General features: G+C 61.0%; 55 protein-coding genes (1 of these 55 running past the window's edge). 33 read left to right on the top strand and 22 right to left on the bottom strand.

The annotated features are described in order from the left end of the window. Nucleotides 1-559: the end of a LuxR C-terminal-related transcriptional regulator gene (locus JMN22_RS04645; RefSeq protein ID WP_030139899.1), read on the top strand. Its footprint begins 1,994 nt before the window's first position; 559 of the gene's 2,553 nt are visible here — the last part of the coding sequence; the start codon falls outside the window, past its left edge; it ends in the stop codon at nucleotides 557-559. Between the two features lie 191 nt (nucleotides 560-750). Beyond that, nucleotides 751-1,446: a hypothetical protein gene (locus JMN22_RS04650; RefSeq protein WP_030139900.1), complete on the top strand. Its 696-nt coding sequence runs from the start codon at nucleotides 751-753 to the stop codon at nucleotides 1,444-1,446. Here the strand turns inward: JMN22_RS04650 and JMN22_RS04655 are convergent. Then, nucleotides 1,426-2,232 (bottom strand): IclR family transcriptional regulator, encoded by an 807-nt coding sequence (locus JMN22_RS04655; protein ID WP_198796637.1) that lies wholly within the window; start codon nucleotides 2,230-2,232, stop codon nucleotides 1,426-1,428. The two genes, JMN22_RS04650 and JMN22_RS04655, sit on opposite strands and share 21 nt — an antisense overlap. A gap of 151 nt (nucleotides 2,233-2,383) precedes the next feature. Here JMN22_RS04655 and hmgA point away from each other — a divergent pair, with 151 nt between their 5' ends. Genes hmgA through maiA form a run of 3 tightly spaced genes read left to right on the top strand, consistent with a single transcriptional unit; the run spans nucleotide 2,384 to nucleotide 5,645 of the window. Next, nucleotides 2,384-3,688, top strand: a complete 1,305-nt coding sequence (gene hmgA, locus JMN22_RS04660; protein WP_198796636.1) for a homogentisate 1,2-dioxygenase — start codon at nucleotides 2,384-2,386, stop codon at nucleotides 3,686-3,688. A 3-nt stretch (nucleotides 3,689-3,691) separates the two neighbouring features. Continuing rightward, on the top strand, nucleotides 3,692-4,996 hold the full coding sequence (fahA, locus tag JMN22_RS04665; protein WP_198796635.1) for a fumarylacetoacetase: 1,305 nt from the start codon (nucleotides 3,692-3,694) through the stop codon (nucleotides 4,994-4,996). Between the two features lie 10 nt (nucleotides 4,997-5,006). After that, nucleotides 5,007-5,645: a maleylacetoacetate isomerase gene (gene maiA, locus JMN22_RS04670; protein ID WP_198796634.1), complete on the top strand. Its 639-nt coding sequence runs from the start codon at nucleotides 5,007-5,009 to the stop codon at nucleotides 5,643-5,645. A gap of 141 nt (nucleotides 5,646-5,786) precedes the next feature. Here maiA and JMN22_RS04675 read toward each other — a convergent pair whose 3' ends face one another. Then, nucleotides 5,787-6,590 carry a SirB1 family protein gene (locus JMN22_RS04675; RefSeq protein ID WP_198796633.1) on the bottom strand — a complete coding sequence of 268 codons (804 nt, stop codon included), beginning with the start codon at nucleotides 6,588-6,590 and terminating at the stop codon, nucleotides 5,787-5,789. A 185-nt stretch (nucleotides 6,591-6,775) separates the two neighbouring features. On the opposite strand from JMN22_RS04675, the gene JMN22_RS04680 reads away from it, so the two are divergent. After that, entirely contained in the window at nucleotides 6,776-7,795 is a 1,020-nt protein-coding gene (locus JMN22_RS04680) for a Glu/Leu/Phe/Val dehydrogenase family protein (protein WP_030139906.1), read from the top strand. A 15-nt stretch (nucleotides 7,796-7,810) separates the two neighbouring features. Here JMN22_RS04680 and JMN22_RS04685 read toward each other — a convergent pair whose 3' ends face one another. Beyond that, nucleotides 7,811-9,016 carry a benzoate/H(+) symporter BenE family transporter gene (locus JMN22_RS04685; RefSeq protein ID WP_198796632.1) on the bottom strand — a complete coding sequence of 402 codons (1,206 nt, stop codon included), beginning with the start codon at nucleotides 9,014-9,016 and terminating at the stop codon, nucleotides 7,811-7,813. A 320-nt stretch (nucleotides 9,017-9,336) separates the two neighbouring features. Here JMN22_RS04685 and JMN22_RS04690 point away from each other — a divergent pair, with 320 nt between their 5' ends. Further along, on the top strand, nucleotides 9,337-10,728 hold the full coding sequence (locus JMN22_RS04690) for an aminotransferase-like domain-containing protein (protein WP_030139908.1): 1,392 nt from the start codon (nucleotides 9,337-9,339) through the stop codon (nucleotides 10,726-10,728). 69 nt (nucleotides 10,729-10,797) lie between these two features. Here JMN22_RS04690 and JMN22_RS04695 read toward each other — a convergent pair whose 3' ends face one another. Then, nucleotides 10,798-11,058: a YebG family protein gene (locus JMN22_RS04695; protein WP_003205410.1), complete on the bottom strand. Its 261-nt coding sequence runs from the start codon at nucleotides 11,056-11,058 to the stop codon at nucleotides 10,798-10,800. A 288-nt stretch (nucleotides 11,059-11,346) separates the two neighbouring features. Between JMN22_RS04695 and JMN22_RS04700 the strand changes: the two genes are divergently transcribed. Beyond that, the gene (locus tag JMN22_RS04700; protein WP_030139909.1) at nucleotides 11,347-11,847 is read left to right on the top strand and encodes a phosphate-starvation-inducible protein PsiE; all 501 of its coding nucleotides are present in this window, start codon (nucleotides 11,347-11,349) and stop codon (nucleotides 11,845-11,847) included. On the opposite strand, the gene JMN22_RS04705 is transcribed toward JMN22_RS04700, so the two are convergent. After that, the gene (locus JMN22_RS04705) at nucleotides 11,844-12,161 is read right to left on the bottom strand and encodes a DUF3509 domain-containing protein (protein ID WP_030139910.1); all 318 of its coding nucleotides are present in this window, start codon (nucleotides 12,159-12,161) and stop codon (nucleotides 11,844-11,846) included. The genes JMN22_RS04700 and JMN22_RS04705 overlap by 4 nt on opposite strands. A gap of 520 nt (nucleotides 12,162-12,681) precedes the next feature. Between JMN22_RS04705 and JMN22_RS04710 the strand changes: the two genes are divergently transcribed. After that, nucleotides 12,682-13,092, top strand: a complete 411-nt coding sequence (locus tag JMN22_RS04710; RefSeq protein WP_030139911.1) for an HPF/RaiA family ribosome-associated protein — start codon at nucleotides 12,682-12,684, stop codon at nucleotides 13,090-13,092. 61 nt (nucleotides 13,093-13,153) lie between these two features. Here the strand turns inward: JMN22_RS04710 and JMN22_RS04715 are convergent, their stop codons facing one another. Then, nucleotides 13,154-14,029, bottom strand: a complete 876-nt coding sequence (locus JMN22_RS04715) for a helix-turn-helix domain-containing protein (protein ID WP_198796631.1) — start codon at nucleotides 14,027-14,029, stop codon at nucleotides 13,154-13,156. Nucleotides 14,030-14,164: 135 nt separating this feature from the next. Between JMN22_RS04715 and JMN22_RS04720 the strand changes: the two genes are divergently transcribed. Continuing rightward, nucleotides 14,165-15,067, top strand: a complete 903-nt coding sequence (locus JMN22_RS04720; RefSeq protein WP_030139913.1) for a DMT family transporter — start codon at nucleotides 14,165-14,167, stop codon at nucleotides 15,065-15,067. Between the two features lie 61 nt (nucleotides 15,068-15,128). On the opposite strand, the gene JMN22_RS04725 is transcribed toward JMN22_RS04720, so the two are convergent. From JMN22_RS04725 to norR, 5 genes are all read right to left on the bottom strand, one after another. Continuing rightward, nucleotides 15,129-16,100 (bottom strand): 2-hydroxyacid dehydrogenase, encoded by a 972-nt coding sequence (locus JMN22_RS04725; RefSeq protein WP_030139914.1) that lies wholly within the window; start codon nucleotides 16,098-16,100, stop codon nucleotides 15,129-15,131. Between the two features lie 201 nt (nucleotides 16,101-16,301). After that, nucleotides 16,302-17,051 (bottom strand): YkgJ family cysteine cluster protein, encoded by a 750-nt coding sequence (locus JMN22_RS04730; RefSeq protein WP_198796630.1) that lies wholly within the window; start codon nucleotides 17,049-17,051, stop codon nucleotides 16,302-16,304. 80 nt (nucleotides 17,052-17,131) lie between these two features. Then, on the bottom strand, nucleotides 17,132-17,458 hold the full coding sequence (locus JMN22_RS04735; protein ID WP_030139916.1) for a hypothetical protein: 327 nt from the start codon (nucleotides 17,456-17,458) through the stop codon (nucleotides 17,132-17,134). A gap of 132 nt (nucleotides 17,459-17,590) precedes the next feature. After that, entirely contained in the window at nucleotides 17,591-18,493 is a 903-nt protein-coding gene (locus tag JMN22_RS04740; protein WP_030139917.1) for a chemotaxis protein CheV, read from the bottom strand. 135 nt (nucleotides 18,494-18,628) lie between these two features. Continuing rightward, on the bottom strand, nucleotides 18,629-20,182 hold the full coding sequence (gene norR, locus JMN22_RS04745; protein ID WP_198796629.1) for a nitric oxide reductase transcriptional regulator NorR: 1,554 nt from the start codon (nucleotides 20,180-20,182) through the stop codon (nucleotides 18,629-18,631). A 150-nt stretch (nucleotides 20,183-20,332) separates the two neighbouring features. Between norR and hmpA the strand changes: the two genes are divergently transcribed. From hmpA to JMN22_RS04790, 9 genes are all read left to right on the top strand, one after another. After that, nucleotides 20,333-21,514 carry an NO-inducible flavohemoprotein gene (gene hmpA, locus JMN22_RS04750; protein ID WP_198796628.1) on the top strand — a complete coding sequence of 394 codons (1,182 nt, stop codon included), beginning with the start codon at nucleotides 20,333-20,335 and terminating at the stop codon, nucleotides 21,512-21,514. Nucleotides 21,515-21,813: 299 nt separating this feature from the next. After that, nucleotides 21,814-22,323, top strand: a complete 510-nt coding sequence (locus JMN22_RS04755; protein WP_030139920.1) for a disulfide bond formation protein B — start codon at nucleotides 21,814-21,816, stop codon at nucleotides 22,321-22,323. Nucleotides 22,324-23,108: 785 nt separating this feature from the next. After that, nucleotides 23,109-24,056: a ubiquinol oxidase subunit II gene (gene cyoA / locus JMN22_RS04760; protein ID WP_181287658.1), complete on the top strand. Its 948-nt coding sequence runs from the start codon at nucleotides 23,109-23,111 to the stop codon at nucleotides 24,054-24,056. 3 nt (nucleotides 24,057-24,059) lie between these two features. Then, nucleotides 24,060-26,090 carry a cytochrome o ubiquinol oxidase subunit I gene (gene cyoB, locus JMN22_RS04765; protein ID WP_198796627.1) on the top strand — a complete coding sequence of 677 codons (2,031 nt, stop codon included), beginning with the start codon at nucleotides 24,060-24,062 and terminating at the stop codon, nucleotides 26,088-26,090. Between the two features lie 3 nt (nucleotides 26,091-26,093). After that, complete coding sequence (locus JMN22_RS04770; protein WP_053125033.1) at nucleotides 26,094-26,720, top strand: cytochrome o ubiquinol oxidase subunit III; 627 nt, start codon at nucleotides 26,094-26,096, stop codon at nucleotides 26,718-26,720. Further along, nucleotides 26,721-27,056, top strand: a complete 336-nt coding sequence (gene cyoD / locus JMN22_RS04775) for a cytochrome o ubiquinol oxidase subunit IV (protein ID WP_198796626.1) — start codon at nucleotides 26,721-26,723, stop codon at nucleotides 27,054-27,056. A gap of 11 nt (nucleotides 27,057-27,067) precedes the next feature. After that, the gene (gene cyoE, locus JMN22_RS04780; protein ID WP_198796625.1) at nucleotides 27,068-27,955 is read left to right on the top strand and encodes a heme o synthase; all 888 of its coding nucleotides are present in this window, start codon (nucleotides 27,068-27,070) and stop codon (nucleotides 27,953-27,955) included. Nucleotides 27,956-28,092: 137 nt separating this feature from the next. Continuing rightward, nucleotides 28,093-28,437, top strand: coding sequence for a toxin (locus tag JMN22_RS04785; protein WP_198796624.1), 345 nt, complete (start codon nucleotides 28,093-28,095; stop codon nucleotides 28,435-28,437). Then, the gene (locus JMN22_RS04790; protein ID WP_030139928.1) at nucleotides 28,434-28,748 is read left to right on the top strand and encodes a helix-turn-helix domain-containing protein; all 315 of its coding nucleotides are present in this window, start codon (nucleotides 28,434-28,436) and stop codon (nucleotides 28,746-28,748) included. The genes JMN22_RS04785 and JMN22_RS04790 overlap by 4 nt, the downstream gene beginning before the upstream one ends. 193 nt (nucleotides 28,749-28,941) lie before the next feature. On the opposite strand, the gene JMN22_RS04795 is transcribed toward JMN22_RS04790, so the two are convergent. The 4 genes from JMN22_RS04795 to JMN22_RS04810 all read right to left on the bottom strand — a co-directional run bounded on the left by JMN22_RS04795 (nucleotide 28,942) and on the right by JMN22_RS04810 (nucleotide 32,672). Then, nucleotides 28,942-29,646 carry a hypothetical protein gene (locus tag JMN22_RS04795; RefSeq protein WP_198796623.1) on the bottom strand — a complete coding sequence of 235 codons (705 nt, stop codon included), beginning with the start codon at nucleotides 29,644-29,646 and terminating at the stop codon, nucleotides 28,942-28,944. 91 nt (nucleotides 29,647-29,737) lie between these two features. Next, nucleotides 29,738-30,511: a DUF72 domain-containing protein gene (locus tag JMN22_RS04800; protein ID WP_030139930.1), complete on the bottom strand. Its 774-nt coding sequence runs from the start codon at nucleotides 30,509-30,511 to the stop codon at nucleotides 29,738-29,740. 76 nt (nucleotides 30,512-30,587) lie between these two features. Then, complete coding sequence (locus JMN22_RS04805) at nucleotides 30,588-31,601, bottom strand: sensor domain-containing diguanylate cyclase (RefSeq protein WP_030139931.1); 1,014 nt, start codon at nucleotides 31,599-31,601, stop codon at nucleotides 30,588-30,590. A gap of 168 nt (nucleotides 31,602-31,769) precedes the next feature. Continuing rightward, complete coding sequence (locus JMN22_RS04810; protein ID WP_198796622.1) at nucleotides 31,770-32,672, bottom strand: LysR family transcriptional regulator; 903 nt, start codon at nucleotides 32,670-32,672, stop codon at nucleotides 31,770-31,772. A 98-nt stretch (nucleotides 32,673-32,770) separates the two neighbouring features. Here JMN22_RS04810 and JMN22_RS04815 point away from each other — a divergent pair, with 98 nt between their 5' ends. After that, nucleotides 32,771-33,946, top strand: a complete 1,176-nt coding sequence (locus JMN22_RS04815) for an aspartate aminotransferase family protein (protein ID WP_030139933.1) — start codon at nucleotides 32,771-32,773, stop codon at nucleotides 33,944-33,946. Between the two features lie 153 nt (nucleotides 33,947-34,099). Next, a complete protein-coding gene (locus JMN22_RS04820; RefSeq protein WP_018604257.1) occupies nucleotides 34,100-34,834 on the top strand; it encodes an OmpA family lipoprotein in 735 nt (244 codons plus the stop codon). A gap of 238 nt (nucleotides 34,835-35,072) precedes the next feature. Here JMN22_RS04820 and ehuA read toward each other — a convergent pair whose 3' ends face one another. The 4 genes from ehuA to ehuB all read right to left on the bottom strand — a co-directional run bounded on the left by ehuA (nucleotide 35,073) and on the right by ehuB (nucleotide 38,185). Then, on the bottom strand, nucleotides 35,073-35,942 hold the full coding sequence (gene ehuA / locus JMN22_RS04825) for an ectoine/hydroxyectoine ABC transporter ATP-binding protein EhuA (protein ID WP_410002287.1): 870 nt from the start codon (nucleotides 35,940-35,942) through the stop codon (nucleotides 35,073-35,075). Next, nucleotides 35,942-36,598, bottom strand: coding sequence for an ectoine/hydroxyectoine ABC transporter permease subunit EhuD (gene ehuD / locus JMN22_RS04830; protein WP_198796621.1), 657 nt, complete (start codon nucleotides 36,596-36,598; stop codon nucleotides 35,942-35,944). Before ehuD ends, ehuA begins: the two co-directional genes overlap by 1 nt. After that, nucleotides 36,595-37,254: an ectoine/hydroxyectoine ABC transporter permease subunit EhuC gene (ehuC, locus tag JMN22_RS04835; protein WP_030139936.1), complete on the bottom strand. Its 660-nt coding sequence runs from the start codon at nucleotides 37,252-37,254 to the stop codon at nucleotides 36,595-36,597. The genes ehuD and ehuC overlap by 4 nt, the downstream gene beginning before the upstream one ends. Nucleotides 37,255-37,327: 73 nt before the next feature. Next, nucleotides 37,328-38,185 (bottom strand): ectoine/hydroxyectoine ABC transporter substrate-binding protein EhuB, encoded by an 858-nt coding sequence (ehuB, locus tag JMN22_RS04840; protein ID WP_198796620.1) that lies wholly within the window; start codon nucleotides 38,183-38,185, stop codon nucleotides 37,328-37,330. Between the two features lie 290 nt (nucleotides 38,186-38,475). Here ehuB and ehuR point away from each other — a divergent pair, with 290 nt between their 5' ends. From ehuR to JMN22_RS04880, 8 genes are all read left to right on the top strand, one after another. Beyond that, on the top strand, nucleotides 38,476-39,870 hold the full coding sequence (gene ehuR, locus JMN22_RS04845) for a MocR-like ectoine utilization transcription factor EhuR (RefSeq protein WP_198796619.1): 1,395 nt from the start codon (nucleotides 38,476-38,478) through the stop codon (nucleotides 39,868-39,870). 216 nt (nucleotides 39,871-40,086) lie between these two features. After that, a complete protein-coding gene (gene eutB / locus JMN22_RS04850; protein ID WP_198796618.1) occupies nucleotides 40,087-41,058 on the top strand; it encodes a hydroxyectoine utilization dehydratase EutB in 972 nt (323 codons plus the stop codon). Between the two features lie 23 nt (nucleotides 41,059-41,081). Then, nucleotides 41,082-42,074, top strand: a complete 993-nt coding sequence (locus tag JMN22_RS04855) for a cyclodeaminase (protein WP_030139940.1) — start codon at nucleotides 41,082-41,084, stop codon at nucleotides 42,072-42,074. A 38-nt stretch (nucleotides 42,075-42,112) separates the two neighbouring features. Continuing rightward, nucleotides 42,113-43,303: an ectoine hydrolase DoeA gene (doeA, locus tag JMN22_RS04860; protein WP_198796617.1), complete on the top strand. Its 1,191-nt coding sequence runs from the start codon at nucleotides 42,113-42,115 to the stop codon at nucleotides 43,301-43,303. Between the two features lie 3 nt (nucleotides 43,304-43,306). After that, nucleotides 43,307-44,308, top strand: coding sequence for a N(2)-acetyl-L-2,4-diaminobutanoate deacetylase DoeB (doeB, locus tag JMN22_RS04865; protein WP_198796616.1), 1,002 nt, complete (start codon nucleotides 43,307-43,309; stop codon nucleotides 44,306-44,308). A gap of 159 nt (nucleotides 44,309-44,467) precedes the next feature. Next, nucleotides 44,468-44,947: an Lrp/AsnC family transcriptional regulator gene (locus JMN22_RS04870; protein ID WP_198796615.1), complete on the top strand. Its 480-nt coding sequence runs from the start codon at nucleotides 44,468-44,470 to the stop codon at nucleotides 44,945-44,947. A 130-nt stretch (nucleotides 44,948-45,077) separates the two neighbouring features. Next, nucleotides 45,078-46,565 carry an NAD-dependent succinate-semialdehyde dehydrogenase gene (locus JMN22_RS04875; RefSeq protein WP_198796614.1) on the top strand — a complete coding sequence of 496 codons (1,488 nt, stop codon included), beginning with the start codon at nucleotides 45,078-45,080 and terminating at the stop codon, nucleotides 46,563-46,565. Next, complete coding sequence (locus JMN22_RS04880; RefSeq protein ID WP_198796613.1) at nucleotides 46,562-47,947, top strand: aspartate aminotransferase family protein; 1,386 nt, start codon at nucleotides 46,562-46,564, stop codon at nucleotides 47,945-47,947. Before JMN22_RS04875 ends, JMN22_RS04880 begins: the two co-directional genes overlap by 4 nt. A gap of 125 nt (nucleotides 47,948-48,072) precedes the next feature. On the opposite strand, the gene JMN22_RS04885 is transcribed toward JMN22_RS04880, so the two are convergent. Then, nucleotides 48,073-48,510 (bottom strand): ZapG family protein, encoded by a 438-nt coding sequence (locus JMN22_RS04885; protein WP_198796612.1) that lies wholly within the window; start codon nucleotides 48,508-48,510, stop codon nucleotides 48,073-48,075. A gap of 147 nt (nucleotides 48,511-48,657) precedes the next feature. On the opposite strand from JMN22_RS04885, the gene JMN22_RS04890 reads away from it, so the two are divergent. The 3 genes from JMN22_RS04890 to zapE all read left to right on the top strand — a co-directional run bounded on the left by JMN22_RS04890 (nucleotide 48,658) and on the right by zapE (nucleotide 51,862). Next, the gene (locus tag JMN22_RS04890; protein WP_030138572.1) at nucleotides 48,658-49,287 is read left to right on the top strand and encodes an alpha/beta hydrolase; all 630 of its coding nucleotides are present in this window, start codon (nucleotides 48,658-48,660) and stop codon (nucleotides 49,285-49,287) included. A gap of 24 nt (nucleotides 49,288-49,311) precedes the next feature. Then, nucleotides 49,312-50,667: a tryptophan--tRNA ligase gene (locus JMN22_RS04895; RefSeq protein WP_030138571.1), complete on the top strand. Its 1,356-nt coding sequence runs from the start codon at nucleotides 49,312-49,314 to the stop codon at nucleotides 50,665-50,667. A 100-nt stretch (nucleotides 50,668-50,767) separates the two neighbouring features. Then, on the top strand, nucleotides 50,768-51,862 hold the full coding sequence (zapE, locus tag JMN22_RS04900; RefSeq protein WP_198796611.1) for a cell division protein ZapE: 1,095 nt from the start codon (nucleotides 50,768-50,770) through the stop codon (nucleotides 51,860-51,862). Between the two features lie 190 nt (nucleotides 51,863-52,052). Here zapE and JMN22_RS04905 read toward each other — a convergent pair whose 3' ends face one another. Then, nucleotides 52,053-52,949 (bottom strand): GlxA family transcriptional regulator, encoded by an 897-nt coding sequence (locus JMN22_RS04905; protein ID WP_187293302.1) that lies wholly within the window; start codon nucleotides 52,947-52,949, stop codon nucleotides 52,053-52,055. A gap of 243 nt (nucleotides 52,950-53,192) precedes the next feature. Between JMN22_RS04905 and JMN22_RS04910 the strand changes: the two genes are divergently transcribed. Beyond that, complete coding sequence (locus JMN22_RS04910; RefSeq protein WP_198796610.1) at nucleotides 53,193-54,329, top strand: acyl-CoA dehydrogenase family protein; 1,137 nt, start codon at nucleotides 53,193-53,195, stop codon at nucleotides 54,327-54,329. A gap of 129 nt (nucleotides 54,330-54,458) precedes the next feature. On the opposite strand, the gene JMN22_RS04915 is transcribed toward JMN22_RS04910, so the two are convergent. After that, nucleotides 54,459-55,499: an NADP(H)-dependent aldo-keto reductase gene (locus JMN22_RS04915; protein ID WP_198796609.1), complete on the bottom strand. Its 1,041-nt coding sequence runs from the start codon at nucleotides 55,497-55,499 to the stop codon at nucleotides 54,459-54,461. Nucleotides 55,500-55,661: the final 162 nt, after the last annotated feature.

Here is a 55,661-nt window from a genome sequence, read left to right on the forward strand (position 1 = left end):
GGCCAAGCAGGCGCCGCCCGCCACCCTGGAACTGATCCCGCGTCTTGAGTACCTGCTGGTGCTGACCGAGGTCTATCTGCATCGGGCGCAGGATGCCCAGGCCCGGCTCAAGGACATGATCACCCAGGCGCAACGCTGTGAAATGCACGGTCTGGAAACCGAGTTGCACCTCGCCCTGGCTGAGGTGACCTGGCTGACCGGCGATCGCTCCCAGGCGCGCGCGCTTCTGCAGGAGGGTCTGCAGCGTGTCGCCTGTTGGCGAGCGCAACAGGCCCTGCGCGAGCTGCGCTTGCGTCAGCCTGAACTGTTGCGCTGGTTTGAATCGGCCGGACACATCGAGCAGCCAACCGTGCAGACCGAAGAGACCCTGCTCAGCCAGCGTGAGTTGGAAGTGCTGGAATTGATCGCGCAAGGTTATTCAAACCAACAGATCGCCGAGCAGTTGTTCATTTCATTGCACACCGTAAAAACACATTCGCGTCGAATTCACAGCAAGTTGGGTGTACAGCGGCGTACGCAAGCGGTTGCCAAGGCGAAAGTGATGGGCGTCATGAATTAAGCTCGGGACGTTTTACTCATACTTACACTTGTTTGGGAAGTAACGGAGAACGTTTGATGTATAAGTGTCGGGCTTACATTGGAAAGGGAGTTTGGTTAGTCCCGGATTTCAATAAAAAAGTAAGTCGCCGTAACAGGCGCCATCAACGGAACGAACATGAAGTTCGTAACCAATACCGAACAAGGATGTTTATGTACGCACCATTATTTTCTTCATATTCGCAAAAGCTTCTTGCCTTGAAAGCAACCCGCGTCGATTTCGCCGTGGAGATCTTGCTGGGGCAGGCGTTGGATGGGTTGAACGTCAATCCACACAACAGCTATCTAAATATTTTGGAAAGCTCGTCCAGCGCCGAGTTTGCTCGTTCGATCACCTTGTTTGAAGAAGCGCTGGCGTGTGTCGAAAGAAAGTCCAGCCCGACCTACACGCAAGGCGTCAGCGAGATTTTCAGCAAGCGCTACTCCTTCGCCAATGAAGATCGGATCAAGGCGCTGAATCTTGTTGCCTTTGAAAAGATCGTCGCCGACATCGTTTCGAGCCTGACTGACGAACCGTCGATGGCGTTGTCCCGCACTCGCCTGAGGCCTCTGGCTGTAGAGGAAGTGGAGATGGCGTTGAAGTTTCATTTGCCTGGCGTCGATCTGAATAGCATCTATGTAACCGATTTTGCCACAGATGACTTTGGCGATCGGATCATCACCTCATCCGCAAAGCTGGTAGATCAGCTGCTGGGGTACTTCGACAATGATGAGATTCCCTGCCATGGAAGGGATGGCGCGGTCTATTCGGTCCCCTACAGTGGCAAGGAGGAGCATCGGCATCCACAGTTGACCGCCGGATACCTTAACGACCTGCTGATCAAAGTCTTACCGGGCTTCCTGATCTGATCCGGGATCGGTCTCATAGCCCATCCGCCAGCTCACGGCCCGGGTCGCCGCCAACAAGCGTTGCGCCGCCGGGCCGTTCTCATCGGCATGAAACAGCGACGTCGGGCCGACAATGGTCATGACCGCCGTGACGTGGCCCATGGCGTTGAAAACCGGCGCCGACAACGCGTCTACCCCGGGCATCAGCAAACCGTGGACATGATGCAGGCCGCGTTGACGTATTTGTTCGCGCAGCGCCGCGTAGGCCTGGTCATCCGCCAGCGGATGAGCGCGGGCGGCGCGGATTTCCTCGTCGCGCAGTCCGACGGTTTCGCGCTCCGGCAAGTAGGCGCTGAAAACCAGGCCCGTGGAGGAACTGAGCAACGGCAAGACCGAGCCCAGTTGCGTCACGACGGTGACGGCTCGCACGGCCGGTTCGATGCGCACCACGGTCGCGCCGTGGTTCCCCCACACCGCCAGGAAACAGGTTTCGTTCAAGTCGTCGCGCAGCTCTGCCAAGGGCAGGGCGGCCACTTGCAGCACGTCCATGCCGTTCAAGGCCGCCAGCCCCACGCGCAAGGCTTCGCGGCCCAGGCCGTAGTGGTTGGTGGCGGTGTTCTGTTCGGCGAATCCGCTGGCGATCAAGGCCTGCAGATAGCGATGGACCTTGCTCGCCGGCATCTGCACGTGTTCGGCCAGGCGCGACAGCGACGTGGAGGGGGAGAGTTCGGCCAGCGCCTTGAGGATGTCGGTGCCGACCTCGGCCGAGCGGACTTTCTGTTTACCGTTGCTGGGCGGGTTTTCCATGGAAGTGCGGGTCCGGAGGGCGAATGGGCGTCTTTATAGCTTGACGGTCGTCGTCGAGCAAATTACGTTATGCGTAATTGAATTACGATAAAAATAACCCGGTGCGCCTCGAACATTGCACGATGTGATGGGCCGCATCCCAGGAGGCTCCATGAACCTCGATTCCACGGCGTCGGATCTGGCTTATCTGTCTGGCTTCGGTAACGAGTTTTCCAGCGAAGCGCTGCCTGGCGCCCTGCCGGTTGGCCAGAATTCTCCGCAGAAAGCACCGTACGGCCTGTATGCCGAACTGTTTTCAGGCACCGCTTTCACCATGGCCCGCAGCGAAGCGCGGCGAACCTGGATGTACCGCATCCGACCCTCGGCCAATCATCCGGCCTTTGCCAGGCTTGATCGTCAGTTGGCGGGTGGTCCACTGGGTGAGGTCACGCCTAATCGCCTGCGCTGGAACCCGCTGGAGATCCCTGCGCAGCCGACCGATTTCATCGACGGGCTGGTGCGCATGGCGGCCAACGCCGGTTCGGACAAACCGGCGGGCATCAGCCTCTATCACTATCGCGCGAACTGCTCCATGGAACGGGTGTTCTTCAATGCCGATGGCGAATGGCTGGTCGTGCCGCAGCTCGGGCGCTTGCGGATCGTCACCGAATTGGGTGTGCTGGAGCTGGCGCCGCTGGAAATTGCCGTGCTGCCGCGAGGGCTGAAGTTGCGCGTCGAGCTTCTCGACCCGCAGGCCCGCGGCTACATCGCCGAGAACCATGGCGCGCCATTGAGATTGCCGGACCTGGGGCCTATCGGCAGCAATGGCCTGGCCAATCCACGGGATTTCCTGACGCCCGTCGCCCATTACGAAAACCTCGCGCAACCGACCACGCTGGTACAGAAGTTCCTGGGTGAGTTGTGGGCGTGCGAGCTGGATCATTCACCGTTCGACGTGGTGGCCTGGCATGGCAATAACGTGCCGTACAAATATGACCTGCGCCGATTCAACACCATCGGCACGGTCAGCTTCGACCACCCGGATCCGTCGATCTTCACCGTGCTGACTTCTCCCACGAGTGTCCACGGCTTGGCAAACCTCGATTTCGTGATCTTTCCGCCGCGCTGGATGGTGGCGGAAAACACCTTCCGTCCGCCGTGGTTCCACCGCAACCTGATGAATGAATTCATGGGCCTGATCCAGGGCGCGTACGATGCCAAGGCCGAAGGTTTCCTGCCCGGAGGCGCATCGTTGCACAGTTGCATGAGTGCCCATGGTCCCGACGGCGAAACGTGCACCAAGGCCATCAATGCCGAACTCAAGCCGGCGAAAATCGACAACACCATGGCGTTCATGTTCGAGACCAGCCAAGTGCTGCGCCCGAGCCGCTTCGCCCTGGATTGCCCTCAATTGCAAACGGACTACGATGCCTGCTGGGCCTCGTTGCCAGTCACGTTCGACCCGACCCGGAGATAATCCATGACACACGTTTCCTCCACCCGCAGTTGGGTCGCCTCCGCCAACGGTCATGCCGACTTCCCGCTGCAGAACCTGCCGCTGGGCATTTTCAGCATCGCTGGCGGCGCCCCGCGGAGCGGCGTTGCCATTGGCGAGCGGATTTTCGATCTGCAGGCAGCGTTGCAGGCAGGCCTGTTCGAGGGCGCGGCAGGCGATGCGGTCGCGGCCATGGAAGGTGGTCAACTGAACGCTTTCTTCGACCTGGGCCGCACCGCCCGGGTCGCCCTGCGTGAACGGCTCCTGGAGCTGCTGCGCGAAGACAGCCCGCTGCGGGACAAGATCGAAGCCCAGGGTGACAGCCTGTTGCCCCGTGCGGCGGATTGCCAGATGCACCTGCCCGCAAAAATCAACGACTACACCGATTTCTACGTCGGCATCGAGCACGCGCAAAATGTCGGCAAGCTGTTCCGCCCGGACAATCCGCTGCTGCCCAACTACAAATACGTGCCCATCGGCTACCACGGTCGCGCCTCGACGGTCCGCCCTTCCGGCACCGATGTGCGCCGCCCGAAGGGCCAGACCTTGCCGGCTGGCCAGACCGAGCCGACCTTTGGCCCGTGCGCGCGCCTGGACTATGAGCTGGAACTGGGCATCTGGATCGGCCAGGGCAACGCCTTGGGCGAGCCCATCGCCATCGGCGATGCTGCCGAGCACATTGCCGGTTTCTGTCTGCTCAACGATTGGTCGGCGCGGGATATCCAGGCCTGGGAATATCAGCCGCTGGGGCCGTTCCTGTCGAAAAGTTTCCTGACCAGTGTCTCGCCCTGGGTGGTCACCGCTGAAGCCCTGGAACCGTTCCGTCGTCCCCAACCGGCGCGTCCCGAGGGCGATCCGCAGCCGCTGCCGTACCTGCTGGACAAGCGTGACCAGGCCGGTGGTGCATTCGACATCGAGTTGGAGGTGCTGCTGCTGACCGAAACCATGCGCGAACAGAACCTGCCAGCCCATCGGTTGACCCTCAGCAACACCCGATACATGTACTGGACCGTGGCGCAGATGGTGGCGCACCACAGCGTCAACGGCTGCCAGTTGCAGGCAGGTGACCTGTTTGGCTCGGGTACGTTGTCGGGGCCGGAAAGCGGCCAATTCGGCAGCCTGCTGGAAATCACCGAGGGCGGCAAGAAGCCGATCGAATTGGCGTCCGGCGAAGTTCGCAAATTCCTCGAGGACGGCGATGAAATCATCCTGCGCGCGCGTTGCAGTCGTGACGGCGTGACGTCCATCGGCTTTGGCGAATGCCGCGGCAAGATCCTGCCGGCACGGTGAGGAGCGGGGCATGGAACTCTATACCTATTACCGGTCCACTTCGTCGTATCGGGTGCGTATTGCCTTGGCGCTCAAGGGGCTGGATTACCAGGCCCTGCCCGTCAACTTGATCGCCCCACCGGGGGGCGAGCATCGCCAGCCGGCGTACCTGGCGATCAATCCGCAAGGGCGGGTACCGGCCCTGCGCACTGATGAGGGCGCGCTGCTGGTGCAATCGCCGGCGATCATCGAATACCTGGAAGAGCTTTATCCACAGGTGCCGCTGCTCAGCAACGACCTTGCGACCCGCGCCCACGAACGGGGTGTCGCGGCGTTGATTGGCTGCGATATTCATCCCCTGCACAACGTCAGCGTGCTCAACAAGCTGCGCAAGTGGGGACACGACGAAGCGCAGGTGGCGGAGTGGATCGCGGGTTGGATCAGCCAGGGGCTGACGGCGGTGGAGCAGTTGATTGGCGATGACGGCTATTGCTTCGGCGCGCTGCCAGGCATCGCGGATGTGTACCTGATCCCGCAGCTGTACGCGGCCGAGCGGTTCAATGTCTCGTTGCAACCGTATCCGCGAATCCGGCGGGTTGCGGCGTTGGCGACCGGACATGCGGCGTTCCAGAAGGCGCATCCGGCGAATCAGCCTGACACCCCGGCTTGAAATTGGCGCAAGCCGGCTTACCGTCATCGCGAGCAAGCTCGCTCCCACACAGATGGCGCCAGACCCAGGCTCTCTGTGGGAGCGAGCTTGCTCGCGATGGCGATCCAGCAATCACCACAAAAATCCAAAGCCCGTACTCATTCAGTGCACAATCGAATTGGGCGGCAAATGCCCCAGTCGCTCGGTCAGGCGCAGCCGCTGGATCGGATCTTCACTGAGCATCAGCGCGTGCTCAAGGTCGAAGCGTTCAGCGTTAGGGCAGTCGAGGCGCTGGTAAAGACTGGCGCGCGCCAGGTAGTCGGCGGCGTTGGCGTTGCCCATTTCGAGCACTCGTTCGGCATCAATCAGCGCCGCGATGTAGTCATCGTTCGCCAGGTGCAATTGCCGCAGGTTGCGCGACAACCGTTGCAGCATCTGCATCGGCTCGGCATTGAACATATGCTCGGCCTTGAGCGGCATGTTCGTGCCGTACTGACGCTGCAGCAGTTCCCGGCAATCATTGGGGTACAACCGTCGGCCGCCGCACGGGTCGAGCAGATGGTCGGCACCGGGTACGCGTAGCAGGAAATGGCCGGGGAAATTGACACCGGCCATTGGGATTTCCAGGCCGCGGGCCAACTCCAGGGCGATCAGGCCGAGGGCCAGGGGCTGACCCCGTTTGTGCGCCAGGACCTTGTCCAGCAGTGCCGCGCGGGGCCGTAGCGGGGTGGAATCATCCTGGGCGAAACCCAGGTCATTGAGGCGTCGAAGCAAGGGCTGGCCCAATTCACTGACCGGCAACATGGGCAGGCCGTGGCTGACCTGCCGTTGCAGATCCTTGAAGTCCTTCAACAGCGTCGGTACATCCAACTCGCGATCATGTTCAGCGGCGATCCATAGCGCTGCTTCGAACAGCGCCGGGGGGGAGCGGTGCAGGCAATCAAAAAAGGCTTGGCGCGGCGTCATCACAATCTCCGGGCTATGCCTCGTTTTAGCTCTGCCATGGGTTTTCGTCCAGTCTCACAAATACGCAGTAACAGGTTATGCCGAAATAACAGGCAACGACTCATGCTTATTCCGGCGAACTCCAGCAATTTTCGAGCGCACGCCTATACTGGCGAAACAGACAAAAGTGATTCGGGAGCCTGTCGATGTTCGCTCTCATGCAAAGCTCCCGCCTTGAATCGCTGCACTTAAGCGTAGACCCGGTGACCGGGTTGAAGGCGGTGATTGCCATTCATTGCAGCCGTCCGGGGCCTGCCCTGGGAGGTTGTCGTTATCTTTCCTACCCCGACGACGAAAGTGCCGTGGCCGACGCTGTGCGCCTGGCCCAGGGCATGAGCTACAAGGCTGCCCTGGCCGGCTTGCCCGTGGGGGGCGGAGTGGCGGTCATCATGCGCCCTGCGCATGTCGAAAGCCGGGCCGCGCTGTTCGAAGCCTTTGGCCGTTGCATCGAGCAACTGGATGGTCGCTATATCACCGCCATCGACAGCGGGACGTCGGTGGCGGACATGGACTGCATCGCCCAGCAGACCCGTCACGTCACCAGCACCACCGCCTCGGGAGACCCGGCGCCGCACGCGGCGATGGGCGTCTTCGCCGGTATTCGCGCCACGGCGATGGCCCGTTTGGGCAGCGATAACCTGGAGAGCCTGCGCGTCGCGATCCAGGGCTTGGGCAACGTCGGTTATGCCCTGGCCGAACAACTGCACGCGGCGGGCGCGGAACTGCTGGTCAGCGACATCGACCCCGGCAAGGTCCAGTTGGCCATGGAGCAATTGGGTGCCCACCCCATCGCCAACGATGCATTGCTCAGCACACCGTGTGACATCCTGGCGCCTTGCGGGCTCGGCGGCGTGCTCAACAGCCACAGCGTGGCGCAACTGCGTTGCTCGGCGGTCGCCGGCTCGGCTCATAACCAACTGAGCAACTTGCAGGTGGCTGATCAATTGGAGAGGCGCGGGATCCTCTATGCGCCGGACTACGTGATCAACTCCGGCGGCCTGATCTATGTCGCCCTGAAGCATCGCGGCGAAGAGTTGCCGACCATCACCGCGCACCTGTCGAAGATCGGCGCCCGGCTCACGGAAGTCTTCGCCCACGCCCAGGCGGAAAAACGCTCGCCAGCCCGGGTGGCCGATGAGTTGGCGGAGCGTTTGTTGTACCGATGACGCCGTCGCGAGGTACTAGGGGCGACTGCCCTCGGCCAGTACGGCGGCCCGGCGTTCGCGGCTGTAGTTCAATGCGAAATGCGCCACGAGACCAAAGATCAGTCCCCAGAATGCGGCGGCCAAACCGAGGAAGCTCATGCCCGACGCTGTCACCAGGAAGGTAATCAGCGCGGCTTCCCGTTGTTTGTCGTCGGCCATGGCACCGGTCAGCCCGGCACTGATCGCGCCGAACAAGGCCAGGCCGGCGAGGGACGCGATCAATTCTTTCGGCAGCGCGGAAAACACCGAGGCCAAGGTCGCGCCAAAAACGCCCATCAGGATGTAGAAGACCCCGCAGGCAATCCCGGCGATGTAGCGTTTGTCGCGGTCCTCATGGGCTTCGCGGCCGGTGCAGATCGCTGCGGTGATCGCGGCCAGGTTCAAGCCATGGGAGCCGAACGGAGCCATCAGGATCGAGCCGATGGCGGTGAAGGAAATGATCGAGCGAGCCGGCGTGTCATAGCCGGCGGTGCGCAGCACGGCCATGCCCGGCACGTACTGACCGGTCAAGGTGACCAGCGCCAGCGGCAAGCCGATGTTGATGATCGCGTGCCAGCTCCACTGCGGGGCGATGAAGACCGGATGGGCCACCGCAACATCGATCGAGCCGCTGTTGAGTTCGCCGAACGAAGCTGCCACCGCGCAGCCGATGATCAGCACCGACAGGATCGCGTAGCGTGGCGAGAAGCGCTTGAAGGCCAGATAGGCCGCGATCATCGCCAACACCAACACCGGTTGCAGTTCAATGGACGTGAACAGCCCGGCGCCGAAGCGGAACAGGATGCCGGCGAGCATGGCGGCGGCAATGGCCTTGGGCAGGCGGCTCATCAGTTTGTCGAACGCGCCGGACAGGCCGACCACGGCGATGATTACCGAAGCCACAATGTAAGCGCCGATGGCCTGGGGCAGGGTAACGGTGGGCAGCATCGACACCAGCAACGCCGCGCCCGGCGTCGACCACGCCGTGATCACCGGAACCCGCAGGCGCCAGCTCAGGAACAGCCCTGTCACCCCGCTGCCAATGGAAATGGCCCAGATCCATGACGACACCACATCGTTGGGCAGCTGTGCTTCCTTGGCGGCCTGGAACACGATGATCAGTGGGCCGGCGTAGGAAATGATCACGGCAATAAAGCCTGCGATGATCGCGGAGAGGGATAGATCCTTTCTGATTGTGTCCATGAGGTCTCGGCTTGGCGCGCTGGGCACCCGAATGTTGGCGGTTGGGGGAATTGACTGAGTCGATTTTCGTGAGTGTATTTGAACGGATTGAATCGATTCAATAGGCGCGGTGATTAATCATTGAAATATTTTCACGGCGCTACGTTTTATCGCTGTGTAGGCGATTTCATCTGGCTATACGGCTTTTCGTGCTTCGGCATTCTGGCAAAGCAGTGAATCGATTCAATCAACTCAATTTGCGCCGCTTGCCGGAATGAGCCGCACGGCGCCTTGTGCTATGCTCGGCCACTGATCATTTCTACGATGGGCATTCGTCATTCATGTGGGTTCCCCAGCTAAGCGACACCAGCCAGCCGATGTACCTGTCGATCGCCGATGCACTGGCGCGCGATATCGACAGTGGAGTGTTGAATGAAGGTGATCGGCTGCCGACGCTGCGGGAGCTGGCCAGTGCGTTGGATGTCACGCCGGGCACCATCAGCCGGGCATACAGCGAAGCCCATCGGCGTCATTTGGTGCGCGGGGAAGTGGGACGCGGCACTTATGTGCTCAACCGCCAGTTACTTGAACTGCCGACGAGCAACAGTGCCGTGGCGCTCAACCTTGGCCAGCCTGAATTACTTGATCTGTCGATCATCAAACCCTACAGCGAGACGTTGGATTATTGGTTGCGCGGTGCGCTGGTGGGCATGGCCAGGAGCACCGATTTCGCTCGCGCCCTGGATTACGCCCCCGACGGTGGGCATCCGGCCCATCGTGAGGCAGGGGCGCAATGGCTTCGCCATTCATTGCCCGACGCTCAATGGCAACAGGTGGTCATCACGTCGGGTGCCCAGCATGGCTTGATGGTAGCGATGAGCGCCTTGACCCGTGCTGGCGACCTGGTGCTGTGCGAAGCGCTTTGCTATCCCGGCATCATTTCCCTTGCCCATGGCCTGGAACGTCGCCTGCGCGGCGTGCCGATGGATGACGAAGGCATCATTCCCGAGGCGTTGCGCGAGCTGTGCCTGCGGGAAAAACCGGCCATGCTGATTTGCGTGGCGACGTGCCAGAACCCCACGGCGGCAATCATGTCGCAACAACGCCGGGCCCAGATTGCGGCGCTGGCCGAAGAGTTCGATTTCATCATCCTGGACGATGATATCTACGGTTTTCTCGCGACCGATCCCTCGACCAAGCCGTTGGCCGCCTTTGCACCGGACCGTTCGGTGTACCTGACCAGCCTGTCCAAGTCGATCATGCCGGCGCTTCGCATCGGTTATCTCCATAGCCCGCCGAAACTGCTGTCGCGCCTGACCTCAATGGTGCGCAGCAGTGTCTGGATGCCCTCGCCGTTGACCGCGCAGTTGGCCAGCAACGTAATCACCGAGGGCCTGGACAAGAAGCTGGTTCGCATCCAGCGCAACGAAGCGGCTGCACGGCAAGCGATTGCCCAGGAAGTCTTCGCCAGGTTCGAGCTCAAGGCCCAGCCTTACTCGTATCACGTCTGGTTGACGTTGCCCGAGCCATGGACCAGCGATGAATTCACCATGCTCGCCCGGGCCAACGGCGTATTGGTACTCAGCGGCAGCCAGTTCCAGGCTGAACGTTCAGGCACCGCCAGCCGGTGCGTGCGCCTGGTGCTGATGTCCCCCACCAGCCAGGACGAATTGCGTTTCGCCCTGACCAAGCTCGCCAGCCTGATCGATTCGGACCCGCGTCGTTTCTATTGATAAAAAAAGATCGCAGCCTTCGGCAGCGCCTACGCGGTGTAGGTGCTGCCGAAGGCTGCGATCTTCTGGTCATTCGTCCGACGGGTTGAGCAACTCGGACAGGGCGTCCGGCTGGCTCTTGAATGCCTTGGCGAACACATCGCGATTCTTCGCCATGTAGATCCCGGCTTCTTCCACCTGTTGCTCGCTCAGCGATGGAACGGCTTTTTGCAACACCTCGGCCAGCAATTCGGCGAGCTCCAGCATTTTGTCATGACGGTCAGCTTCGGCTTTATCCATGAACAAGCGCTCCAGATCTCGGCTGCTGCGGTATACCACTTCGACGGCCATTCACCACCTCACATGCCTTCACATTGGTTATCGTGCGACTACTGTATTTATATACAGGCGAAAGAATAAGCGAATCCCTTCCCTTTGGATAGTGGCTTTTTAATGTAGCCGGTTTCGAGTCTTGTCGCGTAAGCCGTGCCTGTTCGCGACGCCGCCGTTTCGTGTGACACGTGTCGAATACCAGCCCATCGCCATCTCATCGAGGACACTGGCCTTTTTTCTGCATGCAGAACAACCGTCACGTCCAACCCGCATCATCCGGTCGAGTCGACCTAAGGAAACTACATCGTGAAAATCAACTGGGCCGAGAACCTGCGCCAGAACGTGCATCAACTGGCCGAATCGCTGGGCAACCTGTTCGTCGAGACGTTTCACTACCTGGCGCTGTTCGCCATTGGTGCGGTGACCGCATGGGCTGCGGTAATGGAATTCCTGCAGATGATCGAAACGGGACACATCAAGATCGATGACATCCTGCTGCTGTTCATCTACCTCGAATTGGGTGCGATGGTCGGGATCTATTTCAAGACCAACCACATGCCTGTACGGTTTTTGATCTACGTGGCGATCACGGCGCTGACGCGGCTGCTGATTTCCAACGTCTCCCACCACAGCCCGCCTGATCTGGGGATCATCTACCTGTGCGGCGGCATATTGCTATTGGCGTTCGCGATCCTGGTGGTGCGCTACGCCTCGTCGCAGTTCCCTTCGGTGAAGATCGAACATCCGCACCGCAAGATCGGTGCGGGTTCCAGTGAACATACCGAAGTGGAAAAGGGCGAAATCTAGAGGCCGGCGGCAGAAGGTGCCGGGCCTTGGGCTTGGGGTGGCGGCACTTTGATGTTGTCACCGCCGGTCATGGCTTCGAGGATGGCCACGGCGCTGTGGCCCTGTTCGATGGCGATCCCGAACTGGATGCTCTGCACCAGACGTTTGAGCCGTTCCGGATCGTTGCGTTGCTGGGCGCTGATCATGCGCTTGGCGACGATGCGCCCGCCCTTGGAAAGGGTCAGCATGATGCTTCCGTCCAGGCCCTGAATGCTCAGGTTGATTTGATACTGCGGCGCGAAGGCGTCCGTAATGATCTGAAAAGGGTTGTCCATGATGCGTCACCGCCTGATTGAACGTGCAGTTGTTGACCGGCCATGATCGGGATTAGTTCGCAATACCGGACCACCGGCCATTCCATGATCGTGTCCATCCAAAGGTTGCGGAGGGCGTCAGCCTCAAGGAATCGCCGTCTCGCCGCGTTCGGTAGCTTCTGCAGGCTCCTGTAGAGGAGTTAGCAAGGGCCATGCCGGAAAAACTGTCGGACAATGATCACGGCGCCTGACGAACGAATGCTCTGGAATGCGGCTTTCCATGCAGCCCGTTTCGGGGCAGGAAGCGGTTGATGTTCGCTGACGGTGCAAGAAGGGAAGGTGTTTGGAGGGGCTTGGGTGGGGTGAGGCAACTCCCGACATTAACAGCGCTTTTGCCCGTTGTCCGGCTTTATTTGCAAATCAATATTTATCTTTTTCCAGGGCTTGAATTGTTCTTCCGCCAGCCCGACTCTGTACTCAAGGGGCCGTTGCGCTAACGTCGATTGGCCCCTGGCGAGCTAGCCGAAATAAGGGATGAACTATGCAAATCCAAGTCAATAGCGATAACCATATTCAAAGCAGCATCCGACTGGAGGAGTGGGTACGTACTACCATTGAAAGCACGCTCGAACGTTACGAAGAAGACCTGACACGGGTCGAGGTCCATTTGGGGGATGAGAACGGCGACAAGCCCGGTCCCCATGACTTGCGTTGCCAGCTCGAGGCGCGGCCAAAAGGCCACCAGCCAATTTCGGTGACGCACAAGGCGGAATCGCTGGAGCTTGCCATCGAAGGCGCGGCCAGCAAACTGGAACACAAGTTGGAGCATCTGTTCGGCAAACTGCGCGGCAAGCGCGCTGCCACCAACGGTCCGACCGAGTCGATTGCACTGGCCGATGCCATGCTGGAAGAAGAATTCCTGGAAAACGAACGGGCCGCGCTCAACGGTTGATCGCCCCGTCCCAATTTAAGTCTGACTGAAAACGGGCCTGCTAATGCAGGCCCGTTTGCGTTTAGCGCAGGAACGCCTGGCGATACTCTCCAGGCGTCGCGCCCAGGGCCTGGCGAAATCGGTGGGTGAAGTGGCTGGCGCTGGCAAATCCACAGGCCAGCGCTACATCGCCCAGCGGTTGCGAAGTGCTGCGCAATAGCTGCCGCGCCTGGGACAGGCGTCTTGCCAGCACATACTGATGGGGTGGCAATCCGAAGCTTTCGCGGAACATCCGGGCAAAGTGGTATTCGGAGAGCGCGCACAACGCAGCCAGTTGTCCCAGACTGATGGCCTCGGCCAGTTGAGCGTCGATGTACTCCACCAGCATGCGCCGCTGGTGAGGAGCGAGCCCGCCCTTGAGACGAAGGTCCTGGCGTGGGCTGACCTGGCTGAGCAGCAAGTGGCTGAGCATGTCATGGGCGAGGCTGGTGGTGAGCAGGCGCTCGGCGGGCTCGTCCCAATTCAGGTTGATCAACTGGCGAAAGCGCTGCGCCTGTTGCGGGTCGTCAAGAAACGTCGCTTCGTGCAACTGCACTTGCCTGGGTTCGCGGTCGAGTAGCGTGACACAGCCAACGGCAAACTGCTCCGGGCTGAAATACAGGTGGGCCAGGCGGATGTCGCCGTTGATGACCCATGCTGATTCATGCTCTGCCGGCAGGACGCAGAGTTTGTCGGGCGCTCCGGTGGTATCAGGCCGCTCGCGGCGAAACGTGCCGGTGCCGCCGGCGATATAGCACGACAGCGTATGGTGGGTCGGCGCTTCGTAGTCGCGGGCGTCGTGATGATTGCTCCACAAAGCGGCCGCCATGCCGTCACCGAGCTCGGCGCTGTGCTCAAGGCGAGCATTGGGCGAGCTGTTGAGGGCTTGGAAGACTTGCAGGGTTTGCAGACTGGCCATGATCGTTTCTCCAACGCTTGCATCCTACTCCGTCATCCGCCCCGTGCCAGCCTGACCCGCATAAAAACCGCAAGTTTACGCAAGCGCCGGGCATGCATCGACGTGACACTGGAGGCCATTGCCAGGAGTCACCTCATGAACCTCTCGTTGTACCTGCTGACCGTACTCATCTGGGGCACCACCTGGATCGCCTTGAAGCTGCAGTTGGGCGTCGTCGCGATTCCCGTGTCGATTGTCTATCGCTTCGGTCTTGCCGCGCTGATCCTGTTCGCGATGCTGGTGCTCAGCCGGCGTCTACAAGTGATGAACCGGCGCGGCCACTTGATCTGCCTCGCCCAGGGCCTTTGCCTGTTCTGCATCAACTTCATGTGTTTCCTCACCGCAAGCCAGTGGATTCCCAGCGGATTGGTTGCGGTGGTGTTCTCCACCGCGACCCTCTGGAATGCCATGAACGCCCGGGTGTTCTTCGGCCAGCGCATCGCCCGTAACGTGTTGCTGGGCGGCGCCTTGGGACTGTTCGGGCTGGCGCTATTGTTCTGGCCGGAACTGGCTGGTCACCGCGCAAGCCCGCAAACCTTGCTCGGGTTGGCGTTGGCGTTGCTGGGGACGTTGTGTTTCTCGGCGGGCAACATGTTGTCGAGCCTGCAACAGAAAGCCGGCCTCAAGCCGCTGACCACCAACGCCTGGGGCATGGCATACGGGGCGGCGATGTTGTCGGTGTGGTGTCTGTTCCAGGGCATCCCGTTCGACATGGAGTGGAATGTTCGCTACGTCGGCTCGCTGCTGTACCTGGTGATCCCAGGCTCGGTGATCGGGTTCACTGCCTACCTGACGCTGGTCGGCCGCATGGGTCCGGAGCGCGCAGCGTATTGCACGGTATTGTTTCCGGTGGTGGCGTTAAACGTTTCGGCGTTCGCGGAAGGCTATCAATGGACGGCGCCAGCGCTGGCAGGGCTGGTGTTGGTAATGCTGGGTAACGTGCTGGTGTTTCGCAAGCCACGACCCGTAGCAACGGAAGTCGCGCTGGGTGCCCGCTGATGCACAACGTCAGGCGATAAACCCTGTGGCGAGGGAGCTTGCTCCCTCGCCACAGTGTGTTTTATTTCCAGACTTGCGGGTTGACCAGGTTCTTCGGTCGTTCGCCGGTCAATGCGCTGCGCAAGTTTTCCACGGCAAGATTGGCCATGGCTTCCCGGGTTTCGTGGGTCGCCGAGCCGATGTGTGGCAAGGTCACGGCGTTTTTCAACTGGAACAGTGGCGACTCGGCCAGCGGCTCTTTCTCGTAGACGTCCAGCCCGGCGCCACGGATGCGCTGGGTTTGCAGGGCTTCGATCAGTGCTGGCTCGTCCACCACCGGACCGCGGGAAATATTGACCAGGATCGCGCTCGGTTTCATCAGGCCCAGTTCGCGCTGGCCGATCAGGTGGCGGGTCTTCTCGCTGAGGGGCACCACGAGGCAGACGAAATCCGCTTCGGCCAGCAACTGGTCCAGTTCGCGAAATTGCGCGCCCAACTGGTTCTCCAATTCCGTCTTGCGGCTGTTGCCGCTGTACAGGATTGGCATGTTGAACCCCAGCCGGCCACGTCGGGCAATCGCCGCTCCGATATTGCCCATGCCGACGATGCCCAGGGTCTTGCCATGCACATCGCTGCCGAACAGTTGTGGCCCGACGGTTGCCTGCCACTGTCCGGCCTTGGTCCAGGCATCCAGTTCAGCGACGCGACGGGCGCTGCTCATCAGCAGGGCGAACGCCAGGTCGGCAGTGCTTTCGGTGAGCACGTCGGGGGTGTTGGTGAGCATGATCCCGCGTTCATTGAAGTACGCCAGGTCGTAGTTGTCATAGCCCACCGACACGCTGGATACCACCTCAAGCTTGGTGGCGTGCTGCAGCTGCTCGCGGCCAAGCTTGCGGCCGACGCCGATCAGTCCATGAACGTGGGGCAAGGCTTCGTTGAACTGCGCGTTGATGTCGCCCTTCGACGGGTTGGGCACGATCACGTCGAAGTCCTGTTGCAGGCGTTCGATCATCGGCGGTGTGATACGGCTGAAGGCAAGTACGGTTTTTTTCATCGTGCAAGGCTCATCTGCATGGAATACCAAGCACGCTAACATTCTTGGCGGCGGTTAGGCGAGAGGGGACGGCGTAATCGCAGGGCCACCAGTCTCTTGTGGGAGCGAGCTTGCTCGCGATAGCGGTGTATCAGGCGACGACAGACTGGCACATGAATCGCTATCGCGAGCAAGCTCGCTCCCACAGGGATTCTCAGAGATTCATGCCGCGCGCAGGGAAATAAAGGCGTAATTGACGGGGGCCTCCGTGACCACCCGCGCGCCACTGGCCATGACCTGGCTGGCAATGTCATCCCCAGACAAATGGAACTGCCATTCGCTGGCTTGCGGCTGCAGTGGCTGCGAACGGGCCAGGTCGATGGCCGCGGCAAACGCCTCCATGTTCGGCAGGTACGCCGTGAATCCGTCGCCCTTCAGGGCCGTGGTGTGAATGCCCAAGGAGGCGCAGATGCGTTCCTTGATGCCGATTTCTTCACGGTCAGCCTGACGTGAGCGCTCGATCAATCCTGCCAGTTCCTGATCCACCAACTTGCCGCCGACGATCAACTGCGGCCCCGTTTCCCACGACTCCGGTGGACAGTCCTTGGCGGCGGTATTGAGCGGGATGTGCGGATTGATTTCCATCGGATAGATGCGGCACACCAAAGGCCTGCGCTCATAGATGCTGCACAGGTTGTCGGCATCCAGGTTGTGGCAGGGGCCGGCGTTGTAGGCGGCAAAAGTGATTGCCACCAAGGCTTCACTCGTGCCGCTGCGGACCACCGCAGAGCGCCGTTCGGCATGTTCGCGCTGCGCCACGGGCAGGCCGAGGCCATTGGGCAGGAAGGCCTCGATCAGGACGATCACTTGACCGCCGTCACTCGCCCACATCCTGGCTTCGTCGAGCGTCAGGGGAACGTGATGACCGGAGCAGCACTTGCCGCACCCTACGCAGGAAAACGTTGTATTCATTAATCGACCGCAGGCAAATAGGCTGGAAGCGGCGTCAGAAAAACGCCGTAATGAGCGGTGCGAAGCAAGTTATGCGCCATTCACTGGGACGTGCCGGCGGGACGGATCGAGTCCCATTCGGTAACGAAGGCGGTCTTGGTTTTCTTGCGGTAGAGGCACAGTTCGGTGCCGGTCGCGCCTTTCATGTGCTTTTGCGGGTATTGGCCCTGCAACAGCAGCGCGGTGTAGCCGACGCGGTCATCGAATTGCGCGGCGGTGCCGACCGGTTCGGCGTTTTTCAAGCCACTGGCCTTGACGCAACTGGCGAGTACTTTCTTGTCATAGGTGGCCCAGGCGTCGGAGCTGGAGGCGTGGGCCTGCGACGACAGGGCGATCAGGGTGAAGAGAATCAGGGCTGGGGTTTTCATCAGGAAAGTCCTTGTTCTGGGAAGCCAGGACAAGAGTATGCCTGAGGCGAGGGCGAAGGGCGGGTGACGAAAATGGATCGCGGCTTTCGTTGCGCTGGAGCCAAAGAAAGCTGCGATCGATTTTCAGCGAACTCAGCGGCCTTGTTCAGCCACGGCCTTGGCCGCCGTGATCAGGCACTTGGTCAGTTCGGGCGAAGAGAACTTGGTCAGCACGCCGTTGGCGCCGGCCAATCGTGCTTTTTCGCTGTTCATGGCGCTGTCGAGCGAGGTGTGCAGCAATACGTAGAGATGGGCGAAATCCGGCGTCTCGCGCAGCGTGCGGGTAAGTGCATAGCCGTCCATCTCCGACATCTCGATATCGGAGACGATCAGGTTGATCTCCTGCGCGGTGCCTTGCAGCTCCAGCAGGCAATCGATGGCTTCCTTGGCGCTGCGGGCCGTGTGGCATTGCAGGCCCAGGTTGCGCAGGGTATGCACCGATTGTTGCAGGGCGACCTGGCTGTCATCGACCACCAGGATCCGCGCGTTGCCGAGCACTTCGGCGTCTTCCATGCTCAGCTCGGTGGGCGCCGTCTCGATCTGTGCCGGGGCGATGCCATGGATGACTTTTTCGATATCAAGCACTTGCACCAGCGTGCCGTCCACCGAGGTCACACCGGTGATGAACGCACGCACGCCGCCGGAGCCGTAGGGCGGTGGCTTGATGTCGGTGGTCAGGCAATGGACGATTTTGCTCACAGCCTGGACATGCAGGCCTTGTTTGGAACGGCTGACGTCGGTGACGATCAGGCAGCCGCCATCGGGATCTTCCAGCGGGCGCTCGCCAATGGCGCGGCTCAGGTCGATCACCGACAGTGACGTTCCGCGCAGCGTGGCGATGCCTTTGACGTGCGGGTGCGACTCCGGCAGTTTGGTCAGCGGCGGGCAGGGAATGATTTCACTGACTTTGAGCAGGTTGATTGCCATCAGCTTGCCGCTGCGCAAGGTAAACAGCAGAAGCGAAAGTGAATCTGCGCGGGCTTTGTTGGAAGACATAAAAACCTTCTGTGTAAAAAGGTGGGGCGAGCGATGTAGATCGCCAAGACAGCTTTTGATAACGGGTTATCGACTTGTAGGGGGCAGGCTTTAGGGCGAAAGCTTGTCGATCGCATGGATCGCTGCCACAAGCCACTATTTCAGGCCCAGCCGTTTCGCCATCCGCCCCAGGTTCGCCCGGTCCAGGCCCAGCTCGCGGGCGGCGCTGGCCCAGTTGTGCTGGTGACGTTCCAGGCAAGCGCTGATGATTTGCCTTTGATAGTTTTCCATGGCCTGGCGCAGGTCGCCGGTCATGATTTCCGGCTGCGCTGGTGCAGCGATAGCAATGGGTGCGTTGTCCGAGGCTGCGCGGGGCAGGTCCAGGTCTTCGGCGCTCAAACTGAGGATTTTCGGCCGTACCTTGCAATGGCCCAGCGCTTTCAACGCGCTGCGGCCAATCAGATGTTCCAGTTCGCGCACATTGCCCGGCCAATCGTAGGCCAGCAGCGCGGCCTGGGCATCGCTGGTCAAGCGCAGGCTCCCGAGGCCCATGCGCGACCGGTTCTGTTCCAGGAAAAAACCGGCGAGCAGCAACACATCACGCCCGCGATCACGCAGTGCGGGCACCTGCAGCGGGTACACGCTCAAGCGATGGTAGAAGTCGGCCCGATAACGGCCATTGCGCACTTCGTCGGCGAGGTCGCGATTGGTCGCCGCGATCAGGCGTACGTCGACGCGGTGTTCCTTGTCCGAGCCCAGGCGTTGCAACTGACCGCTCTGCAAGACCCGCAGCAACTTGGCCTGGACGGTCAGGGACAGCTCGCCCACCTCATCGAGGAACAAGGTTCCGCCATCGGCCAGTTCGAATTTGCCGCGCCGGTCGTTCATGGCTCCGGTGAAAGCGCCGCGCACATGACCGAACAGCTCGCTTTCCACCAGGGTGTCCGGCAGGGCGGCGCAGTTGAGGCTGATCAGCGGTTGGTCGGCGCGGTTGGAGGCTGCGTGTATCGCCTGGGCGACCAGTTCCTTGCCGACGCCGGTTTCGCCGGTGATCAGCACCGTCAGGTCGCTGCCGCCCACCAACTTGATTTCTTCCACCAGGCGTTTGTGGGCCTTGCTCTGGCCAACCATGTCGCGATGCTGCTGGCCGCTCGCCTGGCGATAGACCTCGGCGCGGTGATGCTCATCCTCGGCCCTCAGAGCCAACCGCTCGATCCGTTCGGCGGCGCTGACAGTGGCGGCGGCGAGGCTGGCAAAGGCTTGCAAAGCGCTCAGGTCGATCGGTTCGAAGCGTTCCGGATCCAATGAATCAAGGGTCAGCAACCCCCAGGGCCGCTCATCGACGAACAGCGGGCAACCCATGCAGTCGTGGACTTCCAAATGTTCGTCCAGGCCTTCGACCAGTCCGTCGTAGGGATCGGGCAGGTCACTGTCGGTGGCGAAGCGGGTTGGCTGCGAATTGGCGAGCAACGCCTCGAAACGCGGGTGTTCGTTGATACGAAATCGCCGTCCCAATGTGTCGGTGCTCAAGCCATCCACGGCCAACGGCACGAGGCAATCCCCGTCCAGGCGCAGCAGCGCGGCGGCGTCGCATGGCAGCAGGGCGCGCAGGGCACCGAGCAAGCGCCGATAACGCTCGCCTTCCGGCAGTTCGCGGGACAGATCCGCCACCAGGGGCAGCAGTGAGGTGAGCAAGGAGGTTGCGGTCATAATGACTCCAGTTGGTCATAACGACTATAAAGGTTGCGGTGTCTTTATGACTATCTATTTATTAACCTATTGAAATTAAACGATAAATTTTATGGCATGAAAACTGATAAGCATGGGTATCCGTTATCTGTTCCACGCGAGGAGTTACCTATGCTGAGTCGAGAACAACGCGCCATCATCCGTTCCACTGTCCCATTGCTCGAGAGCGGTGGTGAAGCGCTGATCACTCATTTCTACCGCATGATGTTGTCCGAATACCCTCAAGTGCGCCCGCTGTTCAACCAGGCTCACCAGGCCAGCGGCGACCAACCCCGGGCGCTGGCCAATGGCGTGCTGATGTATGCGCGCCATATCGATCAGCTCGACCAATTGGGTGACCTGGTGGCGAAAATCGTCAACAAGCACGTGGCCTTGCAAATCCAGCCTGAACATTACCCGATCGTTGGTGCCTGCCTGCTGCGGGCAATCGCTGAAGTGCTGGGCGAAGAAATCGCCACGCCAGAAGTGATCGAGGCATGGGGCGCGGCTTATAACCAACTGGCCGATATCCTGATCGGCGCCGAGACCGGCCTGTATGACCAGAAGGCCGCGGCGCCGGGTGGCTGGCGCGGTGAGCGGGCATTCATCCTCACCGCGAAGGTGCCGGAGAGCGCGGAAATCACTTCGTTCTACTTTGAACCGGCCGACAATGGCCCTATCTTGCAGGCCGAGCCTGGCCAATACATCGGCATGAAGTTGGTCCTGGACGGTGAAGAAGTGCGCCGCAATTATTCGCTGTCGGCCCTGGCGGACAACGGGCAGTACCGCATCAGCGTGAAGCGCGAGGCGGGTGGCCGGGTATCCAATTACCTGCACGACGAGTTCCAGGTCGGCAGCAGCATCCAACTCTTCCCGCCGTCCGGAGACTTCTATCTCACGGAAAGTGACAAACCGCTGGTGCTGATCAGTGGCGGCGTCGGCATCACTCCGACCCTAGCGATGTTGCAGGCGGCGTTGCAGACCGAGCGTCCCGTGCACTTCATCCATTGCGCGCGCAATGGGCAAGTACACGCCTTCCGCGACTGGATCGACGACCTGGCCAGCCGGCATCCGCAACTCAAGCGCTTTTATTGCTACGACGAGCATGACGGCACAGGCCCTGCGGCTGACAAGGTCGGGCTGTTGAGCGAGGACCAACTGGCGCAGTGGTTGCCGGAGCAACGCGACCTGGACGCCTATTTCCTTGGGCCGAAGGGTTTCATGGCGGCGATCAAGCGGCATCTCAAGGCGTTGGGCGTGCCGGCGGAGCAAAGTCGCTACGAGTTCTTCGGGCCGGCGGCTGCGTTGGAGTAAAGGCTGCGGGCGACCTGGGAGACCGGGTTGCCTTCATCGCGAGCAAGCTCGCTCCCACAGTTTTTCGGGGGCCATTCTGTTGGCGTACCCCCAATCCCTGTGGGAGCGAGCTTGCTCGCGATAGCGTTGGTTCTGCCGACGCGGTACTGAAATTAATCCGCGCTTAACCCCCTTCCTGTTTATTCCCTCGATACTGCCGACTGCCGCTCGTTCATCTTCTGCGTGTAGACTTCGGCCATCCGATAACGCGCCACGTGCCGCAAGGCTGCGCGTCGATCCATGCACTTAAGGGAAACGCAATGAATGAGGAAATGATGCGGCTGGGCCGTGAGCGGCGCTATCTCGTGCTGCTGGGGCTTATCTGCCTGGCGCTGATCGGCGGCGCGCTCTATATGCAGGTGGTCCTCGGTGAGGCTCCCTGCCCACTGTGCATTTTGCAGCGCTATGCGTTGTTGTTGATCGCGATCTTCGCCTTCATCGGCGCGGCGATGCGCAGCCGCCGCAGCCTGACGATTTTTGAAGGCCTGGTTGTGCTTTGCGCCTTGGCCGGCGCGGGAGTGGCAGGGCATCACGTATACACCCAGTTCTTCCCGGCGGTCAGCTGCGGTATCGATGTGCTGCAACCGATTGTGGATGACCTGCCGCTGGCGAAGATCTTCCCGCTGGGCTTCCAGGTCGATGGTTTCTGCTCCACCCCGTATCCGCCGATCCTCGGATTGTCGCTGGCGCAATGGGCGCTGGTGGCGTTCGTGCTGACCGTCGTGCTGGTGCCATTGCTGGTGTCGCGCAATCGCAAAGCCATTCGCTGAGGCAACGCAGGACGACGCCCCGGTTTCCTTACCAGGAACCGGGGCGTTTTTCGTTTCAGGCCCGGTAAGGATCAGCCTTGATCCGAGGCAAGAATAGCCTGCGGCAATGTGCGACACGTTGTCACACATGTTGCGTCCGGGCTCCTTTCAAGACGCGAATTGACGCCTGGATCTGTAATAAAAAAACAGCCTGCTGGCACTTTGCAGAGTACGTAGAGGTGATCTCGGGCAGGCATTTTTAACAGAGAAGCGCTTCACCGCCCAGGCCCCGAAAAACGGGCGCCCGAAAGCTATCAAGGCTCAGTCATGCGACCTGGAGCTGTCTAAATCGGGCGTAGTAGCCTTACGTTTTTTGGGGTTCTTGTTGAGAATGAATTTCGATAAGATGCTGGCCCGTTGCGATATCGACAACAGATTGTTGCCGGTTCGGATAAAAATTATTTCGGGATGAGACATGGTCTACAGCGCGTCAGCTCACTACAATCGCCCGCACCGATTTTCCGACCCGGCTCAGGCTTGAGCACGAGAGTGGTCGAAGGGCGCCAGCGCCCCATGCGACCCCAAGGTGTCGGTGCCTCCAACTACCCGCACCAAATGGAATTGGGCTTGAACTAGGCCTTTGACCAACGAATAAGAACTCACTGCTGGCCCAGGATGTGTCGAACAGCCGCTGACGTTCGACGGGCAGCCCTTATTCAATCCAAGAAAATGCCAACCCTTGGCAGGGTGAAGTGTTGGCGATCAAAACCCAACTGCATTGCGCAAGCTGCTTTAGAGGTCGTGAGATGAGTAAAAACAGGTACCCCCGATTACTAGGCTTGTTGCCGCTGCTCGGCACGTTGCTGCTGGGAGGCTGCAACATGACCTTGCTCGATCCCAAGGGCCAGGTCGGCCTGGATGAACGAAACCTGATCATCACCGCCACGCTGCTGATGTTGCTGGTCGTTGTGCCGGTTATCGTCATGACGTTCCTGTTCGCCTGGAAATACCGCGCGTCCAACACCCAGGCTGTGTACACGCCGAAGTGGTCCCACTCGACCAAGATCGAAGTGGCGGTATGGACCATCCCGGTGCTGATCATCATTGCCCTGGGTTATGTCACCTACAAGTCGACCCACGCCCTGGACCCGTATCGTCCGCTGGATTCCGACGTCAAGCCGATCACCATCGAAGTGGTGTCGATGGACTGGAAGTGGCTGTTCATCTATCCGGAACAAGGCATCGCCACGGTCAACAAGATCGTGTTCCCGGCCCATACGCCGATCAACTTCAAGGTCACCTCCGACACCGTGATGAACTCGTTCTTCATCCCGGGCCTGGGCGGCCAGATCTACGCGATGGCCGGCATGCAGACCAAGCTGCACCTGATCGCCAACCAGAACACCGAACTCGAAGGTATCTCCGCCAACTACAGCGGCGCGGGCTTTACCGGCATGAAGTTCAAGGCGACCGCCACCACCCAGGAAGAATTCGACGCCTGGGTAAACGAAGTCAAGAAGGCACCTAAACAGCTTGAAAAAGCTGAATACGAAGCCCTTTCCAAACCGAGCCAGAACAACCCAGTCGAACTCTACTCGTCGGTAACGCCGAACCTGTTCCAGACCATCATCGACAAGTATGAAGGGATGAATCCGGGCAAGCCGATGCATCACGAGAAGGGCGAGAAGGAAGTGGCTCACAACATGGAAGGGATGGACATGAGCTCGCATTCAGCTGCCGGGGCAGAGGAGTAAACGATGTTTGGTAAATTAAGTTGGGAAGCGATCCCGTTCCACGAGCCGATTGTCATGGTGACCCTCGCCATCATCGCGCTCGGTGGTCTGGCGTTGTTCGCCGGTATCACTTATTTCAAGAAGTGGACCTACCTGTGGACAGAGTGGCTGACCTCGGTCGATCACAAGAAGATCGGCGTGATGTACATCATCGTCGCCATGGTCATGCTGCTGCGCGGTTTTGCCGACGCGATCATGATGCGTACCCAGCTGGCCATGGCCACCGAGGGTTCGCCTGGCTACCTGCCGCCTGAACACTATGACCAGATCTTCACCGCCCACGGTGTGATCATGATCATCTTCATGGCGATGCCATTCTTCACCGGCCTGATGAACCTTGCAGTGCCGCTGCAGATCGGCGCCCGTGACGTTGCCTATCCCTTCCTGAACTCCCTGAGCTTCTGGCTGCTGGTGTCCGGCGTCGTGCTGATCAACGTTTCCCTGGGTGTCGGCGAATTCGCCAAGACCGGTTGGGTTGCCTATCCGCCATTGTCGGGGCTGCAATACAGTCCGGGCGTGGGGGTGGATTACTACATCTGGGCGCTACAGCTATCCGGGTTGGGGACAACGCTGACGGGGGTCAACTTCCTGGCCACCGTGCTGAAGATGCGTACCCCTGGCATGAAGCTGATGGACATGCCGATCTTCACCTGGACCTGCACCTGGGCCAACGTCCTGATCGTCGCTTCGTTCCCGATCCTGACCGCGACACTGGCTCTGCTGACGCTTGACCGCTACATGGATTTCCACATTTTCACCAATGAACTGGGTGGAAATCCGATGATGTACGTGAACCTGTTCTGGGCCTGGGGTCACCCTGAGGTGTACATCCTGATCCTGCCGGCGTTCGGTATTTTCTCCGAAGTCATCTCGACGTTCTCCGGCAAGAAACTGTTTGGCCACCACTCGATGATCTACGCTTCCGGCGCGATCTCGGTACTGGGCTTCATGGTCTGGCTGCACCACTTCTTCACCATGGGCTCGGGTGCCAGCGTCAACGCCTTCTTCGGCCTGGCGACGATGCTGATCTCGATCCCGACGGGTGTGAAGCTGTTCAACTGGCTGTTCACCATCTACCAGGGCCGCCTGCGTTTCACCAGCCACGTGCTGTGGACCCTGGGCTTCATGGTGACCTTCGCCATCGGCGGCATGACCGGCGTACTGCTGGCCATCCCGGGTGCGGACTTCGTGTTGCACAACAGCCTGTTCGTGATCGCGCACTTCCATAACGTGATCATCGGCGGCGCCGTGTTCGGCTACATCGCCGGCTTTGCGTTCTACTTCCCGAAAGCGTTCGGCTTCAAGCTGCACGAAGGTTGGGGCAAGGCAGCGTTCTGGTTCTGGATCTCGGGCTTCTTCGTCGCGTTCATGCCGCTCTATGCACTGGGCTTCATGGGCATGACCCGTCGCTTGAACGCCACCACCAACCCTGAGTGGGTGCCGTACCTGTACGTCGCCATGTTCGGCGCGGTGATGATCGCGGTCGGTATCGCCTGCCAGTTGATCCAGCTGTACGTCAGCGTGCGTGATCGCAAGAAGCCGGAAAACATGTGCGAACACGGTGATCCGTGGAATGCCCATACCCTGGAATGGTCGACTTCGTCGCCACCACCGTTCTACAACTTTGCCGTGCTGCCGAAAGCGGAAGCCATCGACCCGTTCACCGAAGCCAAGGAAGCCGGTACCGCGTACCAGGTTCCGGCCAAGTACGAGCCGATCCACATGCCCAACAACACCGCCACCGGTGTGGTCATGGGGGCGCTGTTGACCGTGTTCGGTTTCGCGATGATCTGGCACATCTGGTGGCTGGCCATCGCCAGCCTGGTCGGCACCGTGGCGTATTTCGTGATCCATGCCGCCCGTGACGATCAGGGCTACATGGTGCCGGTGGATGTCATCGAGCGCATCGAAGCCGAGCAGCACAAGCGCCTGGTCGCGGCCGGGAAAGTCCCTGCCACCGCCACCCGTGTTGAAACCTCGTTGGAACAGGCTTAAACCATGTCGAACTTAGTGACCAATGTTGGACACGCCCATGGTCATGACCATGGGCATGATGACCATCACCACGACTCGGGCGAGATGACCGTATTCGGTTTCTGGCTCTACCTGATGACCGACTGCATTCTGTTTGCGTCGATCTTCGCGGTGTACGCGGTGCTGGTTAACAACGTCGCCGGTGGCCCGTCGGGCCACGACATCTTCGAACTGCCTTACGTACTGGGCGAAACCGCGCTGCTGCTGTTCAGTTCGATCACCTACGGCTTCGCCATGCTGGCGTTGTTCAAGGGCAAGAAAACCCAGGTCCTGGGCTGGTTGGCCATGACCTTCCTGCTGGGCGCCGGCTTTATCGCCATGGAGATCAACGAGTTCCATATCCTGATCGCCGAAGGCTACGGCCCTAGCCGCAGCGGCTTCCTGTCCGGGTTCTTCACCCTGGTCGGCACCCACGGCCTGCACGTGACCAGCGGCCTGATCTGGATGGCGATCATGATGTACCAGGTCCAGAAAAACGGCCTGACTGCCACCAACAAGACGCGCCTGAGCTGCCTGAGCCTGTTCTGGCACTTCCTGGACGTGGTGTGGATCTGCGTATTCACCGTTGTTTATCTGATGGGGACCCTGTAAATGGCTAACGCACATTCCCATGATGGCCATGACGCCAGCCACGGCAGCGTCAAGTCCTACGCCATCGGCTTCATCCTGTCGGTGATCCTGACCGTCATTCCGTTCGGCCTGGTGATGTACCCGTCGCTGCCCAAGACCCTGACCCTGTGGATCATCCTGATCTTCGCCGTGGTCCAGGTACTGGTGCACCTGGTGTACTTCCTGCACCTGGACCGCTCCGCTGCCCAACGTAACAACGTGGTCGCGTTTGTGTTTGCCGCGATCGTGATTGTCCTGCTGGTCGGCCTGTCGTTGTGGATCATGTTCAGCATCCACACCAACATGATGGCGCACTGAGGAAAGTCCGGATGTCACTGAAGCACTTTATCCAAATCACCAAGCCGGGGATCATTTTCGGTAACGTGCTTTCTGTGGCGGGCGGGTTTTTCCTGGCCTCAAAAGGGCATGTCGATCTGGCCATCTTCCTGGCGGCGATGATCGGCACTTCCCTGGTGGTGGCGTCCGGTTGCGTGTTCAACAACTGCATCGACCGCGACATCGACATCAAGATGGAACGCACCAGGAACCGGGCGCTGGTCCAGGGCCTGGTTTCGCTGAAGCTGGCCCTGGCCTTCGCCACGGTGCTGGGCGTCGCCGGCGTGGCGCTGCTGTACTGGGTGGCCAATCCGTTGGCGGCGTTGTTCGCGGTGATCGGTTTTGTCATCTACGTCGGCCTCTACAGCCTGTACCTCAAGCGCAAGTCGGTCCATGGCACGCTGGTGGGCAGCCTGTCGGGAGCGATGCCGCCGGTGATCGGTTATGTCGCGGTCAGCAACAGCTTCGACATGGCGGCGCTGACGCTGCTGGTGATGTTCAGCCTGTGGCAGATGCCGCATTCCTATGCCATCGCGATCTTCCGCTTCAACGACTACCTGGCAGCCTCGATTCCGGTGCTGCCGGTCAAGCGCGGTATCCAAGTGGCCAAGAAGCACATCCTGCTGTACATCCTGGCGTTCCTCGTCGCGACCTTGATGCTGACCTTCAGCGGCTACGCCGGCATGAGCTACCTCGCCGTCGCCGCCGCCATGGGCATGTACTGGCTGTACATGGCCTGGACCGGCTACAAGGCAGTGGATGACAGGGTCTGGGCACGCAAGCTGTTCGTGTTCTCGATCTTCACCATCACCGCCCTGAGCGTCATGATGTCCCTGGATTTCAAGGTGCCGAGTGAGTTGTTGCTGACTTACGCGCCTTAAGCGCCAGAGCTGCAAAAAAAGCCCCGCCTTCGAGAGAAGCGCGGGGCTTTTTTTGATAGGCCATGGCTAGCCGCTGTCATTCGTCGCAATAGATTGTTGCTTGTTGATCTATACGCGATTTGCCTATAGTTTCTGCCATGCGAACCTTATTTTTTGAAACGACTACGTTCACTGCCACGGTTGGCCATTACCTGACCGATGATGAATATCGCCTGCTTCAGTTCTATATGCAGCAGCATCCAGAGGCCGGTGACGTCATGCCACGTACCGGTGGCTTCCGTAAGCTGCGTTGGTTCGATGACCGTCGCGGCAAAGGGAAACGAGGTGGACTGCGGGTCATTTATTATTGGTTGAGGCATGATCGTCAGTTCTGGATGTTTGCGATTTATGACAAGGACGAACTGGAAAACCTGACCTCCGAGCAAGAGAAGACGCTCAAGCGCGCCATAGAAGCTGAGTTGAAAGTACGAGGTACCTTATGAAAAAGCGTGATCTGTTTGCCGAGATGATGCAAGGCGTCGAGGAGATGGCCGCTCACCGCGAGGGCAAGATTACCCTTCGCCAGATTTCGATTGAAGACAAGCCGGTTCCCGAGGTGTCGGCCCAGGAAATCGTGGCCCTGCGCGACAGGCTCCATATGTCCCAAGCTGTTTTCGCCAAGAGCATCAGGACCAGTCCGGGCACCCTAAGGAACTGGGAGCAGGAAAAGTCCAAGCCTAACGCCCAGGCGGCTTTGTTGATCAAATTGGTCGAGAAGTTTCCGGATATGGTCGAACGGCTTGGTGCTGTTTGAACCGCCGAAAGCCATGAAAAAGCCCCGCCTTCGAGAGAAGTGCGGGGCTTTTTCTTGGGCGTTATTTCGGCTGGCGATGTTCCTGTGGGAGCGGGCTTGCTCGCGAAAGCGGTGGGTCAGTTAAGTTGAAGTTGACTGACCGCGCGCATTCGCGAGCAAGCCCGCTCCCACAAAGGAAGGCTCACCCCGGGCTTTATTGCTGGGCGATGCTGTAGCCGTCGAACGCTTTCTGCTGTTGCAGCGCGGTGACGATGCTTTTGCGAGTGACCGGTTGTTCGGTGCCGTCGTTGTCCAGGAAGGTTTCGCTTTCCAGTTCGGCGTCGTCGCCTTCGCCAATGAAGTTGAAGCCCAGGAACTCGAAGGCCTCGCGGTCGACGTTTGGCTTGGAACGTGGCGTGCGCAGGGGCAGGGTGACGCTGATGCCGTCCTTGCTGATGATGAACACCTCGGCTTCCTTCTTGGGCCGCGAGGCCTTGCCCTTGCTGCCGCTCGGGTTGCTGATGGCCTGGTGGGTCTGGGTCAGCACTTTCAGGGCCAGGCCATAGACCAGCTCCTGGAAGTCTGCATCATCCTTGTAGCTGGAAAGTATGCGGCTGATGGGGAAGCGGCTGCTCAGGTCTTCCAGGGCGGCAAAGTCCGCGGCTTCGGCATCCTTGAGCTGCTTGAGCTGGCCCATCAATTCGTAGGCCTTGTCATCATCGAACGCATCGTGGGCCTGGCGAATGGCGGTACGCAGTTCGCGGATCTGGTCGCTTTCGCGGTTCGACTGGAACGCATCGAGGACCATCTCGCTGATGGTTTTGGCCTGGGGCAGATGCTGTGAAAGATTGATGGAGTTTTCGTATTCCGCTTTGGACGACAGGGTGACTACGGATTCAGCGGTATTGGAATCGGACATTGAAATTTCACTACTTCTGTTAGCGGGATAAGGCGAGAAAGGCATTGAGCTTTTTTCCGGTCGCCTAATCTATTGGACGCGGGCGGTGTTGTCACGGTCGGACCGGTCGCCGGTACGCATTTGAGTCGCGCAACAGCTCCATCAACCGCAACGCGTCCGGCGTCGCGGCGCCGCTGGCCGTGTTGTCGAAGATGCACCAGGTCGGTGTGTCCGGGGCGGCTTGCAAGGCTTGGGCGATTTGCTTGAGTCGGACGTCGTCGTAGGGCGTGTAGTAAATCTTCGGCGAGCCGTGCAAACGGTAATAACGAATGCCGGGCCAACCCGCCGGTTGATCGCCGCCCGGCAGCGGCGACGGATCGGCGGCAACCCGGCCGATGCGCTCGGCCTGCAACATCGCCATGGCGTGTGGTGCGAGCCAGCTCGGGTGTCGAGGTTCGAGCACCGCATCGCCAGGGTAACGATCACGCAATGCTCTGAAAAAAGCCTCGGCCTGCGCGTTGTCAAAGGCCAGCGACGGCGGCAATTGAATCAACAGGCAGCCGAGTTTCTCCCCCAGTTGCGAGCACTGCCCGAGGAATTCATCCACAAGCCCCTCGCAATCGAGCAAGCGTCGTTCGTGGGTGATCTGCTTGGGGACCTTCACCGAGAAGCGAAATTCTGGTGCCACGCTATCTGCCCATTTTGCGTAGGTGGCGGGACGGTGCGGGCGATAGAACGAGCTGTTGATCTCCACCGCTGTGAAGCGTGCGCTGTAGCGCTGCAGATGGGTGCCTTCATCGGGAAAGGATGGCCATTGCGCCCTGGGCAACGACCAGCCGGCGCAGCCCAGGAAAAGGTTCGAAGCGTGGGGGAGTCGAGTCGCCAACGTGAGAGACCTGATTGCGGGGACAATGTTATGACCGCAACAAACGCCTCGAGGGTTCCTTTTTTGCAAACCCAAGTCAGTCGCAGATAACGTTCTTGCCGGCCATCTTGGAGCGATACAACGCCTGGTCCGCCCGATCCATCAGCAACTCCTGCGTTTCTTCTTCGAGCCGCTGCACCACGCCAAAGCTCATGGTGATCTGGAAGTCGCCCACCGGCAGCAGGTCGGACAAGCCTCGGCGAATGGTTTCAGCCATCAGGACCGCGTCGGCCAAGGATGTGTTTGGCAAGATCATGATGAATTCATCGCCGCCCCAGCGCACCAGCAGGTCGCCGTCGCGTTCGCAGCGTTTGACCGCCTGCACCACCTGCACCAGCGCCGCATCACCGAACGCGTGGCCGTAGCGATCATTGATGTCCTTGAAATCATCGACATCCATGGCGATCAGGGACAACGGTTCGCGAAAGCGCTGGGCGCGTTCGCAGGCCAATGGCAGGGCTTGCTCCAGGCGATAGCGGTTGGCGACCAGGGTCAAGGCGTCGGTTTCGGCGAGTCGGCGGTTTTCGTCGAGCTGGATTTGCAATTGATGGTTGACCCGCGACAGTTCGCGGGTGCGTTCTTCGATGACTGCCTCGAGGGATTTGTTGCGCTGTTCCAGTTGCTCGAACAGACGCTTCTTGTCGTCGATGCTGCGATGGGCGCCGATCATGCGGGCCACGCTGCCGTCTGGGTTGCGGGCGATGACGTAGCCGCGGTCTTCGATCCAGATATAGGAACCGTCATGTGTGCGACAGCGGTATTCGGCCTGGTATTTTGGCGACCGTTGTTCCAGGTAGTCATCGAACAGCGCCATCACCTGAGGATAATCGTCCGGATGGATTACGCTCTCCCAGGTCAACACGGTGTTGCTCAGTGAATGGGGCGTGTAGCCGAGCATGGTGTACCAGCCGGGGTTGCGATAAACGAACCCGGTATTGGCGTTCCAGTCCCAGATGCCGTCGCTCACCAGTTCCATGATGGTGTGGAGCACGCTTTCGTCCAGATCGGACAAATCGAACCGCAGCAAATCGATCTTCGAGGCGTCGTCCATCGTTGTTCCCCTATCAGCCCTGATATCAAAATGCTCTCCGAGGGTGAAGAGTAGCCGATGGGACGGAGGGGCACTAGCGGGGTAGCGCTTCGGGTGAACGCCTGAACTGTGGCGAGGGAGCAAGCTCCCTCGCCACGGGGTTTATCCAACACTTATCGAGCGCGGCCATCAGGGTTTGCCCCACTTCTCCAGCGCAAACTCGACAAAACTGCGCAGCTTCGGCAAACGGTAGCGATCCTGGGCGTACGCCAGGCTCATTGGCCGATGGGGTAGCTGATAATCCTGCAGCAGCGCCACCAAGTGCCCGTCCCTCAGGTCCTGCGCCACCAGCGCGTCCGGCAGCATCACCACACCCATGCCGGCCAGTGCGGCGCGATGCAGGCCCGAGGAGCTGTTGATCAGCATCGGCCCGGTCACCGGCACCTTGATTTCGCCTTCTGGCCCGTTGATAGGCCAGAGGTCCTGGGCGAAGCGCCATTCGTCAGCGGCAGAATAGGCAAACGACAGGCAGTCGTGCTGTTGCAGGTCATCGGGTTGTCGTGGCGTGCCTCGCCGTGCCAGATAAGCCGGGGACGCGCAGATGGTCAAGGTGTAGTCCACCAGGGAGCGGGCGATCAGCTTGGGATCGACAGGACCCAGGCGGACGGCGACGTCGAAACCGTGGTCGAGCAGGTCGAGTCGCTGGTTGGTCAAGACCACGTCGAGCTTGACCTGTGGGTAGCGCTGGCTGAATTCGGCCAGGGCTGGCGCCAGGAGCTCCGTGCCGAAGGTCAGCGGCGCGGTGATGCGCAAGGTGCCGGTGGGGTCGCCCTGGGTCTGCTCCGCCAGGCGCTCGGAGTCGGTGACCAGCCCGATGACTTCCAGGCAGCGTTGATAGTAGGTCGCGCCGAACTCGGTCAGGCGCTGGCGCCGCGTCGTCCGGTTGATCAGGCGCACGCCGAGGCGTTGCTCCAACGCGCGAAGGTGATTGCCCACCATGGTGGTGGACATCTCGCAGGCCTGGGCCGCCGCCGTCAGGCTGCCGGCTTCCACGACTTTCACGTAAACGGTCATTGCCTGGAACAGGTCCATTATCAAGCTCGGCTTTTAAATGATTGAAGTAAAGCGATGTTTATCCATTGAGGGTGGCTAACCATACTGGAAAAAACCATCCAATGGAGCTCGATGTCATGACCGCCGCCTGCCTGATGACCACCTACCAACCCCTGCCGCTGAATTTCACCCACGGGTTGGGTACGCGCCTTTGGGACCAGGACGGTCGCGAGTACCTCGACGCGGTGGCAGGCGTGGCGGTAACCAACGTCGGGCATTCTCATCCCCGGCTGGTGGCCGCCATCAGTGAACAGGCCGGCCTGTTGCTGCACACCTCCAACCTGTACAGCATCGATTGGCAACAACGGTTGGCCGGCAAGCTCACGCAGCTTTCGGGAATGGACCGGGCGTTTTTCAACAACTCCGGAGCCGAGGCCAACGAAACCGCGCTGAAACTGGCGCGTCTGCATGGCTGGCACAAAGGCGTCGAGCAGCCGCTGGTCGTGGTCATGGACAACGCCTTCCATGGGCGCACCCTGGGCACGATGTCTGCCAGCGACGGCCCATCGGTACGGCTGGGGTTCAATCGGCTCCCCGGGGATTTCATCAAGGTGCCATTTGGCGATCTCGCCGCGCTGGAAAAAATCCAGCAGGCCCATGGCGAGCGTATCGTCGCGATTCTGGTGGAGCCGATCCAAGGGGAAAGTGGCGTGCAAGTCGCGCCGCCGGGTTACCTGCGGGCGCTGCGGGACCTGTGCAGCCGGCGTGCCTGGTTGTTGATGCTGGACGAGATCCAGACCGGTATCGGCCGCACCGGCCAGTGGTTCGCGTTCCAGCACGAGGGCATCGTGCCGGACGTCATGACCCTCGCCAAAGGCTTGGGCAACGGTGTGCCCATCGGTGCCTGCCTGGCCCGGGGCAAGGCCGCCGAGCTGTTCACACCCGGCAGTCATGGCAGTACGTTTGGCGGCAATCCGCTGGCCTGTCGCGTCGGCTGCACGGTGCTGGACATCATCGAGGAGCAAGGCCTGGTGGAAAACGCCAGGCGCCAAGGCGAGCAATTGCTCAGCCGGTTGCGGGCTGAGTTGGCGGATAACCCGAACGTGCTGGAGATTCGCGGCCAAGGGTTGATGATCGGCATCGAGCTCAAGCAACCGGTGCGCGACCTGGCCCTTTGCGCTGCCCGGGACCATGGCTTGTTGATCAACGTGACCCGGGGCAAGACCATCCGGCTGTTGCCGCCGCTGACGATTGACGGGCGGGAAGTGGAGATGATCGCCAGGGGCGTGAGCCGCAGTTTGGCGCAGGCGTGAAACGTCTTCGATCGGGCGAAGAGCGGTGTTTTCCAGTCAGGGCGAAGCGCAGCGCAGCGGGACGGAATTTTTAACGATTGTCGCGTTCCAACGCCAGCCAGAGTCGATTGCCTACACTTTGGCAACCAGACTGAAAATCCCAGGAGCACCTCCATGTTCACCTCGCGTCGCTTGATCGTTGTCGCTACCGCCGTGGCCCTGTTGTCCGGCTGTGCGTCGCCCAACCCCTATGACAACCAGGGCCAGGCCTCTACCGAATCTTCGGGCATGAGCAAAACCGCCAAGTACGGCGGCCTCGGTGCGCTGGCGGGGGCGTTGGCCGGTGCGGCCATCGGTCACGATAACCGCGGCAAGGGCGCGTTGATCGGCGCCGCTGTGGTCGGCGCCTCGGCGGCAGGCTATGGCTACTACGCCGACCAGCAGGAAAAGAAACTGCGCGCGAGCATGGCCAACACTGGCGTTGAAGTGCAGCGCCAGGGCGACCAGATCAAGCTGATCATGCCGGGCAACATCACCTTCGCCACCGACTCGGCGAACATCGCGTCCAGCTTCTACCAACCGCTGAACAACCTGGCCAACTCCCTCAAGGAGTTCAACCAGAACCAGATCGAAATCGTCGGCTACACCGACAGCACCGGCAGCCGCCAGCACAACATGGACCTGTCCCAGCGCCGCGCCCAGAGCGTGGCGACCTACCTGACGTCCCAAGGCGTAAGCGGTGCCAACCTCTCGGCCCGTGGCGCAGGCCCGGACAACCCGGTGGCGAGCAACGCCGACGTCAATGGCCGCGCGCAAAACCGTCGGGTCGAGGTCAACCTCAAGGCGATTCCGGGGCAGCAGTACCAGGCGCCGCAGCAGCAGGGGCAGACCTACCAGCAGTATCCTTGATCGCTGGGCGGTGAATGAAAGGGGGACCCCGGAAATGGGGTCCCCCTTTTTTTGCGGCTCTGTGGCGAGGGGATTTATCCCCGCTGGACTGCGAAGCAGGCCCAAAACAGTCAGCTCCATCAGCCTGACACTCCGAGTTGCTTGATTAGGGGCTGCTGCGCAGCCCAGCGGGGATAAATCCCCTCGCCACAACACCATCTCCCCGGACCAAACACAGTGTTCACTCTAGTGGGTAGGTTTAGTTAGCCTCTTTCACCGCACTCAAGAACGCACACGTACGCTCCTGCTGCGGGTTCTCGAAGATTTGCGCCGGCGTGCCTTGTTCATGAATCTGGCCCTTGTAGAAAAAACACACCCGATCAGCGAACTCCCGCGCAAACCCCATCTGGTGGGTCACCATCAGCATCGTCAGGTTGTGTTCGGCGCCCAGCTTGCGGATCACGTTCAAGACCTCGCCGCACAGCTCCGGATCCAGCGCCGACGTCACTTCGTCAAACAGCATCACTTTCGGCCGCATCGCCAGCGCCCGGGCAATCGCCACCCGCTGTTGCTGGCCGCCGGACAGCTGCGACGGGTAATGATCGAGCTTGTTGCCCAGGCCCACCAGCTCCAGCAGGTCGGCGGCGCGCTCGCGGGCTTCCTTCGGGTTCATGCCCAGCACTTGCACCGGCGCTTCGATGACGTTTTGCAGCGCGCTCATGTGGGGGAACAGGTTGAAGCTCTGGAATACCATGCCGATCTTGCCGCGCACCCGGCGGATGTGTCGGTCGTTGGCCGGCACCAGCACGCCGTTGCGATTGGGCATGTGCGTCAGGGAATCGTCCTCGACGCGGATCTGGCCCTGGTCGATGCCTTCGAGGGTCATCAGCACCCGCAGCAGCGTGGACTTGCCCGAACCGCTGGGGCCGATGATCGCGACCTTTTCACCGGGCGCGACATCCAGGTTCAAGTGATCCAGCACGGTGAAGCTGCCATAGCTTTTGGTCACGTCCTGGAAACTCACAATCGGCCGGGACGGTGTTGGAATCTGCATGGCCGGGGCCTCCTGCTGCGATGCCAGCGTGCTGCGCCGGGACAAATCGGTGGGCGTGGACAGGGGTAAAGTCATTAGCGTAGCTCCATGCGCGTTTCAAGGCGCCGTACCAGGTAGGCCAGGGCGAGGCTCAGGGCGAGGAAGAACAGGCCGACCATGGTGATCGGTTCCAGGTAGCGGAAATTTTCGGAGCCGATGTTCTTGGCCTGCTGCATGATTTCCACGACGGTGATCGCCGATAGCACCGGCGTGTCCTTGAGCATCGCCACCAGGTAATTGCCCAGCGGCGGCACGATGGGGCGCAGCGCCTGGGGCAGGATGATGTTGCGGTAGGCGTCGTACGGCGCGATGTTCAACGCCGTCACCGCTTCCCACTGCGCCCGTGGCACCGCGTCGAGACCGCTGCGATAGACCTCGGCGATGTAGCAGGCGTAATGCAGGCCGATGCCGACGATGCCGACTTGCATGGCTGTCAGGCTCAGGCCGTAGTTGGGCAGCACGTAGTAGAGGAAATACACCTGGATCAGCAACGGCGTGCTGCGGATGAACTCGATCACCGCCGTGGCCGGCCACGACAGCCAGAACCTGCGGCTGCGCCGGCCAATCGCCAGGAACAGCCCCAGCACGATCGCGATCAGGAAGCCGATCAACGTGATGCCCACGGTGTTGAGGGACGCGCGCAGCAGGTCCGGCAGGATCTGTGCGGCATAGGACCAGTCGAACAATGTCATGACAGACCTCCGCGCATCCGGCCCCGGCTCAGTCGCCGCTCGATGTTGCGCATGCCGAAGTTGATGGCCTGGGCGAGGATGAAATACATCACCAGCGCCAGGCTGAAGATTTCCAGGGTCTGGAATGTCGCCTGATCCAACTGGCGCGCCCGGAAGCTCAGGTCGGATAAGGTGATCAGCGAGACCAACGAGGTGTTCTTCAGCAGCTCGATAAGCAGATTGGTGCCCGGCGGAATCGCCGCCAACAACGCCTGGGGCAGGATGATTCGTTTGAAGCGTGTGAAGGCACTGAAGTTCAGCGCCGTGCAGGCTTCGTATTGGCCCTTGGCGACCGAACTGATGGCGCCGCGCATCACCTCGGCCCCATACGCGCCGATGTGCAGGCCCAGGCCGACGATCGCCACGGCGTAAGGGCTCAGTTCGACGTTGAAGGGAGGCAGCGGCAGCACGAAGAACAGCCAGAACAACTGCACCAGCAGCGACGTCCCGCGGAACACTTCGATGTAGGTGATGGAAAACCAGCGCAACGCGCGCCACGGCGACAGCCGCCCGAGGGCTGCAAGTACCGCCGCGACAATCGCCAGCAGCGAGCCGAAGAAGGTCACTTGCAGCGTGACCCAGGCCCCTTGAATCAATAACGGAAGTAATTCGCCCATGGTTCAACCCGATGTCCGATGAAGCGGGGAACAGGCATTACGCGCTGTGCGTCATGCCCGTTTCGGCGTGCCGTCAGGGCTGAGCGCAGAGCTCGGCCGCGGTCTTGCTGGTGACGTTGGATTTGTCGAAACCGAACGGCGCGACGGCCTTGAGGTGTTCTTCCGAACCCAGCCACTTTTTCAGCTCGGCGTTGACCGCGTCGCGCAGGTCCTTGTCTTCGGGGCGGAAGGCCAGCGCACCGTAGCCTATGTGGGACGGGTCGTCCTTGAATTCGGTCATCGCCTCGACCTTGTCACCGCCCTTGGCGGCCAGGCCCTTCATGGTCAGTTGCGTACCGACGGCGGCGTCGGCGCGACCGGCGCGCACGGCTTGCAATTGCGCGGTGGTGTCGGGGACCTGCAGGATCTGTTCATCCTTTACCCCGGAATCGCGGGCATAGGCCAGGTTCACCGTGCCGGCCATGATCGCCAGCTTCACGTCCGGTTGCTTGGCAATGTCTTCATAGCTGTGGAGTTTTTTCGGATTGCCCTTGGCTACCAACAAGGCGTCGGGCAATTGGTATTGCGGATCGGTGAACAACACCTGTTTGCAGCGCGCCGGGGTGATGTACATGCCGGCGGCGATCACGTCGAAGCGACCGGCGCGCAGGCCAGGAATCAGCGAGCCCCACTCGGTGAGCACGCCAGTAACCTGCTTGATGCCCATCTTGGCGAAGATGATCTTGGCGATCTCCGGCGATTCACCGGTGACGGTGCCGTCGGTTTCGGTGAAGGCAAACGGGGTTTCGTTGGCGTAGCCGATGCGGATGCTGCTGTTGCTCTTGACGGTATCCAGGGTCGCCGCCTGGACGCTGCTGGCCAGGCCAAGCACGGCACAGGTCAACAAGAGCCGGCGCATAGGTGTGCAAGTGCGGGGAAGAAAATTGCTCATCGATAAAATCTCCTGTTTCTTGTGGATCCGTCAGCGGACGGTTCTGTGTTAGGAGGCAGTGTGACAAGAGCAAAACGTACAACGGCGGATCCGGGCATGGCCTGAGATCGGGAATGGCGCCGGTACAGGTCGGTCCGGCTTTTTGTCGGGGCAATGCACCCGCCTGGATAACGACCTTGGACCGAGCATACAAAAGCCCCGGCGCGGATTGTATTGCACTAGGACAATTGCATTGCCGCGATGGCCGCGCAATGCTGTGCGCACCCGTTCTCACGCCGGTTGCAGCCGTTATGGATAAGTGGAAGTCAGCCCTGGACCTCGCCCGCAGCGGTGAATCCAAATACAAGATCCTGGTGCAGGCCATCGCCGACGACATCGAACAGGGAACCCTGGCCAATGACCAGCGCCTGCCGCCGCAACGGCAGGTGGCCGACGCGATGGGCATCAGCGTGCAGACCGTCACCAATGCCTACAAGGAGTTGGAGCGCCAAGGGCTGGTCCGCTGCGAAGTCGGGCGCGGCAGTTTCGTCTCGCGGCGCATGAGTGATCGGGTCGCCACCTATATCCTCGACAGCCCCGAGCGGGCGCTGGTGGATTTTTCCATCACGCGCATCCTGCATACCCGTGAGCACGATCAGTGCTGGCGCGACACCTGCGCCGAGCTGAGTACCGAAGAGGATCAGCCGTGGATCCATGCGTTTCGTCCGATAGCCGGATTTGAATCCCATCGCGAAGCGGCGGCGCAATGGATCGGCCGACAGGGGCTGAAAGTCGATCGCAACGATGTACTGATAACCAATGGCGCCGCCCATGGCATCTTCCTCGCTCTGGCCTCCCTCGCCGGTCCCGACGATGTGGTGCTCTGCGAAGGGCTGACTGACCACGGCGTGATCGGCAATTCCCAGGTGCTGGGCTTCACCCTCAAGGGGCTGGACACTGACCGCCATGGCATCGATCCCGAACACTTCGAAGACATGTGCAGCAACGAGCGCATCACCGCGCTGGTGTGCACGCCGAACCTGAACAACCCCACCACCAGCCTGATGCCCGACGCCCGCCGCCGGGAGATCGCCGAGATCGCCCGACGCTTTGGCGTGCACATCATCGAAGACGATGTGTACGGTCCGCTGCTGGACGAACGACGGGCGCCGCCTATCAGCCATTACCTGCCGGAGCTGTCGTTTTACTGCACGAGCATGACCAAGTCGGTGCTCACCGGGTTGCGGATTGGCTATCTGGTGGTGCCCAGGCGCCTGGCGTTGCGCACCGAGAGCATCCTGCGGGTGAACAGTTGGATGGCCACGCCGATGGTCTCGGAGATCGCCGCACGCTGGATCCGCGACGGTCGCGCCGACTCACTGCTGCATCTGCAAAGGCGCCTGTTGGCCGGACGCCAGGCGATGGTCACCGAGCACATGGGCGAACATGTGTTGGCCCAGCATCCTCATGCCTTGAACGCATGGATCGGCATTCCGCCCCACTGGGAAGTCGACAGCCTGGTGCGGGCGCTAAGGCATAAGCACATCGCCGTCACGTCCCCCGATCCGTTCACCGTGCGCGGCACACCAAGGCCCCGCGCGGTGCGGGTCTGCGTCGGTGCCGAATGCAGCGATGAAGAAATGCGCCATGCACTGATCGGCATGCGGCAGATCTTCAACCAGTACCCGCAGATTCATGATTTCTGATGCACCACACCATTCCCTGTGGGAGCGAGCTTGCTCGCGATAGCGGTGTAGCAGTCGGCAAAGATGTTGAATGTGAGGGCCCCATCGCGAGCAAGCTCGCTCCCACAAGGGATTTGTGGTGACTTTGGAACTTCATCACTAAATTGCCCTAGTACATTCATCACCACAATCCGGCCCTCTTAGACTGCGCCCAACACATCTGCTCGGGACGCGGTCATGACAGGGTTGCAGCTTCAGGACATTTTCCTCGCTCGCCAGCGCATCGAGTCGCAGGTCAGGCGCACGCCCATGGAGCATTCCCCCAGCCTGTCGCGACTGATGGGGGTGCCGGTGTACCTCAAGCTGGAAGCCTTGCAAATCACCGGCAGCTTCAAGCTGCGTGGGGCGAGCAATGCCGTCGCGCAACTCAGCCCCGAGCAGAAGGCCCGAGGCGTGGTCACGGCTTCGACTGGCAACCATGGCCGGGCGCTCGCTTATGCCGCCTCGCAGCAGGGCGTCCGGGCGATGGTCTGCCTGTCGAACCTGGTGCCGGCCAACAAGGTGCAGGCGATTCGCGATTTGGGCGCCGAGGTGTGCATCGTCGGCCAATCCCAGGACGATGCCCAGCGCGAAGCCGAGCGTATCGCGAGCGAGCAGGGCGCGACTTTCCTGCCGCCGTTCGATCATCCGGCAATCATCGCCGGACAAGGCACCCTCGGCCTGGAGATCCTTGAACAACAACCGGACGTGGCCCAGGTGCTGGTGCCGTTGTCCGGTGGCGGCCTGTTCGCCGGGGTTGCCCTGGCCCTGAAAAGCGCCAATCCAGCGATTCAGGTCCACGGCATCAGCATGGCCCGAGGCGCGGCGATGCACGCCAGCCTCGCCGCCGGACAACCCGTCGACGTCGAAGAACTGCCGACGCTGGCCGACTCCCTCGGGGGCGGCATCGGCCTGGACAATCGCTTCACCTTCGCCATGACCCGACAGTTGATCGATGACCTGCACCTGCTTTCGGAGGCCTCCATCGCTAACGGCCTGCGCCATGCCTATCACCACGAACGCCTGGTGCTCGAAGGCGCCGCCGTGGTCGGCATCGCGGCGCTGCTCGACGGCCTGGTCGAACCGCGTGGCCCCATCGTGGTGGTGGTCAGCGGCCGCAACGTCGACACCGAACACCATGCCCGCGTGATCGCTGGCGCCAACGCCTGATAACCCGTTGAACGGAGCCTGTCATGAGTGAAGTCACCCTATTGAGCGAAGCCGACCTGCGCAGTTGCGTGGCCCTCGACCTGGCGAGCATCGACGCCGTCGAGCAGGCGTTCGTGCTGCTGGCCACCGCCGCCGTGGCGATGCCGCCGATCCTGCGATTGGACATTCCCGAGCACAACGGCGAAGTGGACGTGAAGACCGCTTACCTGCCGGGCCTGGAACGCTTCGCCATCAAGGTCAGCCCGGGTTTTTTCGACAACCCCAAGCTTGGCCTGCCCAGCCTGAACGGCATGATGATGCTGCTCTCGGCACGCACCGGTTTGCTGGAGGCGCTGTTGCTGGACAACGGTTACCTCACCGCCGTGCGCACTGCCGCGGCCGGGGCGGTGGCGGCGCGTTGCCTGTCCCGTGAGGACAGCCGCAGCGTGGCGCTGATCGGTGCCGGCGAACAGGCGGCATTGCAGCTCCAGGCGCTGCGGCTGGTGCGACCGATCGACGAGGTGCGGGTCTGGGCGCGGGATGCGCAAAAGGCCCGGGCGTTCAGTGCCGAACTCGCTCGCGACAGCGGGATTGCCGTTACGCCGTGCGCCTCCATCGATGACGCCATGGAAGGCGTGGACATCGCCATCACTTGCACCCCGAGTCGTGAGCCGTTGATCGAAGCTCGCCATTTACATCCGGGCCTACACATCACGGCGATGGGATCGGACGCGGAGCACAAGAACGAAATTTCCCCGCAAGCCTTGGCGGCGGTCGACTGCTATGTCGCCGACCGCTTGAGCCAGACCCGGGTGCTCGGTGAACTGCACCACGCCCTGGTGGCCGGCACCGTTCGCGATGACCTCGCATTGTTGGAGCTGGGGCGGGTGTTGGCGGGGCAGCGAATCGGGCGTTCCGATGCGGCGCAAGTGACGCTGTGCGACCTCACCGGCACCGGCGCCCAGGACACCGCTATCGCCAATCTCGCTTTCGAGCGGGCGCGGGCGGCAGGGAAGGGTTTTGCGTTCGGGCGCTAGATCTTTTTTCACGAGTCATTTGAACAGAGGGCAGGTGGATGTCAGAGATAGTCGTCAATCTTCCGTTCCAGCGGGAGGAATACGCCCAGCGCCTGGCGAAGGTTCGCGCAGCCATGCAGGCCCAGGGCCTTGAGCTGCTGCTGGTCACCGATCCGTCGAACATGGCCTGGCTCACCGGCTATGACGGTTGGTCGTTTTATGTGCACCAATGCGTGCTGTTGGCGCTGGACGGCGAGCCCGTGTGGTTCGGCCGCGGCCAGGATGCCAACGGTGCCAGGCGCACGGTGTTCATGCAGGCCGATAACATCGTCGGCTACCCGGACATCTACGTGCAGTCTCGCGAGCGCCATCCGATGGACTACCTGTCCCGCGAGGTGATCATCGCCCGTGGCTGGGGCGCCCTGTCCATCGGCGTGGAAATGGACAACTACTACTTCAGCGCCGCCGCCTACCTGTCGCTGCAAAAGCATCTGCCCGAGGCGAAACTGGTGGACGCAGTGGGCCTGGTGAACTGGCAGCGTGCGGTCAAGTCGCCCCAGGAAATCGCCTACATGCGCATCGCTGCGCGCATCGTCGAGAACATGCACGGCCGGATTCTCGAACGGATCGAACCGGGCATGCGCAAGAACGAACTGGTGGCCGAGATCTACAGCAGCGGCATCCTCGGTGCCGACGGCCACGGCGGCGACTACCCGGCCATCGTGCCGCTGTTGCCCACCGGGGCCGACGCCAGCGCGCCGCACCTGACCTGGGACGATTCGCCGTTCGAACGGGGCGCCGGCACCTTCTTTGAAATCGCCGGTTGCTACAAGCGTTACCACTGCCCGCTGTCGCGCACGATTTACCTGGGCAAGCCGCCGCAGCGTTTCCTCGACGGTGAAAAAGCCGTGGTCGAAGGCATCGCCGCAGGCCTGGACGCGGCCAAGCCGGGGAACACCACGGGCGACATCGCCGTGGCGTTTTTCAAGGTGCTGGAGAAATTCGGCATCCACAAGGACAGCCGTTGCGGCTACCCCATCGGTATCAGTTATCCACCGGATTGGGGCGAGCGCACCATGAGCCTGCGACCCGGTGACAACAGCGTGTTGCAACCGGGCATGACCTTCCACTTCATGCCGGGGCTGTGGATGGATGATTGGGGCCTGGAAATCACCGAGAGCATCCTGATCACCGAGACCGGCGTCGAGACGCTGTGCAACGTGCCTCGTCAACTGTTCGTGAAGGATTGACCCATGAGCGAAATGCCCAGCAATCCCATCATTGCCACGGTCGACTTCAGCCGCGCAGGCGTGCAGCACGGTTTTCTCAAGCTCCCGTATTCACGGGACGATTCGGCCTGGGGCGCGGTGATGATTCCCATCACCGTGATCCAGCGCGGCAGCGGCCCGACTGCATTGCTCAGCGGTGGCAACCATGGCGATGAGTACGAAGGCCCGGTGGCCCTGAGCAAATTGGCCCAGCAGTTGAGCGCCGAAGAGGTCAGCGGACGGGTGATCATCGTTCCGTTCATGAACACCCCGGCCTTCCATGCCGGGCGCCGGACTTCGCCGATCGACAAGGGCAACCTCAATCGCAGTTTTCCCGGTAGGCCTGACGGCACGGTCACCGAGAAAATCGCCGACTATTTCAACCGCACCCTACTGCCCTTGGCCGACATTGTGCTGGACATCCATTCCGGCGGCCGGACCCTGGATTTCCTGCCGTTCGCCGCCTGCCACGTCTTGCCGGACAAACAGCAACAGGCGCGCTGCGAGGCCGGCATGCTGGCGTTCAACGCACCGTATTGCATGCGCATGCTGGAGCTGGACGCCGGGTCGATGTACGACACGGCCGCCGAATCCCAGGGCAAGGTGTTCGTCACCACCGAGCTGGGCGGCGGTGGTTCTTCCACCGCTCGCAGCGTGGCGATTGCCGAGCGTGGGGTGCGCAACCTGTTGATCCACGCTGGCATTTTGCGGGGCTCGATCGAGTTGCAGCCTTCGCTGGTGCTCGACATGCCGGACGCCAGTTGCTTCATTGCCAGTGAGCACAACGGTTTGCTGGAGATGTGCCGTGACCTTGGTGAAAACGTCACCCGGGGCGAGGTAGTAGCGCGTATTCATGACACTGCCCGCAGCGGCGTCGCCCCGGTGGAATACCGCGCCGCCCGCAGCGGCTTGCTGGCGGCCCGGCATTTTCCCGGACTGGTGCAGTGTGGCGATACGTTGGTGGTGATTGCGGATGTGTTGGCTTGATAACAGCCAGCCACAAATCCCCTGTGGGAGCGAGCTTGCTCGCGATAGCGGTGTGTCTGAGACGATGATGTTGAATTTGATGGCCTCATCGCGAGCAAGCTCGCTCCCACAAAGGCCTGCGTTGAGTCTGATTTTTTTAACCGCCCGGAGCCCGGCCCCATGCACAAGCTCGATCGCTACGACCTGAAGATCCTGCAGATCCTCGCCGACGACGGGCGGATCACCAAGTCGAGCCTGGCCGAGGCCATCAACCTGTCGGTCACGCCGGCCTGGGAGCGGGTGCGCAAGTTGGAAGCGGCGGGCTTGATTGTCGGTTATCGAGCGCAGATCGATTGGGCTGCGGTGTTCAAGCGTCAGCAGGTGTTGGTGGAAATCACCCTGGCCCGGCACACCGCCCAGGACATGCGTCGTTTCGAACAACGCATGATCGCCGCGCCCGAAGTGGCGTTCTGTTACGCCACCGGCGGCGGTGTCGATTACCTGGCGATGATCCAGGCGCCGGACGTCGATGCCTACCAGCGTTTTGTCGATCAACTGCTGCTCGAAGACCTCGGCATCGAACGCTACTTCACCTACATCGTCACCAAGACCATCAAGACCGCCGGTGCGTTGCCGGCGGAGCTGGTGTCATCCGCCTGAGCACCGCAGAAAACGCTTTCCGGCAGGTTCTTTCCAGAAAAAAACCAAGGTCTGACCCCGCTCGAACATCCGAAAACCCAAGCGTCGCTGCCCTAGCATGGATTCACGCACACGCTCTGGAGTGAACGTCATGCCTTATCAACACCCGCTGCTGTTCAAAGCGCTTTGCTATGTCGACGGCCATTGGGTTCACAGCGACAGCGGTCACAGCGTGGCCGTCCACAACCCTGCCAACCGCACCGTCATCGGTCATGTACCGATGCTTGATCAATCGCAGATCGTCGCGGCGGTGGACGCGGCGCATCGCGCATTTCCTTCGTGGCGCGAACAGAGCCTGGAGACGCGCGGCGCCATCCTGCGGCGCTGGGCGGCGTTGATCACCGAGCACAGCGAGGACCTGGCGCGAATTCTCAGCCTGGAACAGGGCAAGCCCTTGGCCGAGTCCCGTGGCGAAATCGCTTATGCCGCCAGCTTCATTCCTTGGTTCGCCGAGGAAGCCCGGCGCCTGTACGGCCAGAACATTCCCAGCCATATCCCGAATGCGCACCTTGGCACGGTCAAGGAACCGGTGGGGGTTTGTGCGCTGCTCACGCCGTGGAATTTCCCGTCGGCCATGATCACCCGCAAGGCCGCCGCCGCGTTGGCCGCCGGTTGCACCGTGGTGATCAAGCCGGCCCACGAAACACCGTACTCGGCCTTGGCGTTGGCACAATTGGCCGAAGAAGCCGGCTTCCCTGCCGGGGTCTTCAACGTGGTCCTGGGCGAGCCGCAAATGGCCATGGAAACCCTGGTCAAGGACAGTCGCGTACGCTCGGTGAGCTTCACCGGCTCGACCCGGGTCGGGAAGCTGGTGTTGCAAGCGGCGGCCCACGACGTGAAGAAAGTCGCGCTGGAGCTGGGCGGCAACGCGCCGTTCATTGTCTGCGCGGATGCCGACCTGGCCCTGGCGGTGAAGGTCGCCGTGGAGGCGAAATTCCAGACCTCGGGCCAGGATTGCTGCGCGGCCAACCGAATCATGGTCCAGCGTCCGGTGTACCAGGCTTTTCTCACTCGCTTCACCGCAGCTGTGCGCGCCTTGCGCGTCGGCCCGGCCATGGTCGATCAGCAGGAACAGGAGGTGGACGTCGGCCCATTGATGCATCAGGCCGCGTTCGATGCGACCGCCGACCGCGTCGCCGATGCCCTGGCGTTGGGTGCTCAACGCCTGGTGGGCGGTGAAACACATGCCTTGGGCGGGTTGTTCTACCAACCCACGGTGCTGGCCGATGTCACGCCGCAGATGCGCATCTACCGTGAAGAAAACTTCGCGCCCATCGCCGGGGTGATGCCGTTCGACACCCTGGACGAAGCCGTCGAAATGGCCAACGACACCGAGTACGGACTGGCCGCCTATATTTGCTCCAACCGCCTGGATCTCATTTACCCACTGATCCGCCGTCTCGACCACGCCATGGTCGCGGTCAACGGCGTCAAGTTCACCGGCCACCCGATTCCCTTCGGTGGCATGAAAGCCTCCGGCCTCGGCCGCGAGGGCGGCACCGAGGGCTTCGAGCCCTTTGTCGAAACCAAATACTTTTGCCTGCACCATCAAGGCCAGTTCCCAGGAGAATCCGCATGAGCCAAGAACTCAACACGCTGTTCGAACAAGACCGTGCGCATTTCATGCACCCGTCGACCCACGCCCATGACCACGCCAGCGGCGCGCTCAAGGGGCGGATCATCAAGAGCGCGTCGGGCATCCGCATTCGCGATCACGAGGGGCGTGAGTTCATCGACGCCTTTGCTGGCCTGTACTGCGTGAACATCGGCTACGGGCGTACCGAGGTGGCTGACGCCATCTACAAGCAGGCCAAGGAACTGGCCTACTACCACACCTATGTCGGGCATTCGAGCGAGGCGATCATCGAGCTGTCCAGCCGCATCATGGACTGGGCGCCGGAAGGGATGAAGAAGGTTTATTACGGCCTGTCCGGCTCGGACGCCAACGAAACCCAGATCAAACTGGTGCGTTACTACAACAACGTGCTGGGCCGGCCCCGGAAGAAGAAAATCATCTCCCGCGACCGTGGCTACCACGGCTCAGGCATCATGACCGGCAGCCTGACCGGGCTGCCCGCGTTTCACCAGCATTTCGACCTGCCGGCGGAAGGGGTCAAGCACACCGTCTGCCCGCACTGGTACCGCAAGGCCCCGGCGGGCATGGACGAAGCGGCCTTCGTGCGCTATTGCGCCGATGAGCTGGAGAAAATGATTCTTGCTGAAGGTCCGGACACGGTGGCGGCGTTTATCGGCGAACCGCTGATGGGCACCGGGGGCATCATCGTTCCGCCCGCCGGTTATTGGGATGCGATCCAGGCTGTGTTGAAGAAATACGACGTGCTGTTGATCGCCGATGAAGTGGTGTGCGCGTTCGGGCGCCTGGGTTCGAAAATGGGCAGCCAGCGCTACGGCATGAAGCCGGACCTGATCACCACCGCCAAAGGCCTGACCAGTGCCTATGCGCCTTTGTCCGCGGTGATCATCGGCGAAAAAGTCTGGAGCGTGATTGAAAAAGCTTCCCAGGCCGAAGGAGCCATGGGCCACGGCTGGACCTATTCCGGGCATCCGATCTGCGCGGCGGCGGCCCTGGCCAACCTCGACATCCTCGAACGGGAAAACCTTACGGCCAACGCCGAGGATGTGGGCGGCTACTTGAATCGTCGATTGCGCGAAACTCTCGAAGGTCATCCGTTGGTGAGCGAGGTGCGCGGAGATGGCATGCTGGCGGCAGTGGAGTTCATGGCCGACCGTGAACAGCGCACAGCGTTCGACCCGGCACTCAAGGTCGGCCCCAAGGTCTCGGCCGCCTGCCTGGAACGCGGCATGATCGCCCGCGCCATGCCCCACGGCGACATCCTGGGCTTCGCCCCACCGCTGATCCTCACCCGTGAAGAGGCGGACCTGATCGTTGACATCACCAAAGGCGCTATCGATCAGGTGGCGGGTGAGGTGTTGGCTTGAACTGAGTTCACAATACTTCAGGACACAAATAACCTGTGGCGAGCATTGAAGTGAGTGGAGTTTGAGGCAATAAAAAAGCCCGCCCGATCATGCGATCGGGCGGGCTTTTGGGTGTCGCTCGGAAATTACTTCTTCAAACCGTAATGCTCATCGAGCATGCCGGGCGAATTCGGGGCCTTCGGCGCGTAGTCCCGTGGTGGTTCCTGGATCCCTTTCGGTGGGGTCAGGCGTTCCCGCGGGCTCTGTGCCGCATCGGCCTGCAGGGCAGCCAGCAGGCGTTGGCGAGTCTGCTCGTCCAGGGCCAGGCGATTGGCGCCCTCGGACAGGTGATCCTGGACTTCCTGGTAGCTCTGGGTGAGTTTTTTCACCAGCGAAGCGGTGCTGTTGAAGTGAGTGACCACTTCATTCTGGTAACTGTCGAAACGTTCCTGGATGTCGTCCAGCTGACGTTGGGTGCTGTTGGGCACCGCGTTTGGCAGCAGGCGGGCAAGCAGGAATCCAATGGCGACACCGGCAACCAGGGCAAGAGTCGGCAACAGCCAAACTAAGAGCGAGTGTTCCACGAGTCCTTCCTCTATAAACGGCTTTGCTTTACGTTAACGGCTCGGACCTGCGCTGTATACCGCGAAGAACATCGCAATGATGCCAGGCACAGACTTTTAGCTAGACGAGTCGACCCTATTCGGGGTCACGGAGTTCTTTCCTTGCTTATGCGCGAAACCCCCGTATTCATCGATGGCCCGGTGGGCCAATTGGAAGCCTTGTACCTGGACAGCGAGGCCCCCCGTGGCCTGGCGCTGATCTGCCACCCGAACCCGGTGCAGGGCGGGACCATGCTCAACAAAGTGGTTTCGACCCTGCAGCGCACCGCCCGCGATGCCGGCCTGGTTACGTTGCGTTTCAATTATCGCGGCGTCGGCGCCAGCGCCGGCAGCCATGACATGGGCACCGGCGAAGTGGACGACGCCCAGGCCGCAGCCGCCTGGCTGCTGGAAAAATACCCGGGCCTGCCCCTGACCCTGTTCGGTTTCTCCTTTGGCGGCTTCGTTGCCGCAACCCTGGGCGGGCGCCTGGAAGCCCAGGGCCAACCGCTCAAGCACCTGTTCATGGTGGCACCGGCGGTGATGCGCCTGGATGAGCAATCGCCCTTGCCGACAGATGGTGAGCTGACCGTGATCCAGCCGGAAACCGACGAAGTGGTCGATCCGCAACTGGTCTACGCATGGTCCGACGCGCTCCAACGCCCCCATGAGCTGCTGAAAGTGGCAGAATGCGGACACTTTTTTCATGGCAAGCTGACCGATCTCAAGGATCTGCTCCTGCCGCGCCTCTCGAATTGACAGCAGTCTGACAAGCGATAACCCATGACGACGCGTACCCGTATCCTGACCGGCATCACCACCACCGGCACCCCGCACCTGGGCAACTATGCCGGCGCCATCCGTCCGGCGATCCTCGCCAGCCGCGACAGCAACGCCGATTCGTTCTACTTCCTGGCCGACTACCACGCCCTGATCAAATGCGATGACCCGCTGCGCATCCAGCGTTCGCGCCTGGAAATCGCTGCGACCTGGTTGGCCGGTGGCCTGGACGTGGACCGCGTGACGTTCTATCGCCAGTCCGACATTCCTGAAATCCCGGAGCTGACCTGGCTGCTGACCTGCGTCGCCGCCAAGGGCCTGCTCAACCGCGCCCACGCCTACAAGGCGTCGGTGGACAAGAACGTCGAGGCCGGCGAAGACCCGGACGCCGGCATCACCATGGGGCTGTACAGCTACCCGGTGTTGATGGCAGCCGACATCCTGATGTTCAACGCCCACAAGGTGCCGGTCGGTCGCGACCAGATCCAGCACGTGGAAATGGCCCGGGACATTGGCCAGCGCTTCAACCACCTGTTCGGCCAGGGCAAGGAGTTCTTCACCATGCCCGAGGCGCTGATCGAGGAGAGCGTCGCCACGCTGCCGGGCCTCGATGGTCGCAAGATGTCCAAGAGCTACGACAACACCATCCCGTTGTTCAGCAGCGCCAAGGACATGAAGGACGCGATCTCGCGGATCGTCACCGACTCCCGCGCCCCGGGCGAGGCCAAGGACCCGGACAACTCGCACCTGTTCACCCTGTTCCAAGCCTTCTCCACTCCAGCGCAGTCCGCCGAATTCCGCAGCGAACTGCTGCAGGGCCTGGGGTGGGGCGAGGCGAAGAATCGCCTGTTCCAATTGCTCGATGACCAGTTGGGTGAAGCGCGCGAGCGTTATCACCAGTTCATCGAGCGTCCATCGGACCTTGAGGACATCCTGCAACTGGGCGCCAAGAAAGCCCGGGCCGTGGCCACGCCGTTCCTCAACGAACTGCGCGAGGCGGTTGGCCTGCGCTCGTTTGTCAGCCAGGTCCAGGTGACGACCCAGACCAAAAAGAAAGCGGCCAAGGCAGCCCGTTTTGTCAGCTTCCGCGACGAGGACGGCAGTTTCCGCTTCCGCCTGCTTTCCGCCGAGGGCGAGCAGCTGTTGCTCTCGAACAACTTTGCCGACGGCAAGACCGCCGGGCAGGTGACCAAGCAATTGCAGTCCGGCCAACCCTTGGACGTGCGCAGCGACGACCTGGGTTTCAGCGTCTGGCTCGACGGCGCATGCGTGGCCCAGAGCCCTGCGTTCGCTGACAGTGCCGCCCGGGATGCAGCCATCGACGCGTTGCGCGTGGCACTGACGCCTGCCCAGGACTGATCGAAGCGTTACCCGACCATCGGCCCGAATAAGGGCCGATTGCCATTCTTCTGGGCCATCGCTACAGTGACGGCCCGTTTTTGTTGCCTTGCTAACGAATATGACGCCCCTAGAACGATATCAAGCTGATCTGAAACGCCCGGAATTCTTCCACGACGCAGCCCAGGAAACGGCCGTGCGGCACTTGCAGCGCCTGTACGACGACCTGATCGCCGCATCGAACAACAAGCCGGGCTTGTTGGGCAAACTGTTCGGCAAGAAAGACCAGGTGCCGGTCAAGGGCCTGTATTTCTGGGGCGGCGTCGGCCGTGGCAAGACCTACCTGGTGGACACCTTCTTCGAAGCGCTGCCGTTCAAGGAAAAGACGCGGACGCACTTCCACCGCTTCATGAAACGCGTACACGAGGAAATGAAAACCCTGGGCGGCGAAAAGAACCCGCTGACCATCATCGCCAAGCGTTTCGCCGCCGAAACCCGGGTGATCTGCTTCGATGAATTCTTCGTTTCCGACATCACCGACGCCATGATCCTCGGCACGCTGATGGAAGAACTGTTCAAGAATGGCGTGACGTTGGTTGCCACCTCGAACATCGTGCCCGATGGCCTCTACAAGGACGGCCTGCAACGGGCGCGCTTCCTGCCGGCCATCAAGCTGATCAAGGAGCACACCGAAGTCGTCAACGTCGACAGCGGCGTGGACTATCGCCTGCGTCATCTTGAGCAAGCGGAGCTGTTCCATTTCCCATTGGACGCTGCCGCCGAAGAAAGCCTGCGCAAGAGCTTCCGCGCGCTCACGCCGGAATGCACCCAGGCGGTCGAAAACGACGAGCTGATCATCGAAAATCGCAAGATCCGCGCCATCCGCACCTGCGACGACGTCGCCTGGTTCGACTTCCGCGAACTGTGCGACGGCCCGCGTAGCCAGAACGACTACATCGAACTGGGCAAGATCTTCCACGCCGTGCTGCTGAGTAATGTCGAGCAGATGAGCGTCACCACCGACGACATCGCCCGTCGCTTCATCAACATGGTCGACGAGTTCTACGACCGCAACGTGAAGCTGATCATTTCGGCGGAAGTCGAACTCAAGGATCTCTATACCGGTGGTCGCCTGACGTTCGAGTTCCAACGGACCTTGAGCCGGTTGCTGGAAATGCAATCCCACGAATTCCTGTCGCGGGCGCATAAGCCCTAGCGAGTCTGGAACACAAAAAAAGGCCTGCGATTGCAGGCCTTTTTTGTGTGCGAGATTTAGCAGCCCATCGCATAACCCTGTGGGAGCGAGCCTGCTCGCGAAGGGGGACGGCATGTCCAGCGTAGATGCAAGCTGACCCACCGCCTTCGCGAGCAAGCCCGCTCGCACCTGGACTGTATTGCGCCCTGGCTCACGCCGCCTGCTGAAACTGCTGCCGATACTGGTTCGGCGACAGGTCGGTGTGTTGCCGGAACAATCGCGCAAAAAAGCTCGCATCGTCGTAGCCAACTTCGTAGCTGATGGTCTTGATGCTCTTGCGGCTGCCGGAGAGCAGGCCCTTGGCGGTTTCGATCCGCAGCCGTTGCAGGTAATGCAGCGGTTTATCGCCGGTGGCGGTTTGGAAGCGACGCATGAAATTGCGGATGCTCATGCCATGTTCACGGGCGACGTCCTCGAAGCGGAACTTGTCGGCGAAGTGCTCTTCGAGCCACTGCTGGATCTGCAGGATGATCACGTCCTGGTGCAGTTTTTGCCCGCCGAAACCAATGCGTCCCGGTGAATAGCTGCGCTGTACTTCGTAGAGAATGTCTCGCGCCACGGCTTGGGCGACGTTGGCGCCGCAGAAGCGTTCGATCAGGTAGATGTAGAGATCGCACGCCGAGGTGGTGCCGCCGGCGCAGAACAGGTTGTCGGCATCGGTCAGGTGCTTGTCCTGGTTCAGGTGCACCTTGGGGAAGCGTTCCTTGAAAGCATTGAAGAAACGCCAATAGGTGGTGGCCTCCTTGCCGTCGAGCAGCCCGGCCTCGGCCAGCCAGAACACCCCGGTGGCTTCGCCGCAGAGTACCGCGCCGCGCGCATGTTGTTCGCGCAGCCAAGGCAGGACTTGTGGGTAACGTTGGCAGAGGGTCGCGAAGTCGTCCCAGAACGCCGGCAGGATGATGACGTCGGTGTTTTCCAGGCCACCGTCCACCGGCATGATCACATCGCTGAAGCTGTTCACCGGTTTGCCATCGGGGCTGACCAGGCGGGTTTCAAACGCCGGGGTCAGGCCGCGGCCCAGTTGTTTGCCATAGCGCAGGCTGGCCAGGTGGAAAAAATCCTTGGCTTGCATGAGGGTGGAAGCGAAAACCCGGTCGATGGCCAGGATGCTGACGCGCCGCAAGGGCGTGGAGACGTGCATGGACATAATTCATCTTTATTTTTATAGGGGATAGTGGTCATCAAACGGCTGGATCGTCTTATTTTTTGGCGCAAGTGTCCAGTGTCCCGTTGTGCGCCGCAGGCTTAGGCTCTTTCGGATGACCTGTTCAACAATAACCAAAGGTGCGCCATGATCCCAAGAACCCTGTTCAGTCCAGAGCACGAATTGTTCCGAGACACTGTACGAACCTTCCTTGAAAAAGAAGCCGTGCCGTACCACAGCCAGTGGGAAAAACAGGGGCATGTCGATCGTAAGCTCTGGAACAAAGCAGGGGAGGCGGGCATGTTGTGCTCACACCTTCCAGAGGCCTACGGCGGGCTGGATGCAGATTTCCTCTACAGCGCCGTGGTGATCGAGGAGATCGGCCGCCTGGGGCTGACCGGGATCGGCTTCTCGTTGCACTCCGATATCGTCGCGCCGTACATCCTGCATTACGGCAGCGAGGCGTTGAAACACAAGTACCTGCCGAAACTGGTGTCCGGTGAAATGGTCACGGCCATCGCCATGACCGAGCCGGGCGCGGGATCGGACCTGCAGGGGGTGAAGACCACGGCAGTGCTGGACGGTGACGAATACGTCATCAACGGCTCGAAGACGTTCATCACCAATGGCTTCCTTGCGGACCTGGTCATCGTCGTTGCCAAGACTGACCCGAAGGCGGGCGCCAAGGGCACTAGCCTGTTCCTGGTGGAAGCGGGCACGCCGGGCTTCGAGAAAGGCAAGCGCCTGGAAAAAGTCGGGATGAAGGCCCAGGACACGTCGGAATTGTTCTTTCAGGACGTGCGGGTGCCGATGGAAAACCTCTTGGGGCAGACTGGAATGGGCTTCGCCTACCTGATGCAGGAACTGCCCCAGGAGCGCCTGACTGTCGCCATCGGTGGCCTGGCCTCGGCCGAAGCGGCATTGCAATGGACGTTGGACTACACCCGCGACCGCAAGGCATTCGGCAAGTCCATCGCCGATTTCCAGAACACCCGTTTCAAGCTCGCGGAAATGGCCACCGAGATCCAGATCGGCCGGGTCTTCGTCGATCGTTGCCTGGAGCTGCACCTGCAAGGCAAGCTCGATGTGCCGACGGCGGCGATGGCCAAATACTGGGGCACCGACCTGCAGTGCAAGGTGCTCGACGAGTGCGTGCAGTTGCATGGCGGCTACGGTTTCATGTGGGAATACCCGATTGCCCGGGCGTGGGCGGATGCGCGGGTACAGCGGATCTATGCCGGGACCAATGAGATCATGAAGGAGATCATTGCGCGGTCGCTTTGATAAGGGGGTGGGTTTGAGTCGGCTATCGCGAGCAAGCTCGCTCCCACAGGGGATTTGTGCCTGATCGTATATTCGTGATCAGCACAGCCCCCCTATGGGAGCGAGCTTGCTCGCGATGAGGCCTATGGATCAGGGCGCCGGGTTCGGCTGGTCCTTGTGAATCGCCTCGATCCCCGCCAACACTTCATCCGACAGTTTCAGGTCGAAGCTGGCGATGTTGCTGTCCAGTTGCTCCAGCGTGGTGGCGCCGATGATGTTGCTGGTCACGAACGGCTGCTGGGTGACGAACGCCAAGGCCATCTGCGCCGGGTCCAGCCCATGTTCGCGGGCCAGGGCGACATAGCGACTGCAAGCCGCTTCCGACTGCGGGTTGAAGTAGCGCATGAAGCGGCTGTACAGCGTCAGGCGGCCCTTGGCGGGGCGTGCGCCGTTCTCATATTTACCCGACAGGAAGCCGAACGCCAGCGGCGAATAGGCCAACAGGCCACACTGTTCGCGGATGGCAATCTCCGCCAGGCCGATTTCAAAGCTGCGGTTGAGCAGGTTGTACGGGTTCTGGATCGACACCGCACGTGGCCAGCCACGGGCTTCGGCCAGGGCGAGGAACTTCATGGTGCCCCACGGCGTTTCGTTGGACAGGCCGATGTGGCGGATCTTGCCTGCGCGGACTTGTTCGTCGAGGGCTTCGAGGGTTTCCTCCAGCGGCGTGAAATCTTCGTCGGCCTTGTGGGTGTAGCCCAACTGGCCAAAGAAATTGGTGCTGCGCTCCGGCCAGTGCAGCTGGTAAAGATCGATCCAGTCGGTCTGCAGGCGCTTGAGGCTGGCGTCCAGGGCTTCGACGATGTGTCGGCGGTTGTGCTTGAGGTTCTTGTCGCGGATGTAGTCGATGGTGTTGCCGGGGCCGGCGATCTTGCTGGCCAGGATCCAGTCGGCGCGGTCGCCACGGCTCTTGAAGTAATTGCCGATGTAGCGCTCGGTAGTGGCGTAGGTCTCGGCCTTCGGCGGCACAGGGTACATCTCGGCGGTGTCGAGAAAATTGATCCCGGCCCCCTTGGCGCGTTCGATCTGGGCGAACGCCTCTGCCTCGCTGTTCTGCTCGCCCCAGGTCATGGTTCCGAGGCACAGGGCGCTGACGTTCAGATCGGTACGGCCTAGCTTGCGATAGTCCATCGGGGACTCCTTGGGCAAAACAATCATAAAAGCAGGTTGAAATATTTTTCGCAATCTGCATAATTGCGCACCTCTTTCTGCAGTGGAAGTGATGCGCCGCCGCCGAAGAATCTTGCCGTTGAACGGACGCGCCGACCCGAGCCCCCGAAAGCGTCTGTATCC

This window comes from Pseudomonas sp. HB05 (assembly GCF_016756915.1).
Classification (GTDB): Bacteria; Pseudomonadota; Gammaproteobacteria; order Pseudomonadales; family Pseudomonadaceae; genus Aquipseudomonas; species Aquipseudomonas alvandae.

Coding starts and splice junctions, on each gene's coding strand:
- zapE (WP_198796611.1), top strand. CDS start 50,768: ATGACGCCCCTAGAACGATATCAAGCTGATCTGAAACGCCCGGAATTC.
- JMN22_RS04910 (WP_198796610.1), top strand. CDS start 53,193: ATGATCCCAAGAACCCTGTTCAGTCCAGAGCACGAATTGTTCCGAGAC.
- JMN22_RS04735 (WP_030139916.1), bottom strand. CDS start 17,458: ATGAAAACCCCAGCCCTGATTCTCTTCACCCTGATCGCCCTGTCGTCG.
- cyoE (WP_198796625.1), top strand. CDS start 27,068: ATGTCACTGAAGCACTTTATCCAAATCACCAAGCCGGGGATCATTTTC.
- cyoA (WP_181287658.1), top strand. CDS start 23,109: ATGAGTAAAAACAGGTACCCCCGATTACTAGGCTTGTTGCCGCTGCTC.
- JMN22_RS04690 (WP_030139908.1), top strand. CDS start 9,337: ATGTGGGTTCCCCAGCTAAGCGACACCAGCCAGCCGATGTACCTGTCG.
- eutB (WP_198796618.1), top strand. CDS start 40,087: ATGACAGGGTTGCAGCTTCAGGACATTTTCCTCGCTCGCCAGCGCATC.
- ehuD (WP_198796621.1), bottom strand. CDS start 36,598: ATGACATTGTTCGACTGGTCCTATGCCGCACAGATCCTGCCGGACCTG.
- JMN22_RS04755 (WP_030139920.1), top strand. CDS start 21,814: ATGAATGAGGAAATGATGCGGCTGGGCCGTGAGCGGCGCTATCTCGTG.
- ehuB (WP_198796620.1), bottom strand. CDS start 38,185: ATGAGCAATTTTCTTCCCCGCACTTGCACACCTATGCGCCGGCTCTTG.
- JMN22_RS04855 (WP_030139940.1), top strand. CDS start 41,082: ATGAGTGAAGTCACCCTATTGAGCGAAGCCGACCTGCGCAGTTGCGTG.
- cyoD (WP_198796626.1), top strand. CDS start 26,721: ATGGCTAACGCACATTCCCATGATGGCCATGACGCCAGCCACGGCAGC.
- JMN22_RS04870 (WP_198796615.1), top strand. CDS start 44,468: ATGCACAAGCTCGATCGCTACGACCTGAAGATCCTGCAGATCCTCGCC.
- JMN22_RS04650 (WP_030139900.1), top strand. CDS start 751: ATGTACGCACCATTATTTTCTTCATATTCGCAAAAGCTTCTTGCCTTG.
- JMN22_RS04680 (WP_030139906.1), top strand. CDS start 6,776: ATGTTCGCTCTCATGCAAAGCTCCCGCCTTGAATCGCTGCACTTAAGC.
- ehuC (WP_030139936.1), bottom strand. CDS start 37,254: ATGGGCGAATTACTTCCGTTATTGATTCAAGGGGCCTGGGTCACGCTG.
- JMN22_RS04695 (WP_003205410.1), bottom strand. CDS start 11,058: ATGGCCGTCGAAGTGGTATACCGCAGCAGCCGAGATCTGGAGCGCTTG.
- hmpA (WP_198796628.1), top strand. CDS start 20,333: ATGCTGAGTCGAGAACAACGCGCCATCATCCGTTCCACTGTCCCATTG.
- JMN22_RS04915 (WP_198796609.1), bottom strand. CDS start 55,499: ATGGACTATCGCAAGCTAGGCCGTACCGATCTGAACGTCAGCGCCCTG.
- doeB (WP_198796616.1), top strand. CDS start 43,307: ATGAGCGAAATGCCCAGCAATCCCATCATTGCCACGGTCGACTTCAGC.
- JMN22_RS04890 (WP_030138572.1), top strand. CDS start 48,658: ATGCGCGAAACCCCCGTATTCATCGATGGCCCGGTGGGCCAATTGGAA.
- JMN22_RS04715 (WP_198796631.1), bottom strand. CDS start 14,029: ATGGCCAGTCTGCAAACCCTGCAAGTCTTCCAAGCCCTCAACAGCTCG.
- JMN22_RS04810 (WP_198796622.1), bottom strand. CDS start 32,672: ATGGACCTGTTCCAGGCAATGACCGTTTACGTGAAAGTCGTGGAAGCC.
- JMN22_RS04740 (WP_030139917.1), bottom strand. CDS start 18,493: ATGTCTTCCAACAAAGCCCGCGCAGATTCACTTTCGCTTCTGCTGTTT.
- JMN22_RS04730 (WP_198796630.1), bottom strand. CDS start 17,051: ATGAATACAACGTTTTCCTGCGTAGGGTGCGGCAAGTGCTGCTCCGGT.
- JMN22_RS04880 (WP_198796613.1), top strand. CDS start 46,562: ATGAGCCAAGAACTCAACACGCTGTTCGAACAAGACCGTGCGCATTTC.
- norR (WP_198796629.1), bottom strand. CDS start 20,182: ATGACCGCAACCTCCTTGCTCACCTCACTGCTGCCCCTGGTGGCGGAT.
- hmgA (WP_198796636.1), top strand. CDS start 2,384: ATGAACCTCGATTCCACGGCGTCGGATCTGGCTTATCTGTCTGGCTTC.
- JMN22_RS04875 (WP_198796614.1), top strand. CDS start 45,078: ATGCCTTATCAACACCCGCTGCTGTTCAAAGCGCTTTGCTATGTCGAC.
- JMN22_RS04685 (WP_198796632.1), bottom strand. CDS start 9,016: ATGGACACAATCAGAAAGGATCTATCCCTCTCCGCGATCATCGCAGGC.
- JMN22_RS04725 (WP_030139914.1), bottom strand. CDS start 16,100: ATGAAAAAAACCGTACTTGCCTTCAGCCGTATCACACCGCCGATGATC.
- JMN22_RS04705 (WP_030139910.1), bottom strand. CDS start 12,161: ATGGACAACCCTTTTCAGATCATTACGGACGCCTTCGCGCCGCAGTAT.
- ehuA (WP_410002287.1), bottom strand. CDS start 35,942: ATGACTTTACCCCTGTCCACGCCCACCGATTTGTCCCGGCGCAGCACG.
- JMN22_RS04720 (WP_030139913.1), top strand. CDS start 14,165: ATGAACCTCTCGTTGTACCTGCTGACCGTACTCATCTGGGGCACCACC.
- JMN22_RS04675 (WP_198796633.1), bottom strand. CDS start 6,590: ATGACGCCGCGCCAAGCCTTTTTTGATTGCCTGCACCGCTCCCCCCCG.
- JMN22_RS04710 (WP_030139911.1), top strand. CDS start 12,682: ATGCAAATCCAAGTCAATAGCGATAACCATATTCAAAGCAGCATCCGA.
- ehuR (WP_198796619.1), top strand. CDS start 38,476: ATGGATAAGTGGAAGTCAGCCCTGGACCTCGCCCGCAGCGGTGAATCC.
- maiA (WP_198796634.1), top strand. CDS start 5,007: ATGGAACTCTATACCTATTACCGGTCCACTTCGTCGTATCGGGTGCGT.
- JMN22_RS04815 (WP_030139933.1), top strand. CDS start 32,771: ATGACCGCCGCCTGCCTGATGACCACCTACCAACCCCTGCCGCTGAAT.
- JMN22_RS04770 (WP_053125033.1), top strand. CDS start 26,094: ATGTCGAACTTAGTGACCAATGTTGGACACGCCCATGGTCATGACCAT.
- JMN22_RS04820 (WP_018604257.1), top strand. CDS start 34,100: ATGTTCACCTCGCGTCGCTTGATCGTTGTCGCTACCGCCGTGGCCCTG.
- cyoB (WP_198796627.1), top strand. CDS start 24,060: ATGTTTGGTAAATTAAGTTGGGAAGCGATCCCGTTCCACGAGCCGATT.
- JMN22_RS04895 (WP_030138571.1), top strand. CDS start 49,312: ATGACGACGCGTACCCGTATCCTGACCGGCATCACCACCACCGGCACC.
- JMN22_RS04790 (WP_030139928.1), top strand. CDS start 28,434: ATGAAAAAGCGTGATCTGTTTGCCGAGATGATGCAAGGCGTCGAGGAG.
- JMN22_RS04655 (WP_198796637.1), bottom strand. CDS start 2,232: ATGGAAAACCCGCCCAGCAACGGTAAACAGAAAGTCCGCTCGGCCGAG.
- JMN22_RS04805 (WP_030139931.1), bottom strand. CDS start 31,601: ATGGACGACGCCTCGAAGATCGATTTGCTGCGGTTCGATTTGTCCGAT.
- fahA (WP_198796635.1), top strand. CDS start 3,692: ATGACACACGTTTCCTCCACCCGCAGTTGGGTCGCCTCCGCCAACGGT.
- JMN22_RS04795 (WP_198796623.1), bottom strand. CDS start 29,646: ATGTCCGATTCCAATACCGCTGAATCCGTAGTCACCCTGTCGTCCAAA.
- doeA (WP_198796617.1), top strand. CDS start 42,113: ATGTCAGAGATAGTCGTCAATCTTCCGTTCCAGCGGGAGGAATACGCC.
- JMN22_RS04785 (WP_198796624.1), top strand. CDS start 28,093: ATGCGAACCTTATTTTTTGAAACGACTACGTTCACTGCCACGGTTGGC.